Source organism: Spongiibacter sp. UBA1325 (assembly GCF_002306875.1).
GTDB lineage: Bacteria > Pseudomonadota > Gammaproteobacteria > Pseudomonadales > Spongiibacteraceae > Spongiibacter > Spongiibacter marinus.
The window spans coordinates 1-54,051 of the sequence record NZ_DBTD01000003.1; the positions used below are offsets into that span (position 1 = coordinate 1).

69 protein-coding genes, 1 tRNA gene and 1 pseudogene (1 of these 71 only partly in view) are annotated in these 54,051 nt (G+C 54.0%); 43 read left to right on the plus strand and 28 right to left on the minus strand.

What is annotated here, in order from left to right; all coding sequences use genetic code 11:
- From B3K78_RS01315 to ung, 4 genes are all read left to right on the plus strand, one after another.
- Positions 1–976: alpha/beta fold hydrolase (locus tag B3K78_RS01315; protein ID WP_286694014.1), on the plus strand; the 976-nt coding region annotated here is incomplete at its 5' end.
- Positions 973–2,523, plus strand: a complete 1,551-nt coding sequence (locus B3K78_RS01320; RefSeq protein WP_286694015.1) for a flavin-containing monooxygenase — start codon at positions 973–975, stop codon at positions 2,521–2,523. The genes B3K78_RS01315 and B3K78_RS01320, both read left to right, overlap by 4 nt.
- A gap of 20 nt (positions 2,524–2,543) precedes the next feature.
- Positions 2,544–3,353 carry an SDR family NAD(P)-dependent oxidoreductase gene (locus B3K78_RS01325; RefSeq protein WP_286694016.1) on the plus strand — a complete coding sequence of 270 codons (810 nt, stop codon included), beginning with the start codon at positions 2,544–2,546 and terminating at the stop codon, positions 3,351–3,353.
- 96 nt (positions 3,354–3,449) lie between these two features.
- Positions 3,450–4,136: a uracil-DNA glycosylase gene (gene ung / locus B3K78_RS01330; protein ID WP_286694017.1), complete on the plus strand. Its 687-nt coding sequence runs from the start codon at positions 3,450–3,452 to the stop codon at positions 4,134–4,136.
- Positions 4,137–4,140: 4 nt separating this feature from the next.
- Here the strand turns inward: ung and ygfZ are convergent, their stop codons facing one another.
- Positions 4,141–5,166 (minus strand): CAF17-like 4Fe-4S cluster assembly/insertion protein YgfZ, encoded by a 1,026-nt coding sequence (gene ygfZ, locus B3K78_RS01335; protein ID WP_286694018.1) that lies wholly within the window; start codon positions 5,164–5,166, stop codon positions 4,141–4,143.
- Between the two features lie 215 nt (positions 5,167–5,381).
- Between ygfZ and B3K78_RS01340 the strand changes: the two genes are divergently transcribed.
- Positions 5,382–5,642: an FAD assembly factor SdhE gene (locus B3K78_RS01340; protein WP_027872700.1), complete on the plus strand. Its 261-nt coding sequence runs from the start codon at positions 5,382–5,384 to the stop codon at positions 5,640–5,642.
- A complete protein-coding gene (locus B3K78_RS01345; RefSeq protein WP_286694019.1) occupies positions 5,605–6,063 on the plus strand; it encodes a protein YgfX in 459 nt (152 codons plus the stop codon). Before B3K78_RS01340 ends, B3K78_RS01345 begins: the two co-directional genes overlap by 38 nt.
- A gap of 35 nt (positions 6,064–6,098) precedes the next feature.
- On the opposite strand, the gene nadB is transcribed toward B3K78_RS01345, so the two are convergent.
- Positions 6,099–7,694, minus strand: a complete 1,596-nt coding sequence (gene nadB / locus B3K78_RS01350; protein ID WP_286694020.1) for an L-aspartate oxidase — start codon at positions 7,692–7,694, stop codon at positions 6,099–6,101.
- Between the two features lie 193 nt (positions 7,695–7,887).
- Here nadB and rpoE point away from each other — a divergent pair, with 193 nt between their 5' ends.
- The 10 genes from rpoE (at position 7,888) to recO (ending at position 16,097) form a co-directional block, all read left to right on the plus strand.
- Positions 7,888–8,484 (plus strand): RNA polymerase sigma factor RpoE, encoded by a 597-nt coding sequence (rpoE, locus tag B3K78_RS01355; RefSeq protein WP_027872698.1) that lies wholly within the window; start codon positions 7,888–7,890, stop codon positions 8,482–8,484.
- Between the two features lie 2 nt (positions 8,485–8,486).
- Positions 8,487–9,065 carry a sigma-E factor negative regulatory protein gene (locus B3K78_RS01360; protein ID WP_286694021.1) on the plus strand — a complete coding sequence of 193 codons (579 nt, stop codon included), beginning with the start codon at positions 8,487–8,489 and terminating at the stop codon, positions 9,063–9,065.
- A complete protein-coding gene (locus B3K78_RS01365; protein ID WP_286694022.1) occupies positions 9,066–9,959 on the plus strand; it encodes a MucB/RseB family sigma factor regulatory protein in 894 nt (297 codons plus the stop codon).
- A complete protein-coding gene (locus B3K78_RS01370; protein WP_286694023.1) occupies positions 9,959–10,438 on the plus strand; it encodes a SoxR reducing system RseC family protein in 480 nt (159 codons plus the stop codon). Before B3K78_RS01365 ends, B3K78_RS01370 begins: the two co-directional genes overlap by 1 nt.
- A 110-nt stretch (positions 10,439–10,548) precedes the next feature.
- Positions 10,549–12,348, plus strand: coding sequence for a translation elongation factor 4 (lepA, locus tag B3K78_RS01375; protein ID WP_286694024.1), 1,800 nt, complete (start codon positions 10,549–10,551; stop codon positions 12,346–12,348).
- 15 nt (positions 12,349–12,363) lie between these two features.
- The gene (lepB, locus tag B3K78_RS01380) at positions 12,364–13,419 is read left to right on the plus strand and encodes a signal peptidase I (RefSeq protein WP_204995587.1); all 1,056 of its coding nucleotides are present in this window, start codon (positions 12,364–12,366) and stop codon (positions 13,417–13,419) included.
- A 19-nt stretch (positions 13,420–13,438) separates the two neighbouring features.
- On the plus strand, positions 13,439–13,804 hold the full coding sequence (locus B3K78_RS01385; protein WP_204995586.1) for a DUF4845 domain-containing protein: 366 nt from the start codon (positions 13,439–13,441) through the stop codon (positions 13,802–13,804).
- A 5-nt stretch (positions 13,805–13,809) separates the two neighbouring features.
- A complete protein-coding gene (gene rnc / locus B3K78_RS01390; protein WP_286694025.1) occupies positions 13,810–14,478 on the plus strand; it encodes a ribonuclease III in 669 nt (222 codons plus the stop codon).
- Positions 14,475–15,386: a GTPase Era gene (era, locus tag B3K78_RS01395; RefSeq protein ID WP_204995584.1), complete on the plus strand. Its 912-nt coding sequence runs from the start codon at positions 14,475–14,477 to the stop codon at positions 15,384–15,386. The genes rnc and era overlap by 4 nt, the downstream gene beginning before the upstream one ends.
- Positions 15,387–15,389: 3 nt before the next feature.
- A complete protein-coding gene (gene recO, locus B3K78_RS01400) occupies positions 15,390–16,097 on the plus strand; it encodes a DNA repair protein RecO (protein ID WP_286694026.1) in 708 nt (235 codons plus the stop codon).
- Between the two features lie 13 nt (positions 16,098–16,110).
- Here recO and B3K78_RS01405 read toward each other — a convergent pair whose 3' ends face one another.
- The gene (locus B3K78_RS01405; RefSeq protein ID WP_286694027.1) at positions 16,111–18,798 is read right to left on the minus strand and encodes an ATP-binding protein; all 2,688 of its coding nucleotides are present in this window, start codon (positions 18,796–18,798) and stop codon (positions 16,111–16,113) included.
- A 155-nt stretch (positions 18,799–18,953) separates the two neighbouring features.
- Here B3K78_RS01405 and cysM point away from each other — a divergent pair, with 155 nt between their 5' ends.
- From cysM to mazG, 3 genes are read left to right on the plus strand one after another with little or no spacing between them, the layout of a single operon-like run.
- Positions 18,954–19,841 (plus strand): cysteine synthase CysM, encoded by an 888-nt coding sequence (cysM, locus tag B3K78_RS01410; RefSeq protein ID WP_204995581.1) that lies wholly within the window; start codon positions 18,954–18,956, stop codon positions 19,839–19,841.
- A 55-nt stretch (positions 19,842–19,896) separates the two neighbouring features.
- A complete protein-coding gene (relA, locus tag B3K78_RS01415) occupies positions 19,897–22,131 on the plus strand; it encodes a GTP diphosphokinase (RefSeq protein ID WP_286694028.1) in 2,235 nt (744 codons plus the stop codon).
- On the plus strand, positions 22,131–22,943 hold the full coding sequence (mazG, locus tag B3K78_RS01420) for a nucleoside triphosphate pyrophosphohydrolase (protein WP_286694029.1): 813 nt from the start codon (positions 22,131–22,133) through the stop codon (positions 22,941–22,943). Before relA ends, mazG begins: the two co-directional genes overlap by 1 nt.
- A gap of 11 nt (positions 22,944–22,954) precedes the next feature.
- On the opposite strand, the gene B3K78_RS01425 is transcribed toward mazG, so the two are convergent.
- Entirely contained in the window at positions 22,955–23,290 is a 336-nt protein-coding gene (locus tag B3K78_RS01425) for a type 1 pili tip component (RefSeq protein ID WP_204995578.1), read from the minus strand.
- A gap of 545 nt (positions 23,291–23,835) precedes the next feature.
- Here B3K78_RS01425 and adk point away from each other — a divergent pair.
- The 12 genes from adk to B3K78_RS01485 all read left to right on the plus strand — a co-directional run bounded on the left by adk (position 23,836) and on the right by B3K78_RS01485 (position 34,143).
- Entirely contained in the window at positions 23,836–24,483 is a 648-nt protein-coding gene (gene adk / locus B3K78_RS01430) for an adenylate kinase (protein WP_027872684.1), read from the plus strand.
- Positions 24,484–24,608: 125 nt separating this feature from the next.
- Positions 24,609–25,598: a ferrochelatase gene (gene hemH, locus B3K78_RS01435; RefSeq protein ID WP_286694030.1), complete on the plus strand. Its 990-nt coding sequence runs from the start codon at positions 24,609–24,611 to the stop codon at positions 25,596–25,598.
- Positions 25,599–25,708: 110 nt separating this feature from the next.
- A complete protein-coding gene (locus tag B3K78_RS01440; protein WP_286694031.1) occupies positions 25,709–26,530 on the plus strand; it encodes a hypothetical protein in 822 nt (273 codons plus the stop codon).
- Between the two features lie 184 nt (positions 26,531–26,714).
- The gene (thrS, locus tag B3K78_RS01445; RefSeq protein WP_286694032.1) at positions 26,715–28,640 is read left to right on the plus strand and encodes a threonine--tRNA ligase; all 1,926 of its coding nucleotides are present in this window, start codon (positions 26,715–26,717) and stop codon (positions 28,638–28,640) included.
- 44 nt (positions 28,641–28,684) lie between these two features.
- Positions 28,685–29,182: a translation initiation factor IF-3 gene (gene infC / locus B3K78_RS01450; RefSeq protein ID WP_051170817.1), complete on the plus strand. Its 498-nt coding sequence runs from the start codon at positions 28,685–28,687 to the stop codon at positions 29,180–29,182.
- Between the two features lie 48 nt (positions 29,183–29,230).
- Positions 29,231–29,425, plus strand: coding sequence for a 50S ribosomal protein L35 (gene rpmI / locus B3K78_RS01455; protein ID WP_022960515.1), 195 nt, complete (start codon positions 29,231–29,233; stop codon positions 29,423–29,425).
- 32 nt (positions 29,426–29,457) lie between these two features.
- Entirely contained in the window at positions 29,458–29,814 is a 357-nt protein-coding gene (rplT, locus tag B3K78_RS01460) for a 50S ribosomal protein L20 (protein ID WP_027872679.1), read from the plus strand.
- Positions 29,815–29,943: 129 nt separating this feature from the next.
- Positions 29,944–30,960 (plus strand): phenylalanine--tRNA ligase subunit alpha, encoded by a 1,017-nt coding sequence (gene pheS / locus B3K78_RS01465; protein WP_286694033.1) that lies wholly within the window; start codon positions 29,944–29,946, stop codon positions 30,958–30,960.
- 51 nt (positions 30,961–31,011) lie between these two features.
- The gene (gene pheT, locus B3K78_RS01470; RefSeq protein WP_286694034.1) at positions 31,012–33,378 is read left to right on the plus strand and encodes a phenylalanine--tRNA ligase subunit beta; all 2,367 of its coding nucleotides are present in this window, start codon (positions 31,012–31,014) and stop codon (positions 33,376–33,378) included.
- A 5-nt stretch (positions 33,379–33,383) separates the two neighbouring features.
- Positions 33,384–33,686, plus strand: coding sequence for an integration host factor subunit alpha (ihfA, locus tag B3K78_RS01475; protein WP_022960519.1), 303 nt, complete (start codon positions 33,384–33,386; stop codon positions 33,684–33,686).
- On the plus strand, positions 33,667–34,023 hold the full coding sequence (locus tag B3K78_RS01480) for a MerR family transcriptional regulator (RefSeq protein ID WP_027872676.1): 357 nt from the start codon (positions 33,667–33,669) through the stop codon (positions 34,021–34,023). Before ihfA ends, B3K78_RS01480 begins: the two co-directional genes overlap by 20 nt.
- 43 nt (positions 34,024–34,066) lie before the next feature.
- Positions 34,067–34,143, plus strand: a tRNA-Pro gene (locus tag B3K78_RS01485).
- Positions 34,144–34,217: 74 nt separating this feature from the next.
- Here B3K78_RS01485 and B3K78_RS01490 read toward each other — a convergent pair.
- The 22 genes and pseudogenes from B3K78_RS01490 to B3K78_RS01590 form a co-directional block, all read right to left on the minus strand.
- Complete coding sequence (locus B3K78_RS01490) at positions 34,218–35,378, minus strand: tyrosine-type recombinase/integrase (protein ID WP_286694035.1); 1,161 nt, start codon at positions 35,376–35,378, stop codon at positions 34,218–34,220.
- A gap of 44 nt (positions 35,379–35,422) precedes the next feature.
- Positions 35,423–35,638 (minus strand): annotated as a pseudogene (locus tag B3K78_RS16885) (hypothetical protein); the annotation flags it as partial.
- Positions 35,639–36,087: 449 nt separating this feature from the next.
- Complete coding sequence (locus B3K78_RS01495) at positions 36,088–36,294, minus strand: hypothetical protein (RefSeq protein ID WP_286694036.1); 207 nt, start codon at positions 36,292–36,294, stop codon at positions 36,088–36,090.
- Positions 36,295–36,643: 349 nt separating this feature from the next.
- A complete protein-coding gene (locus B3K78_RS01500; protein ID WP_286694037.1) occupies positions 36,644–36,829 on the minus strand; it encodes a Rieske (2Fe-2S) protein in 186 nt (61 codons plus the stop codon).
- Between the two features lie 66 nt (positions 36,830–36,895).
- Complete coding sequence (locus B3K78_RS01505) at positions 36,896–37,021, minus strand: hypothetical protein (protein WP_286694038.1); 126 nt, start codon at positions 37,019–37,021, stop codon at positions 36,896–36,898.
- On the minus strand, positions 37,018–37,653 hold the full coding sequence (locus B3K78_RS01510) for an ASCH domain-containing protein (RefSeq protein ID WP_286694039.1): 636 nt from the start codon (positions 37,651–37,653) through the stop codon (positions 37,018–37,020). Before B3K78_RS01510 ends, B3K78_RS01505 begins: the two co-directional genes overlap by 4 nt.
- On the minus strand, positions 37,650–38,264 hold the full coding sequence (locus tag B3K78_RS01515; protein ID WP_286694040.1) for an HNH endonuclease signature motif containing protein: 615 nt from the start codon (positions 38,262–38,264) through the stop codon (positions 37,650–37,652). The genes B3K78_RS01510 and B3K78_RS01515 overlap by 4 nt, the downstream gene beginning before the upstream one ends.
- Positions 38,261–38,491 carry a hypothetical protein gene (locus B3K78_RS01520; RefSeq protein ID WP_286694041.1) on the minus strand — a complete coding sequence of 77 codons (231 nt, stop codon included), beginning with the start codon at positions 38,489–38,491 and terminating at the stop codon, positions 38,261–38,263. Before B3K78_RS01520 ends, B3K78_RS01515 begins: the two co-directional genes overlap by 4 nt.
- An 84-nt stretch (positions 38,492–38,575) precedes the next feature.
- The gene (locus B3K78_RS01525; RefSeq protein ID WP_286694042.1) at positions 38,576–38,926 is read right to left on the minus strand and encodes a hypothetical protein; all 351 of its coding nucleotides are present in this window, start codon (positions 38,924–38,926) and stop codon (positions 38,576–38,578) included.
- Positions 38,926–39,105 carry a hypothetical protein gene (locus B3K78_RS01530; protein WP_286694043.1) on the minus strand — a complete coding sequence of 60 codons (180 nt, stop codon included), beginning with the start codon at positions 39,103–39,105 and terminating at the stop codon, positions 38,926–38,928. Before B3K78_RS01530 ends, B3K78_RS01525 begins: the two co-directional genes overlap by 1 nt.
- 284 nt (positions 39,106–39,389) lie before the next feature.
- On the minus strand, positions 39,390–39,560 hold the full coding sequence (locus B3K78_RS01535; protein ID WP_286694044.1) for a hypothetical protein: 171 nt from the start codon (positions 39,558–39,560) through the stop codon (positions 39,390–39,392).
- Positions 39,557–40,720 (minus strand): recombination-associated protein RdgC, encoded by a 1,164-nt coding sequence (rdgC, locus tag B3K78_RS01540; RefSeq protein ID WP_286694045.1) that lies wholly within the window; start codon positions 40,718–40,720, stop codon positions 39,557–39,559. The genes B3K78_RS01535 and rdgC overlap by 4 nt, the downstream gene beginning before the upstream one ends.
- The gene (locus tag B3K78_RS01545; protein WP_286694046.1) at positions 40,717–40,923 is read right to left on the minus strand and encodes a hypothetical protein; all 207 of its coding nucleotides are present in this window, start codon (positions 40,921–40,923) and stop codon (positions 40,717–40,719) included. Before B3K78_RS01545 ends, rdgC begins: the two co-directional genes overlap by 4 nt.
- 52 nt (positions 40,924–40,975) lie before the next feature.
- Complete coding sequence (locus tag B3K78_RS01550; RefSeq protein WP_286694047.1) at positions 40,976–41,167, minus strand: hypothetical protein; 192 nt, start codon at positions 41,165–41,167, stop codon at positions 40,976–40,978.
- The gene (locus B3K78_RS01555; RefSeq protein WP_286694048.1) at positions 41,167–41,589 is read right to left on the minus strand and encodes a helix-turn-helix domain-containing protein; all 423 of its coding nucleotides are present in this window, start codon (positions 41,587–41,589) and stop codon (positions 41,167–41,169) included. Before B3K78_RS01555 ends, B3K78_RS01550 begins: the two co-directional genes overlap by 1 nt.
- A 753-nt stretch (positions 41,590–42,342) precedes the next feature.
- Positions 42,343–42,750 (minus strand): DUF6941 family protein, encoded by a 408-nt coding sequence (locus tag B3K78_RS01560; protein WP_286694049.1) that lies wholly within the window; start codon positions 42,748–42,750, stop codon positions 42,343–42,345.
- 26 nt (positions 42,751–42,776) lie between these two features.
- On the minus strand, positions 42,777–43,265 hold the full coding sequence (relB, locus tag B3K78_RS01565; protein ID WP_286694050.1) for a type II toxin-antitoxin system RelB family anti-toxin: 489 nt from the start codon (positions 43,263–43,265) through the stop codon (positions 42,777–42,779).
- A complete protein-coding gene (locus tag B3K78_RS01570) occupies positions 43,201–43,644 on the minus strand; it encodes a type II toxin-antitoxin system RelE family toxin (protein WP_286694051.1) in 444 nt (147 codons plus the stop codon). The genes relB and B3K78_RS01570 overlap by 65 nt, the downstream gene beginning before the upstream one ends.
- Positions 43,645–43,763: 119 nt before the next feature.
- Complete coding sequence (locus B3K78_RS01575; protein ID WP_286694052.1) at positions 43,764–44,273, minus strand: DUF4124 domain-containing protein; 510 nt, start codon at positions 44,271–44,273, stop codon at positions 43,764–43,766.
- 31 nt (positions 44,274–44,304) lie between these two features.
- The gene (locus B3K78_RS01580) at positions 44,305–44,829 is read right to left on the minus strand and encodes a hypothetical protein (RefSeq protein WP_286694053.1); all 525 of its coding nucleotides are present in this window, start codon (positions 44,827–44,829) and stop codon (positions 44,305–44,307) included.
- A 24-nt stretch (positions 44,830–44,853) separates the two neighbouring features.
- Positions 44,854–45,087, minus strand: coding sequence for a hypothetical protein (locus B3K78_RS01585; RefSeq protein WP_286694054.1), 234 nt, complete (start codon positions 45,085–45,087; stop codon positions 44,854–44,856).
- Between the two features lie 390 nt (positions 45,088–45,477).
- Positions 45,478–45,828: a hypothetical protein gene (locus tag B3K78_RS01590; RefSeq protein WP_286694055.1), complete on the minus strand. Its 351-nt coding sequence runs from the start codon at positions 45,826–45,828 to the stop codon at positions 45,478–45,480.
- 84 nt (positions 45,829–45,912) lie between these two features.
- On the opposite strand from B3K78_RS01590, the gene B3K78_RS01595 reads away from it, so the two are divergent.
- From B3K78_RS01595 to B3K78_RS01625, 7 genes are all read left to right on the plus strand, one after another.
- Positions 45,913–46,155 (plus strand): transcriptional regulator, encoded by a 243-nt coding sequence (locus tag B3K78_RS01595; protein ID WP_286694056.1) that lies wholly within the window; start codon positions 45,913–45,915, stop codon positions 46,153–46,155.
- 99 nt (positions 46,156–46,254) lie between these two features.
- Positions 46,255–47,118, plus strand: coding sequence for a DnaT-like ssDNA-binding domain-containing protein (locus B3K78_RS01600; RefSeq protein WP_286694057.1), 864 nt, complete (start codon positions 46,255–46,257; stop codon positions 47,116–47,118).
- Positions 47,105–47,335: a hypothetical protein gene (locus B3K78_RS01605; protein WP_286694058.1), complete on the plus strand. Its 231-nt coding sequence runs from the start codon at positions 47,105–47,107 to the stop codon at positions 47,333–47,335. Before B3K78_RS01600 ends, B3K78_RS01605 begins: the two co-directional genes overlap by 14 nt.
- Positions 47,322–47,951 carry a DUF3310 domain-containing protein gene (locus tag B3K78_RS01610; protein WP_286694059.1) on the plus strand — a complete coding sequence of 210 codons (630 nt, stop codon included), beginning with the start codon at positions 47,322–47,324 and terminating at the stop codon, positions 47,949–47,951. Before B3K78_RS01605 ends, B3K78_RS01610 begins: the two co-directional genes overlap by 14 nt.
- Positions 47,948–48,271 (plus strand): Ref family recombination enhancement nuclease, encoded by a 324-nt coding sequence (locus tag B3K78_RS01615; RefSeq protein WP_286694060.1) that lies wholly within the window; start codon positions 47,948–47,950, stop codon positions 48,269–48,271. Before B3K78_RS01610 ends, B3K78_RS01615 begins: the two co-directional genes overlap by 4 nt.
- The gene (locus B3K78_RS01620) at positions 48,268–48,684 is read left to right on the plus strand and encodes a hypothetical protein (RefSeq protein ID WP_286694061.1); all 417 of its coding nucleotides are present in this window, start codon (positions 48,268–48,270) and stop codon (positions 48,682–48,684) included. The genes B3K78_RS01615 and B3K78_RS01620 overlap by 4 nt, the downstream gene beginning before the upstream one ends.
- Before the next feature lie 23 nt (positions 48,685–48,707).
- Entirely contained in the window at positions 48,708–49,319 is a 612-nt protein-coding gene (locus tag B3K78_RS01625; RefSeq protein WP_286694062.1) for a hypothetical protein, read from the plus strand.
- 101 nt (positions 49,320–49,420) lie between these two features.
- Here B3K78_RS01625 and B3K78_RS01630 read toward each other — a convergent pair whose 3' ends face one another.
- Together B3K78_RS01630 and B3K78_RS01635 are read right to left on the minus strand one after the other, a co-directional pair.
- Positions 49,421–49,807, minus strand: a complete 387-nt coding sequence (locus B3K78_RS01630) for a hypothetical protein (RefSeq protein WP_286694063.1) — start codon at positions 49,805–49,807, stop codon at positions 49,421–49,423.
- An 8-nt stretch (positions 49,808–49,815) separates the two neighbouring features.
- Entirely contained in the window at positions 49,816–51,003 is a 1,188-nt protein-coding gene (locus B3K78_RS01635) for an HNH endonuclease (protein WP_286694064.1), read from the minus strand.
- 216 nt (positions 51,004–51,219) lie between these two features.
- On the opposite strand from B3K78_RS01635, the gene B3K78_RS01640 reads away from it, so the two are divergent.
- From B3K78_RS01640 to B3K78_RS01660, 5 genes are all read left to right on the plus strand, one after another.
- The gene (locus B3K78_RS01640; protein ID WP_286694065.1) at positions 51,220–51,687 is read left to right on the plus strand and encodes a DUF5675 family protein; all 468 of its coding nucleotides are present in this window, start codon (positions 51,220–51,222) and stop codon (positions 51,685–51,687) included.
- On the plus strand, positions 51,684–52,079 hold the full coding sequence (locus B3K78_RS01645) for a 3TM-type holin (protein WP_286694066.1): 396 nt from the start codon (positions 51,684–51,686) through the stop codon (positions 52,077–52,079). Before B3K78_RS01640 ends, B3K78_RS01645 begins: the two co-directional genes overlap by 4 nt.
- Positions 52,079–52,402, plus strand: a complete 324-nt coding sequence (locus B3K78_RS01650) for a hypothetical protein (RefSeq protein ID WP_286694067.1) — start codon at positions 52,079–52,081, stop codon at positions 52,400–52,402. Before B3K78_RS01645 ends, B3K78_RS01650 begins: the two co-directional genes overlap by 1 nt.
- A gap of 168 nt (positions 52,403–52,570) precedes the next feature.
- Positions 52,571–53,077 carry a terminase small subunit gene (locus B3K78_RS01655; RefSeq protein WP_286694068.1) on the plus strand — a complete coding sequence of 169 codons (507 nt, stop codon included), beginning with the start codon at positions 52,571–52,573 and terminating at the stop codon, positions 53,075–53,077.
- Positions 53,049–54,051, plus strand: the 5' portion of a protein-coding gene (locus B3K78_RS01660) for a phage terminase large subunit family protein (RefSeq protein WP_286694069.1). The gene runs 1,001 nt beyond the window's last position; only the first 1,003 of its 2,004 coding nucleotides appear in the window; the start codon lies at positions 53,049–53,051; its stop codon lies off the right edge, out of view. The genes B3K78_RS01655 and B3K78_RS01660 overlap by 29 nt, the downstream gene beginning before the upstream one ends.

The following is a 54,051-nucleotide window of genomic DNA, read 5'->3' on the forward strand; positions in this document are numbered from 1 at the left end:
TTCCGATGAGGCGGATGCGCTGCTGCAAATGCAGCAGCAGTTTTTGGCTGGCCCGCTTGCTCAGCACGATGCGGCAGTGCTTTCTGCCTGGCAGCCAAAGTCGCGTTCGCTGTGGCGCTATTTGCAGCCAATTATGGCGCTGCGAGCAGAGATGCGTCAGGCGGTCTCGATCATTGATGGTCACCGTGTTCATTACTGGGTAGGCGGACAGGCGGAAGGGCCTACCATGCTGTTACTGCATGGCTTTGGTGCCAGTCGCGAAAACTGGGCATTTTTATTGCCGAGACTGGCGCAGACGTTTCGCTTATTGGTGCCCGATTTACCGGGTTTTGGTGTCAGCGAATTCCGCTACGGTGCTGAGTATGCACTGAGTGCTCAAGCGGACAGAATGGCGGCATTCCTGGCTAAACAAGGGGGTGGCCCTGCCTACGTGGTAGGCAGTTCAATGGGTGGGGCAATCGCCGCGCAACTGGCGGCTCGCCATGCAGAATCCGTGGCGGCGCTGTGCCTAATGAATGCAGCCGGTGCCCCCGGTAGCAGAATGAGCGTGCTGGAAAGTGGCTTGGCCGCCGGGCGCAACTACCTTGCGCCAAAACAACACAGCGACACCGCCAAGGTAATGGCGATTTGCCTACACCGCCGTCACCGGCTAATGGGGATGGGGTTAGCCTGGGCAATGGCCGGAGAAATGTGTCATCGCCACCCTGTGAATAAGTATCTTTTCGAGTCTCTCGTGACGTCATTGCACGATACATGGTGTTGTCTGCAGGGGATATCAGCACCAACGCTGGTGTTGTGGGGCGATAGCGACAGGGTACTTGATGTGAGTTGCAGTGACGCTTTTCGGCAGCAAATTCCCCAGAACCACGTGATGGTGATGCCGGGCGTTGGTCACCTACCGATGCTGGAGGAACCCGCGGCGACGGCTAATGTGCTTCGTGATTTTTGGGTCGGCAAAATGGAACTATCACTATGAATGCGAATATCCATCAGCGAGCGCAGGACACTGTGTTGGACGTGGCGATTATCGGTGCGGGTTTCGGTGGGCTAGGCCTGGCTATTCAGTTGCAGAAGCAGGGCATCAATAACTTTCAGCTCTTCGAACAAGCGGAGGACGTTGGCGGGGTTTGGCGCGACAATCTCTACCCGGGAGCGGCCTGTGACGTGCCATCGCATCTCTACTCATTTTCCTTTGAGCCCAACCCTCGGTGGGGGCGCTTGTTCAGCCCACAGCAAGAGATTTATCGCTACCTGCGCCACTGCGCGGATAAATATCAGTTGCGGCCAAAAATTCGCTTCTCCACGCGGGTAACCGCGGCTGACTATTGTGAAAGCAGCGCTCAGTGGCGTTTGGAATTGGCAGGCGGGCACCCCGTATTTGCGCGTGCTGTTGTGGTTGCCATCGGCGCTCTGAACATTCCTCAATACCCCAATATCGAGGGTATTGAGCGCTTTAAAGGGGTGGTGATGCACACCGCACAGTGGCAGCGCGATGCTAACTTACGCGGCAAGCGTGTTGCGGTGGTGGGTACTGGCGCAAGCGCTATTCAGGTGATTCCCGCTATTCAGCCAGAAGTCGGTTCACTCACGGTATTTCAGCGTACGCCGCCCTGGGTGCTACCCAAACACGATCGTCGCCTAACCGCGGATGAACACGCACGTTTTCGCCGGTGGCCGCTGTTGCAGCGGATAGTTAGGCGCCTTCAGTATGTGAAGATGGAAAGCGTCTTGCCAGCATTTATCTGGGACAGTCTATTCACTCGCTTGGGCGAGTGGGCCGGGCGCAAATACCTGCGCAGCGTTGTTAAAGATGAAGCGCTCAGAAACGCCCTGACACCGCAGTACTCGATGGGCTGCAAGCGCGTATTGTTGTCTGATGATTATTACCCCGCGCTCTGCCAGAACAATGTAAATGTGGTCGCCGACGGGGTAGCGCGTATGGATGAATCGGCGATTTATAGCAGTGATGGTGAACGGCACGAAGTCGATGCGGTGATTCTTGCTACTGGTTTCAAGGTTCCTTCTGCAGGTGCGCCAATGCCTGTTCGCGGCTTGGGTGGGCGCTCTCTTGAAGAGGATTGGGCTGAGGGGGCCGAGGCGTACAAGGGCATTACTGTGTCTGGCTATCCGAACTTGCTTTACCTGATGGGCCCTAATACCGGCCCCGGTAATACCTCCGTTATCTTCTACATCGAGTCGCAGATTAGCTATGTGCTGCAATACTTGCAGACGCTGCGCGAACGGCCTGATTGTGGTCTGGACATCAAAGCGGATGTGCAGGATCAGTACAACAGGCGCATTCAAAACATGTTTCGTGGAACGACCTGGATGTCGGGCTGTAACAGTTGGTATCTGGCCCAAGATGGCCGCAACACGACGCTATGGCCGGGGTTTTCGTGGCGCTACCGCCTGATGACGCGCCGCTTTGCCTTGTCGGACTATCGTGTTGTCGCAGCGGATAGCGCCAAACCGGCATTATCCGCTCACGAACCCGTTGCACTGGATTGTGCAGAGCTTCCCTAAGTGTTCAAAGAGGTTTATTGATGACTAAGGTAAAACAGGTCGTTGCCGTATCGGGTGCGGCGTCGGGAATTGGTTTAGCGTTGGTAAAGCAACTTCTTGGGGAGGGCTGCGCAGTCGCAGCCTCGGATATATCAGCAAAAAATTTGGCCGCCTTACGCCCGCTCGCGGATGAACAACACTTGCTGCTTAGTTGCGTTGACGCTGCTGAGCAGACGGCTGTTGCCCTCTGGGCCGCGGAGGTGAAAGAACATTTCGGACGGATTGATGCGGTGATAAACAATGCGGGTGTGTCGCTGAGTTGTCATGCCGCAGAGCAGCCCCGAGAGCACTTTAGCTGGCTGATGAATATCAATTTTTGGGGTGTCGTCAACGGCTGCGAAGCGTTTTTGCCTTACGTAAAGGACGCGGGCGGCTGTATCGTCAATATATCCAGCCTGTTTGGCCTGCTGGCGGTGCCGTCGCAGTCGGCCTACAACGCGGCAAAATTCGCCGTACGTGGCTACTCAGAGTCTCTCCGTCAGGATTTAAAGGGCAGTGGCGTTGCGGTGCTTACCGTCCACCCCGGCGGCATTAAAACGAATATTGCGCGAAACGGGCGACATTTTCATGACCTTCACGGCAAGGAGAGTGATTTGGACGCCACAGCGGCAAATTTCGACAAAGTGGCGCGCACCAGCCCCGAGCGAGCTGCAGCGAAAATTATTCATGCCATGCGCCGCCGCCGTCGACGTTTGCTGATTGGCAGCGACGCCGTTTTTCTGGATTGGGTTCAACGTTTATTTCCCGCCAATTACGATCGCTGGTTGGCGCCACTAATACGTTTGTCGTAACGTTTGCTTTGGGCTGCCCTCAGCCCTTTTTTCTTACTACCTGAGCGAGGGCGCTGCTGTTATGCTTGCCGGCTTGTAAATAGCGGAGGAGTGCAGGTGAGCGCTACGATACAGCTAGAGCCGTCCTGGCTTGAGGAATTGCGTGGAGAGTTCGAGCAGGAGTATATGCATACGCTGCGGCAATTCTTGCAGCAGCGTCGCGAGCAGGGGGCGCAGATTTATCCTCGCCCGTCTCAATGGTTCGCCGCGTTAGACAGTACGCCTTTCAAACAGGTGAAGGTAGTGATCTTAGGGCAGGACCCTTATCACGGCCCTGGCCAAGCCCACGGCTTGTGCTTTTCTGTGCAACCGGGGGTAAAGCCGCCGCCGTCGCTGGTCAATATTTTTCAAGAGCTGCAGAGTGATTTAGCGATCGAACCTGCGCAGCATGGTTATCTGCAGTCATGGGCTGAGCAGGGTGTGCTATTGCTCAACAGTGTTCTCACGGTCGAGCAAGGACAGGCGGGTGCTCATCAGGGCAAGGGCTGGGAACGGTTCACCGATGCAATCGTGTCTTTGCTAAATCAACATCGCGACGGTTTGGTGTTTTTACTGTGGGGCTCTCACGCACAAAAGAAGGGCGCTGCGATTGATTCGAGCAGGCACTGCGTCCTGAAGGCGCCTCACCCGTCGCCGCTGTCGGCCTACCGAGGTTTCTTCGGCTGCAAGCATTTTTCTCAAGCCAACGCCTATTTACAGGCGCGAGGGCAGACACCTGTCGATTGGCGCCTACCTTCTGCGTAACGATTTACAGGTCCGGTAGCTCATAGGGAAGCGGTAGCAGTGTGACGCGGTGCTTGCCGTCGGCGGTAAAGATAGGCGAGTTCACCGCATCAACCGCGAGTACCGCCAGCAGTATGCTGTGGTCATCTGCGTTATATAGCGAAACGAGCTTGCCGATACTCTGCGTGTCACCGTCGCCAAACAGCTCCGTAGCATCGCTTTCATTTATCAAGGCGTCCACTTTCGCGGCGTAGAGGCGGCGTTTGAGTTTGCCTCGATATTGAATGCGAGCGACCACTTCCTGGCCGGTGTAGCAGCCCTTTTTGAAATTTACCGCGCCCACCAACTGGTAGTTCAATTGTTGGGGCAGGAAGAGGTCCTGTGTTGCAGCGTGCACCTCGCCGACCCCTTGCAAGATGTTATCTCTCTCCCAGTCAGCGCTATCGCGAACGGCGACGCCGTCACAGAGCGCGGGCCAAAATTCGGCGGCGCGCGTGTCGGTGAGCCAGCACTCATAGCGCAGGCCGTCGTCGTCCAGTTGAACGATGATCGTGTCAGGGTCTACGGTGAGGCTCTCCAGCGCCGCGCTGGGGGCGGCGCCGAAGAGGGAGCGCAAACGCTGCCTGGCGCCGGGGCCAGCCACACCAATGGCAAAGCGCGTTCGGGGCTGATCACCAATTTCGGCTTTTGAGAACACAATATATTTTTTCAGCAGGCTGCGGGTGTTTTCACAAATATCGGCACGCATACGCAACAGGGCCAGCGTTTCAGAAGGCTGAGCGCCGATAAAGCTGCTCAGCACGCGACCTTTGATATTGCAGTAAGCGCCGCGGCTGGTCTGGGCCGGGGTGATCGCGCGCCAGTCGCAGCTGGTTTGCCCCTGCAAAAAAGTGCTGCTGTCAGGTCCATCTACGTGTAAAAAGTCGTATTGATAGAGCGGTGATACCCAGTCGGCTGCGCCGTGTTGTTGCTCGCCGCTGGCCCAGAAGCCGCTCGGTTTGATTTGGCTCTGGGGGAATTGCTTGGAAAGTAGCGCTTCAAATGTGCTCATGGGTCCTGTGCTACCGTTTCGTCGGTACCGTGTGGTGAATGAGGGATAGTATTCTGGTGTGATTTTCACGCCTTTCGGTTAGACGCTAACCGCTTCGCGGCGTGAATTACCAGTGGCGGGGGAGCTTTGACTGCAATACTGGCTCAGGATCACGGTATACTATACAAGTAAATGTCGCCAATGTTGGTGGCTCTCCCTTTATGCAGTGGAAAATAATGCTTTCGGAAAACGAGATCAAGCGAATTTACTGGGCCTGCCGGCGTGGCATGCTCGAATTAGACCTAGTTATGGTGCCTTTTTTTGAGCAGCGCTTCCGGTCCCTCGACGAGCGCGATCAGCAGCGTTTCATTCGCCTGCTTGAGAGTGAGGATACTGAGTTATTCCAGTGGTTTCTGGGAACCACCAGCCCGGAAGACCCTGAGTTGGCCAGTATTGTGAATGATATCAACGCATTCTCCCGCGCCGCTAAGGCTTGAGCTGCGCGCTTCGCGTATCGGCTTTTGCGTATTTTGCCTGCTCGCCGCGTTGGCGCTAGTGCTGACACCCACCATCGCTCCGTCGGTTGAGCGTTGGGCGGGGGGCGGCTTCGTGGCAGCGAGCGCCGTGTTGCTTCTTCAATGTATCGTGCTGGCCTACGTATGGCGGATTTGGCGAAAAACGCGGTCAGTTATTTTCGGCAACGGTTTGGTGTTGCACGCAGACGGCGGCGGTTGGCGAGCAGACATTGAGGGCAAAGTCGTGGGCCTGGATCTCAGCTGCCAGTACTTCTCCCGTCATTTACTGGTATTACAGCTTTGCACCGATGGTCGGTGTTGGTCGCTACCGATACTGGCGGATCAACTAAGTCGGGAAGACTTTCGCGCCTTACGGCGTGCTCTGCTACATGGCCGTTGGTAACGTATCACTGTCTGTCATTACCCAAGCGCTGCAGTTTAGCTCGTGCTCTGATGACCGTAATTGTCAGGTACCAATACAGTGTCTCGCGCCGTGGGCAGCGTGGCGGGGTAGTCCAGCGTGTAGTGGAGGCCTCGGCTCTCTTTCCGTTGCATGGCGCTGCGAATAATCAGTTCAGCGACCATGGCGAGATTGCGCAGCTCCAATAAATCATTACTGACTTTATAATTGGAATAATATTCAGCGATTTCCTGCTGTAATAGGGCGGCGCGGTTCAGTGCCCGCTGCAGGCGCTTATCGGTGCGTACAATGCCGACGTAGTCCCACATAAAGCGCCGTAATTCGTCCCAGTTGTGCGAAATGATCACATCTTCATCAGAGTCAGTCACCATTGATTCATCCCAGGGTGGTGCAATAAGCGGTGCGCAGAGGTCGTCGAGGCGGCTGTTGATATCTGCTGCGGCCGCGCCGCCATAAACAAGGCATTCGAGCAGTGAATTACTCGCCAGGCGATTTGCGCCGTGCAGTCCGGTAAAGGCGGTTTCACCGATGGCGTACAGTCCCTCAACATCGCTGCGGCCGCGTTGGTCGACCATCACGCCACCGCAGGTATAGTGAGCGGCGGGAACGACCGGGATCGCTTCGCGGCTGATGTCGATACCGAGCTCAAGGCAGCGCGCTTTAATAGTGGGAAAGTGCTCAAGCAGGAACTCTGAGCTTTTATGGCTAATGTCTAGGTAGACGCAGTCGCTGCCGAGCCGCTTCATTTCATGGTCGATGGCGCGCGCAACAACATCGCGAGGGGCGAGTTCTCCGCGCTCATCATAGCGCTGCATAAAGCGCTCGCCTTTGGCGTTGAGCAATTTCCCACCTTCCCCTCGTATGGCTTCGGTGATAAGGAAGGACTTCGCCTTGGGGTGATACAGGCACGTGGGGTGGAATTGATTGAATTCCATATTCGCGACCCGACAGCCCGCGCGCCACGCCATCGCAATACCGTCGCCGGTAGCGCCGTCGGGGTTGCTGGTATAAAGGTAGGCCTTGTTTGCGCCCCCGGTTGCCAAAACGCTGGCGCGGGCGTGGAACAATTCCACATGGCCGCTGTCTCTGTTAAGCACGTAGGCGCCATGACAGCGTCCGTCGCGGACGACGAGGTCTATTGCGACGTGACGGTTAAATATCTCGATATTGTGGTGCTCTTTGGCTTTGGTGCTCAGCGTTGTCGACACCGCGCGGCCCGTGGCGTCAGCCGCGTGAATAATTCTGCGTTGGCTATGGCCGCCCTCCCGGGTGAGGTGTAGTTCGTTGCTGTCGTTGTCGAAACGGCTGAATTGGACACCTTGAGCGAGCAGCCAGTCGATACTGGCGCTGCTATGCTCAACGGTGAAGCGTACGGCGTCTTCGTGGCAAAGTTGTGCGCCGGCGTTCAGGGTGTCGCTGACATGGGCATCGATACTGTCATTTTTATGGAGGACAGCGGCAATACCGCCTTGAGCCCAATAGGTTGCGCCCTCGTTGAGCTCGCTCTTGCAAAGCACGGCGACTTTGGCGTGGCTGGCAAGCTGTAGCGCCAGTGATAGGCCAGCAGCGCCGCTGCCGATAACTAGCACATCGTGGGCATGGAAATGGCTCATTGCGGATGTTTGCTCCCGAGGCGGTCCGGCGATACTATGCCGTCGGAGTTTAAGAGGCGCAAAGTATACTGGTAGCTGCGCCGCAGACCAACACGCGTGGTGTTCTCACGCGGTAGTTTAAGGACAGTAATGTTAGAACTTCTTCAAAATTCGCTGGTCTATTTGGCAAGCGCTGCTGATCGACCATTGGTGAATGTACATGAGCCAAGCTAAACAGGCAGACCAGCAGCTCGTTGAGCGAGTCCAGCAGGGGGATAAGCGTGCCTTTGATCTGCTGGTACTTAAGTATCAACACAAAATATTTGGTCTGATATCCCGCTATATCAAAGATAGTGACGAAGTGCAGGATGTTGCCCAGGAAGCCTTTGTTAAAGCCTATCGGGCTTTGCCCAAGTTCCGTGGGGACAGTGCCTTTTATACTTGGTTGTATCGCATTGCGATCAACACGGCGAAAAACTATCTGGTCGCTCGCAACCGTCGCCCGCCGGGCAGTGACGTGGATGTGGCTGATGCCGAATATTTTGAGGGGCCGTCTGCTTTAAAAGAAGTCGAGACGCCAGAGAACCGCTTGTATGGCGAAGAGCTAAAAAATGTGGTTCAGGACGCGATCAAAACTTTGCCTGAAGATTTGCGCGCAGCGCTAACTCTGCGTGAATTTGATGGTCTCAGTTATGAAGATATTGCAGCGGTGATGGATTGCCCTGTTGGAACAGTGCGGTCGCGAATTTTCAGGGCTCGCGAGGCGGTGGATAGTCGAGTAAGAGCCCAAGTGAGTGGCGAAGAGGTGTAAATATGAAAGATGGCATCAGAGAATCTCTGTCGGCAATGATGGATGGTGAAGCCAGTGAGCTTGAGTTGCGCCGAGTTCTGCGCTCAGAAGATGCGGCCTTGCGCGCGGAGTGGGCGTCGCTCCACCGCAATCAACAGGTGATGCATGACGGCGAGCTGCCGTTTGCCGGGTTCGATATTTCGGGCCGAGTGATGGCCGCGATTGACGATGAGCCAAGTGCGGTGAAACGCGGCTCGTCCTGGCGTCAAGCGCTAACCGGCATGGCCGTCGCTGCCAGTGTTGCGGCAGTCGTCGTGTTCGCCGGCAGTGAACGTATGCTCGGCGGTGGCACCTCAATGCTGGCGGCGTCGGAGACGTCGGTGAGCAGCGGCCGTGTTTACCCCGCTCAAATGTCACCTGCCAATGGCGGTGTTCCTGTAAGTGCCATAGCAGGGGGTACGCCCAGTATGAGCCCAGCAGTGAAGAGCGAAGCCGACAAGCGTTTCGACGTATTGCTTCGCAAGCATACCGAGCGGGCGTCGCTGAATAATGGCCAAGGCTTCGTTTCGTATGCGCGGGTGGTGTCTCAGGAGTCAGAATAAGTGCGTTGTCGTGTGATATTGGCGGTCGCTGCGCTGGCGTTTAGTCAAGCCAGTTGGGCGAATGGTCCGGAAACGTGGCTGAAGCGAATGACCGACAGCCATCGGACCCTCAACTATCAGGGTGTAGTGACTTACCAAGTCGACGACCGACTTAGCAGTTTTAAGGTCAGTCATGTTGTCAAAGATGGTCGCGAGTACGAGTCACTCGAAGCGCTAAGTCACGGCGAGCATGAGGTGATTCGTCAGGGGCACGATATTAGCTGTGTGCACCCCGGCCCTGAATTATTGCATCTTCTTGCCGGTGACTCGCCAGAAGCGAAGCAATTGCAGAAGCTTTACCATTTGTCCCTCCGAGAATCGGGCAGCGTTGCTGGTCGCGCGGCAATAGGGTTGTCGGTCCAGCCTAAAGACGTATACCGCCTTGGATACCGGCTCGCTCTGGATAAAGAAACGGGGTTGTTGTTGCGCTCTGAAATCGTTAATAAGCGCGGCAAGGTTCTTGAGCGCTTTGAGTATGTTGTGCTTGATCTCAGTTTTGATGAGGCAGCGCTTGAGCGCGATGAGTCACAGCTCATCGCACACCCCCCCGTTGGCGAGCAAGGCAGCGTCCCAGAGGTTAACTGGCGCGTATCCTGGTTGCCTGATGGCTTTACGCCCTTGGCCGTTCGTGATCAGGCGCCGAGCATCAGTTACACAGACGGTTTGGCGGTATTCACGGTTTTTGTTGAGTCCACCCAGGGTGCCGCGTCGCAGAGTGATAGCCATATGCGGCGAGGCGCGTCAGTAAGTTACAGCACTACCCACAAATCGCGTGGCGTACGCGTGTCAGTGGTGGGTGAGATTCCCATGCTGACCGCGAGACAGGTAGCACTCGGCGTGGAGTGGCCTGAATAATGATTTGTGAGCGCGGGCGTGTTGTGGCTGTGGAGGCGTCGGCTCTGTGGGTAGAGACCGTGTCCCAAAGTAGCTGCGCTAGCTGCTCTGCGAAGAAAGGCTGCGGGCAGGGGCTGATGAACAGTTTGCACGATGGTCGCCGCAATCAGTTGCGTATCGCGCTAAATGGGCTCCCCGCGAGTGACTACCCCGTGGGTAGCGATGTGGATATTGCCATTCCCGAAGCTGCGTTAGTGGGTGGTGCGTTTATTGTCTACCTGCTGCCTTTGCTGAGTATGATCCTCGGTATGCTTGCTGGGAATAGCCTGTCGGGTAGTGAGAGCGTTGCTGCAGTGTCGGCACTGGTGGGATTTTTGCTGGGGCTGGGCGGTGTACGGGCCCACGCACTATTGAGCCGAAACAGCGAGCGTTTTCAGCCCCGTTTAGTCGGGCATCATGGCCGAGCGTCCGCCGAGCCACTGCAGTTTTTCGAGCATTAATAGGCATTTAGCCGCCTCCTGTGACAATACACATAGCTTAGGTAGCGGGCTTTGCGATACAATCGCGCCTTTATTTTCCTCAATGGCTTTGTCCCGGGGTTCTGCCAAACGTGCCTAGTCTCGACCTAATTCGTAACTTTTCTATTATTGCCCATATCGACCACGGAAAATCGACCCTGGCGGATCGTTTTATCCAGTATTGTGGTGGCCTTGCTGACCGTGAAATGGCCGAGCAAGTGCTCGACTCAATGGATATTGAGCGCGAGCGGGGTATCACTATCAAAGCGCAGAGCGTGACGCTCGATTACACCGCGAAGGATGGGAATACCTATCAGCTCAATTTTATCGACACTCCGGGACACGTTGACTTCTCCTACGAGGTATCGCGCTCGTTAGCAGCATGTGAAGGCGCGCTCTTGGTGGTGGACGCCGCGCAGGGTGTTGAGGCGCAGTCGGTGGCAAATTGCTATACCGCGATAGAGCAGGGGCTCGAAGTACTGCCAATTTTGAACAAAATGGATCTTCCACAGGCCGACCCTGACCGGGTAAAACAGGAAATCGAAGAAATTATCGGCGTGGATGCCAGCGAGGCAGTGCCGGTCAGTGCGAAATCCGGAATGGGCATAGAGGATGCCTTAGAGCACTTAGTTGCCGCCATTCCCGCGCCCGAGGGGGACCCTGATGCCCCCTTGCAAGCCCTGATCATCGATTCCTGGTTCGACAACTACCAAGGGGTTGTCTCCTTGGTGCGAGTGAAGAACGGCACCCTGCGTAAAGGCGATAAGGTCATCAGTAAGTCGCTGGGTAAAACGCATTCCGTGGATGTCGTAGGGATATTCACGCCCAAGCAAACCAATACCGGTGTGCTCAAAGCCGGTGAAGTTGGCTTCCTTATCGCCGGCATTAAAGATATTCACGGCGCGCCAGTGGGGGATACCTTCACGCATGCCAATACACCTGATGTGGACGCGCTGCCCGGTTTTCAGAAAGTAAAGCCGCAGGTTTATGCCGGGATGTTCACGGTATCTACCGAAGACTACGAAGACTTTCGGGAGGCTTTAGGGAAGCTGACATTGAATGATGCTTCTTTGTTTTACGAGCCTGAAACATCAGATGCCCTGGGTTTTGGTTTTCGCTGCGGCTTCCTCGGCACGCTGCATATGGAGATCATTCAAGAGCGCCTGGAGCGTGAATACGATATTGATCTGATAACGACAGCGCCCACCGTAATTTATCAAGTGCTCAAGAAAAACGGCGAAGAGGTTATGGTTGATAACCCCTCGGTAATGCCCGACCCCGGCGAAGTTGAGGAAACCCGCGAACCGATCGCTAGGGTGAATATCCTGGTCCCGCAGGAACACCTCGGCAATGTGATGAGCCTGTGTTCGGAGAAGCGCGGCGTTCAGATTGATATGCAGTTTTTGGGGCAGCAAGTATCGCTGACATGGGACATCCCAATGAGCGAAGTGGTGCTGGACTTCTTCGACCGGTTGAAGTCGGTGAGCCGTGGCTTTGCCTCGCTTGACTACAGTTTTGAACGCTTCGAAGCGGCGAATCTGGTCAAGCTCGATGTGCTGATAAATGGTGACCGTGTTGATGCGCTGGCGATGATTGTCCATCGCGATTTCGCGCAGTCCCGCGGGCGGCTGTTAGTGGAAAAGATGAAAGAGCTTATTCCACGACAGATGTTTGACGTGGCAATTCAGGCGGCAATTGGTGGGCATGTTATTGCGCGCCAGACGGTAAAGGCGCTGCGTAAGAACGTAACTGCCAAGTGTTATGGTGGCGACGTATCGCGAAAGCGTAAACTGCTTGAGAAGCAAAAAGCAGGTAAAAAGCGGATGAAGCAAGTTGGGAATGTAGAGATTCCGCAGTCGGCATTTCTTGCCGTCTTAAAGGTAGATGGATAAGGGGTATATGGCCACATGGTTAATTTGATCTTACTGTTCGTCGCGGCGACGTCGCTGTGTGTGTGGCTACTTCAGGAAATCAAAGGGCGTCGGCAGATGCAAACCGCATTGCAGTGGTGTGCCGAGAAAAAAACCGCTAGCGATGCGGTGGCCCTGCGCCGTCAGGTTGTGCCCGCTTGGGTCGAGTGGAGCTATCGGTTGGTATCGGCACTGTGGCTGCTCTGGGTTGCCAGTGTTGTGCTGATTAAAGATGGCGATTTTGCACTGGCCTTGGTGGTGCTCACCGCGCTGGCAGGAGTGATTGCTGGCCTTGATCGCTTTGTTTTTGAAAAGGGCCGTCAGGCCTATGTTAACGCCGGCAAAATCGCCGTTTACATTACCTACTTTGTTAAGCAGGAGCAGGAGAACCTAAAGCGGGAATTTGGCGGGATGTTGCCGATCGCCGAGAATGCGCGGTCATTTTTCCCCGTGCTGCTCGTGGTATTGGTATTGCGCTCGTTTGTCGTTGAGCCGTTTCAAATTCCCTCCGCGTCGATGGTTCCCAGTCTCGAAGTTGGCGATTACATCCTGGTCAATAAGTTTAACTATGGGTTGCGCCTGCCGGTTGTCGGCACAAAAATTTTAGAAGTGGGCGAGCCCGAGCGCGGCGATGTTATGGTTTTCTTCCCTCCTGGTGACAGCCGCTACTTTATCAAGCGCGTCGTGGGTTTGCCTGGCGATAAACTGCGTTATGTTAATAAAAAGCTCTATGTGAATGACGAGTTAGTGCCCCATACCCTGGTGGCTGAAGTTCCGCCCTTGCAGCCTGTTACCCAGGTGGTTCGCGAGCAGCTCGGTAGTGTAGAGCACCTGATTCATCACGATAAACGCATTTATCGCGGTGATTTTGAAACAACGGTAAAACCCGGTCATTACTTTATGATGGGTGATAATCGCGACAATAGCAGTGATAGCCGAGTTTGGGGACAGGTTCCTGAGAAGAATATCGTCGGTCAGGCGTTTGCAATCTGGATGCACTGGCAATCCTTCTCTCAGCTACCCAGCTTTGATCGCGTTGGCCAAATACGTTAACGGTGCACAGGAGATAATAATGAAAAATCAGCAGGGCATTGGCCTACTATCCTTTGTCATCATCGTCGGTGTTGCCATGGTTTTGGGAACGATGGCAATTCGTCTCGCCCCCTTATACGTTGATTACTGGTCGCTCAGTCGTGTTATCAGTGACGTGGCCGAAGAGAGTAAAGGTGCCGAAGTGACGCCTGCACAGATTCGTCAAAAACTGTCGCGCAGGTTTATTACAAACCGGATCGAATCGATATCTTTGCGCGATATTAAGATCAAAAATAACGACGAGGGTGTGCTGATTGATGCCACCTACGAGAAACGCGTGCCGCTATTCATCAATATTGACGCTGTCGTTAAGTTTGAAGACGCGCTTTTTCAGGTTGAACGCTAACTGGTATGCCGACACTTTCCGATGTGCTGGGATACGCTTTTAATGACGACGCCTTGTTAACGCAGGCGCTGACTCACCGAAGCCTCAGTGCTGATCACAACGAGCGACTGGAGTTTCTTGGTGATTCGTTGCTGAATATGATCGTTAGTGATTTTTTGTACCGTCGTTTTCCAAATTTGGATGAGGGCGAGTTGAGTAGAATTCGCGCCTCGTTAGTGAGTGGAAAGGCCCTGGCGGCTGTCGCTGCTGAACTGAATCTCGGAGAGCACCTTCTGTTGGGAAGCGGCGAGCGCAACAGCGGCGGTAAGCGGCGCAGCTCCATCCTTGCGGATGCTGTTGAGGCCATTCTCGGTGCGATCTATCTCGATGGGGGCATGGCGTCGTGTCAGGCCTGTGTCCATCGTTGGTTTGCCGGCCGACTGGAGAGTATTGATCCCACCGCGAGTCACAAAGACGCTAAAACGCGGCTACAGGAATATTTGCAGGCGAGAAAGCAGCCCTTGCCGCAATACCGCCTCTGCTCGACAGAGGGCAAGTCTCATCAGCAGGCCTTTACTGTCGCATGTAAGGTAACGCTGCTGAACGGGGAAGTTGTGGCAACGGCAAGTAGTCGACGCAAGGCAGAGCAAGCTGCAGCAGAGCAAGTGCTGGCGCGGCTGGAGAAGCAAGCATGAAACACCAGAATGAGAGCGGCACACGCTGTGGTTATGTGGCAATTGTTGGCCGCCCGAATGTGGGTAAATCCACGCTACTTAACCATATACTCGGTCAAAAACTGAGTATCACGTCAAGAAAGCCCCAAACGACGCGCCACCAGCTGCTGGGGATTAAAACTGAGGGTGATACGCAGGCGATCTATGTCGACACCCCCGGGCTGCATTTGCGCGACGAAAAGGCGATTAACCGCTACATGAATCGGGCTGCCAGCTCGGCTCTGAAAGATGTTGATCTGGTGCTTTTTCTGGTAGATCGCGATCGCTGGACCGATGAAGACGACCTTGTTTTGGAGAAGGTGAAGCAGGTCGACTGCCCGGTCTTGCTGGTGGTAAACAAGATCGATCGGCTTAACGACAAATCGGAATTACTGCCATTGTTGGAACAGCTTGCTGAAAAGCACAGTTTCACTGAAATTGTGCCTGTCTCGGCATTGCGCGGCCACAACCGCGATGATCTTGAGGCCGTTATTGAACGCTATCTTCCAGAGGGGATACACCTCTTCCCCGAGGATCAGGTAACGGATCGCAGTGAGCGTTTTCTTGCGGCGGAGCTTGTTCGCGAAAAGATTATGCGTCAGCTGGGGGAGGAAGTGCCCTATGCGATGACGGTCGAAATTGAGGAATTCAAGGTATCACCGCGCCTGATAGAGATCAGCGCACTGATACTGGTAGAGCGCCAAGGGCAAAAGAAAATACTGATCGGTGAGAAGGGGAGTCGCCTCAGGCAGATTGGTACAGAGGCGCGCAAGGACATGGAGCGCGCGTTCGACAGCAAGGTCATGTTGCGCTTGTGGGTGAAAGTGAAATCTGGCTGGTCCGACGATGAGCGCGCCCTGCGAAGCCTCGGTTATAACGATTTCGAGTAGACCATGACTGCGCGTATAGAGGGTCAGCCCGCATACGTGTTACATCTTCGCGCCTATCGTGATAGCAGTGCGATCATCGATCTATTCAGCCGCGACTATGGCTATCTAAGCGTCGTAGCCAAGGGGCTTAAATCGTCGAGCAAGAGCCGCCAGCAATGGCGTGCGGCCTTGCAGCCTGGCAATCTTATTCAGGTCTCCTGGCAGGGGCGCAGTGAGTTAAAGACCTTAGTTGATGCGCAGCTGAACAGCACGTTTCCACTGCGCGGCAACGCGCTGTACTGCGCTTTCTACATCAACGAGTTATTGGGAAGATTGCTGCAACCTTTTGACCCCCAGGCGGAAGTTTTCAAGTTGTACGGCCGCTCTTTGCTGGAGCTGTCCTCAGGGAGCCATGTTGAACCCATACTGCGCAGCTTTGAGCTAACTTTACTTACCGAGCTGGGCTACGGTGTCGACTTCTCGCCCATTGAAAGCGCCCCCGAGGCCTATTTTATCTACGACCCGGAGCACGGCTTTTGCCAGGTATCGGCGTCGATGGACCCTCACCAGAAAGCGTTTTCCGGCCATCTATTGCAGCAGTTAGCACGTGCCGAGTGGGACGCCGACACGCTTAAAGTAGCGAAGCGTCTCAACCGGCTTATCCTTGCGCCCCTGTTGGGGGACCGGCCACTGAACAGTCGAAAACTGTTTCTCCGGCAGTACTCAGACTAAATCGCCGGCGCTGTTAGTCGAATAGGGCATCCAGCTCGTGTTCTTCGCGCCATGCCAGCAATTCGTCTATTCGCGTAATCACTGCGGTGAAGAGCGGTTGCTGAGGTGGCTTCTGGGCAGATAAATCGGCCTCTAATTCACAGACGGCTTGCTTGAGAAGTGGGACGCCGGTGTAGCAACAATTCCCTTTCAAACCGTGATTGAGTTCGGTCAGCGTATCCCACTCCTTGCTATCGAAGGCCTGTGTGAGCTGACTACGCAAACCTGGCAGCTCATCGAGCAGCATTGAGAGCATGTTTTTTGCCAGCGTAGGGCGCTGTTTGGACAGTAATAAGCACTGTTTAAGGTCCACGGGCCTGGGTTGCTCCTCGGCGTCGGCGTCTGCCTCAGGCGCGTGTGCGTCGGTTGGCGGCAGGTCACAGGAAGGGGCCAGGTAGTGTTGCAAAATATTGGTGAGCTGCTGCTCATTTACCGGTTTGCTCAGGTATTTATCGATGCCGGCATCGCGCAGCTGTGAGGGGTTTTCCGGTGCGAGGTAGGCCGACAGCGCCACAATTGGGGTGTGTTGGTTCTTTCCGCGCTGGCGTATCTGGCGGCTTGCGGCAATGCCGTCCAGCTGCGGCATCTGGATGTCGATAAATATCAGGTCGAAACACTGCTCCTGGCAATGGCTGACTGCTTCCACGCCATTTTGAGCGCTGACGGGGCTGATGCCGGCATCTTCCAGAAAGGTGGAGAGTATGAGCAGGTTAGACGGGTTGTCATCAACGATGAGCACTTGGCTATTGCGAAAATGTCGGTTGTTGAGTTGGTTATCATCGCTCAGGCCCGTATTCAGCGCGTCAAAAAGACGAACATGAGAAACCGGCTTGCTGAGCCAGACATTATTGTCTTGTGGGTGTTCCTCGCTGTGGTAGCTCAAAACCACGCAGGCGCCGTCGCGATGAATAGTGGGTAGCGGTTGGCAGCTCTCCTCTGCATCCAAGCTCAGAATGCAGTGGTCTGCCTGGGTATTAATATCATCAATTCCCTGGCAGAGCTGCACGTTCATGCCCCAGCCTTCGAGCAGGTCGCAAATGGCGAGGCCGTATAGCGGGCTGCTGTCATACAAGGCAACAGTACTACCCTGTAGGGATTGGAAGTCACGCATTTGCATCGCATTGTGATCAATTGCCAAGCGCAGACTAAACCAAAAGGTAGAGCCGTGTCCGAGCTCGCTTTCTACGCCGATTTCGCCGCCCATCTCCTTAACCAGGCCTTGAACAATGACCAGTCCCAGCCCGGTGCCGCCATATTGACGAGTGACAGATGCATCGCCTTGGCCAAAGTCTCGGAAGATATGCTTGCGCTGCTCTGCGCTCATACCAATGCCGCTGTCAGTGACCTTGAAGGTCAGTGTTGCGTAATCGTCGTCCCGCTCGCTACAGGAGATATCGACGCGAACGGTTCCGGTTGGGGTGAATTTAATCGCATTGCTAACTAAGTTCGTCAGCATTTGCCGGAGTCGGAGGGAGTCGCTGAGGATTGCCTCAGGGGTGTCTTTCTCGACAAACAGTGCAAGGTCGAGACGCTTCTCCGCTGCGCCGGGAGCGAGCATGATCAAGGTATCTTCAGCAAGTTCGCGGAGTTGCACTGGGGCTTTATCGAACACCAGCTTCCCAGCCTCAAGCTTGGAGAAGTCGAGAATATCGTTGATGATGGTGAGTAGGTTAACGGCGCTGTTGCGGATGGTCTCTACCGCTTCGCGCTGTCGCCCGCGAATATCCGCCTTGAGAAGAATATTACTGAAACCCAGAATACTGTTCAGAGGTGTGCGAATTTCATGGCTGGTATTGGCGAGAAATTCCGATTTAACTCGGCTTGCAGTGACGGCTTCGCGCCTAGCTAGGTCAAGCTCGATATTCTGTATTTCAAGCGTTTCTAAGGTTTCACGTAAGTCGCTGTTGGACTGTTCGAGGTTGAGTTGCAGCTCCTTTAGCTCCCTCACCTGCGCCGCGTTCAGTTCATTGAGATCCTCGGCTAGTTCACTGAATTCGTCGCCACCGGGAACATGAATGTGTAAGTCTCTCTGGCCGCTGGTGAGGCGGTGAGTTGCCATCCGCAGAATTTGTAAGTCGCGGCCGATGTTGTGATTGATATAACTAAAAAACAAGATACAAACGAGGACGCTGAGGCCCAGAAAAATCGCCGCGGCGAGGTAGCTCTGGTACTTCATTAGCTCGTATTGGTGCCAGCCATAGCTCATTTGCACCCAGCCGAGGTGGCCATCTGCATCGGTCTGATGGCCCTCTGTAGATAGCGGTGCATGAATCGCCCACGTAATTTGGAGATCATCGGCTTGATCCATGACCTTAAAGGGCATAAACCGGCTCAATCCCTCGACATTGGGCGGTGGCGTTCCGGGGCCTGCGTGCGAGATGAGTTCGAGGTCACTATTGTAGATACTCACCGCGCGTACACCGGGCTCCTCAAGCGCCGTATGTAGAATATAGGCCAGCGTATCTTCGTGGTGGTCCTGCATCATATGGCTAGAGACAACACTCAGCTGCTGGGCGGCGGATTTGGCACGCTGAGTAAGCAACTCTCTGCTGTCTGCCAGTTGCTGTTGAGTCAGGTAGGCACTGAAACCCACCGAAATGAGAAGTACGGGCAGTAGCCCCATGATCAAGATAAGCCGTTTAAATCCGTATCGCCTGCGCATGTGAACTGGAGCCTATGACTAGGGCAGTGGTATTATCACTGCCAAAAGTTTACGCGGTTGCCATCCTGTGGCCGCTTTATCACTGAAGCCTATAGCAGCTGGGGCAACGATTTCCCCTGCTGCGCTGCTGAAGTCGGCTTGAGGTCTCTACTGCAATGACAGATTTTCCTACCATTGAGCAATGTATTGGCAATACACCCTTAGTGAGGTTGCAACGCCTTAATCGCGACAGCAGTAATACGATTTTGCTGAAGCTAGAGGGAAATAACCCCGCTGGTTCCGTTAAAGACCGTCCGGCTATGAGTATGATAGCGCGCGCGGAGGCTCGGGGCGATATACAACCTGGTGACACGCTTATTGAAGCGACGAGCGGTAACACGGGGATCGCGCTGGCGATGGCCGCTGCCATTCGCGGCTATAAGATGGTGCTGATCATGCCAAGCCATATGAGCAGTGAGCGCAAATTGGCAATGTCTGCCTATGGCGCCACCCTTGTCGAGGTGAGTCAAGAAGAGGGAATGGAAGGGGCGCGAGACTTGGCCCTGGCGATGCAGGCAAGAGGCGAGGGAAAGGTACTGGATCAATTTGCAAATCCTGATAACCCCCTGGCTCACTATGAGGGAACTGGCCCTGAGATCTGGCGTCAGACCGATGGACGTATTACCCACTTTGTCAGCTCGATGGGAACCACCGGTACCATTATGGGCGTCTCCCGGTTCCTTAAGGAGCAAAACCCCAGTGTACAGATCGTTGGGCTGCAGCCAGAAGATGGCTCTAGCATTCCCGGTATTCGCCGCTGGCCTGAGGCTTACCTGCCAAAAATATATCAGGCCCCAAGGGTCGATCAGGTGATGGATATTGATCAGCAACTGGCTGAAAAAACCATGCGAGCACTTGCTGAGCAGGAAGGGATATTTTGTGGTGTGTCCTCCGGTGGCGCGGTCGCCGGAGCGCTTCGTCTTAGCGAACAGGTGGAAAACGCCGTAATTGTTGCCATTATTTGTGACCGCGGTGACCGCTATTTGTCCACCGGCGTTTTCTAGGCGGCGGTATTGCCGCCTTGTTTGAAACCAGTCGGAAAATGATTGAGTTAATACCATGGTAAAGGTCCGAGAGGATTACCCACAGTTAGCCGACGGGCGTGTTGATATCCCGCGCTGGATGGAGCGCCTGTCGATAGATGACAGCGTCATAGAGCGCAGTGAGTTGCTCCGTGCCTTTGAGCTCGCCGAACAGTGCGCCAGCGGCAGTGCGGGCACAGAGCCCGATGTCAGTGGGGATAGCTTTTTCACCGCCCTGGAAATGGTGGAAATTCTTGCCGACCTGCATTTGGATCAAGACAGTCTGGTTGCCGCGACCTTGTTTCGCGCAGTTCGAGAAGCGAGGTTATCGCTGAGTGACCTGGAGCAGCAATTTGGCGGCTCTGTGGCGAAGCTGGTTGATGGCGTATTGGGAATGGCGGCCATTTCCAAAGTTAACGCAGAGTTGGATGTTCCGGTGCTGGGGCAGTCCGAGGCGCAAAGCGAAACCATTCGGAAAATGTTGGTGGCGTTGGTCGACGATGTTCGCGTTGCACTGATTAAGTTGGCAGAGAGAACCTCGGCGATTCGCGCGGTGAAGAACCGCCCAGAGAAACGCTATCGTGTTGCGAGAGAAGTTTTCGACATCTACGCGCCTCTGGCTCACCGCCTGGGTATTGGCCACATAAAGTGGGAGTTAGAGGATCTTAGCTTTCGCTACCTGCAGCCATCGGCATACAAAAAAATTGCCAAACTGTTGGATGAGAAGCGACTAGACCGCCAACACTATATCGACGAGGTCATTCACACGCTTACCACGGCGATCAAGGCCGATGGCATTGACGCTGATATCGCCGGCAGAGCGAAGCACATTTACAGCATCTGGCGGAAAATGCAGCGCAAGGGGATTGGTTTTTCCCAGGTCTACGATATTCGCGCGGTGCGCGTGCTGGTGCCGGATGTAAAGGCTTGCTATGCAGTGCTTGGTCTGGTCCACGGCCTGTGGCGAAATATTCCCAACGAGTTCGATGATTACATCGCCAGCCCCAAAGAAAATGGCTACCGCTCACTCCATACCGCTGTGATAGGCCCCCAGGGCAAGGTTCTGGAAGTGCAAATTCGCACCCGAAGCATGCACGAGGAAGCAGAGTTTGGTGTGTGCTCTCACTGGATGTACAAAGGGGCAGACAAAACCGCCAAGAGTAATAACAGCTACGACGAAAAAATAGCGTGGCTGCGGCAGGTGTTGGACTGGCATGAGGAAAGTGGCAGCAGCAGTGACGTCGCGGAGCAGTTCACCCGCGCCCAGGACAGGGTCTACGTGTTTACCCCAGATGGCCATGTTGTGAATTTGCAAAACGGCGCGACGCCATTGGATTTTGCGTATCACATCCATACTGAGGTGGGTAATCGCTGCCGCGGCGCTAAAGTGAACGGCCGCATCGTACCACTGACATACACCCTGAATACCGGCGAGCGCGTTGAAATTCTCACCGGGAAAGAGAGCAAACCTCGCCGCGATTGGCTGCAGAGTAATCTGGGCTATCTAAAAACCAGCCGGGCTCGCACTAAAGTGCAACATTGGTTTCGACAGCAGGCTAAGGAAGACAATATTGCCGCTGGTCGCGCGTTGCTGGAAAAAGAATTTCGCCGCTTGGCGCTCAATAGCGTTGACTACAAGTACATTGCCGATCAAACCCATTGTGCCAGCGTAGAGGATATGTACGCTGCGGTGGGGGCCGGCGAAATCAGCATGCTACAAATTGTCCGTCTGGCGAACCAGCTGATCGGGCAAGATGAAAATGCCGCTGAAGAAGTACTGCCACGCCTGAAGGCGCCGAGCAAAACCTCCAAAGATAGCAGTAAGGTGCGGATCAGCGGCGTTGGCAACTTGTTAACGCACTTCGCCAGGTGCTGTAAACCTCTGCCTGGGGAGGCTATTACGGGATACATCACCGTGGGGCGTGGCGTGAGCGTTCACCGCCAAGATTGCAGTAAGCTTCTGCAACTTCAGAGCGTGGAGCCGCACCGAATTATTGCCGTCGACTGGGAAGTTGAGCAAACCGATACTTACCCTGTTGATATCGAGTTGCAGGCTTTCGACCGACAAGGCCTGCTTCGCGATATCACCCTGCAGTTGGCCACAGAAAAGGTGAATGTAATTTCCCTGAATACGGTTACCGACACGAATAGCCACATGGCCACGATGCGTATTCGTTTGGAAATTAGTGATGTCGGCGCTTTGTCGGGCCTGTTGAGCCGCCTAAATGGCTTGCCGAATGTCGTAGCGGTGAAACGTGTTAAGGAAGGATGATGGCGGCAAAGCAATATAGCATTGATGACTTGCGCGAACTGATGTCGCGTTTGCGCGACCCTCAAGATGGTTGTCCCTGGGATCAAAAGCAGGACTTTAAAAGCATCGTCCCTCATACACTCGAAGAGGTCTATGAGCTCGTCGATGCGATCGAGAGCGCTGACCCGGATCAGATTCGCCAGGAAATGGGCGACGTGTTGTTCCAGTTAATTTTTTACAGCCAGCTGGCGCAGGAGCAGGGCGACTTTACCTTTAACGACGTTGTCGATGACATCACTCGCAAACTTCTGCGCCGTCATCCCCATGTTTTTCCCGATGGAACCTTGGAAAGTCGCCGTGGAGAAGCGCCGCCTGATGAACTCGCAATCAAGCAGCGCTGGGAGGAAATCAAGGCAGAGGAGCGCCGGGGAAAGGCCCAGTTGAGTGCCCTAGATGATATTCCATTAGCGCTGCCAGCGACGAATCGAGCAGAAAAGCTGCAAAAGCGGGTGAGTCGTCTTGGCTTTGATTGGGACGATGTGGCAGGTGTATTGGCTGCCTTGGAAGATGAGCTGGCCGAGCTCAAAGAAGCGATAGACGGCGGCCAACGTGAGGAAATAGCCGATGAGCTCGGCGATGTTTTCTTCTCCGTGGTGAACCTGAGTCGTCACCTTAAGCACGACGCCGAAGGCGCACTGCGAGCGGCGGGCCAGAAATTCGAGCGACGCTTTCGCTATGTTGAACAACAGGCCGGGGGGCAGGAAGGCACTGCCGCCACACCGAGAGCCCTGCTAGAACAGTATTGGCAAGATGCGAAACAAGCGGGCCTGTAGCCCACTTGTGGTCAGTGCTTGTTGCGGTTTCTCAGGGCTGACATGTGCTTTTCAGTCAGGCTCAGGTAGCGAGGCGTAGGGCCAACGTCCTCATAGATGGGGTCGCCGAGTTCATCGGTGGTAACAACTTTTTTGCCGCGGACATAGGGCATGGCGCTTTCGAGTTCGTTCAATGACGCGCTAAGCAGGTCGGTGATTAGCTCTTCAACGTGGCGCCTGGGATAGAGCTCTGCCAGCGCTTTCAGCTTGGCGGCGTCCTCCAGTGGCAGCCGTATTTTGTAGCAATCCTCGGTTAAGCCGCTGCTGGCGGTTTGTTCCCAGAGTGATAACAAATCCCGTACTTTCATTTGCCAGTTCCTGTCATCGCAGAGTATTCACACTCTGATACTAGTACGTAGCTTGGGGACTTGCCTAGGGCCTGTTCACACTAATTGCGTCACGCCTGTTGCGGCTATAAATTCGCAATACAGGACTGAGAAGAGGGGTTTGCTTATTTCAAATGCGCGACGAATGGCAACGAGTGGTGGATTTTTAGCCTCAGCCCCAAAGGCTGATGCCATTTTGCCTGCAACAGGTGCAATTCAATGAGTGAGGCGCTAGCTTGCCGCTCAGAGATCGACGGTTACCTAAGGGCGGGGCTGTCGTGTAGTCACAGGGCGGTCTTCGACCTTAGTAGGCTTGTGTGTCGGCCTTTAGCTGTGTATCGTTGTCGGCTTTGAAAAGCGACCAGTTCGACGCCTCAGCCGTCGAGACCGACTAATCAGTTTGCAGACGTTGGTAGAAAAGCCATTCAGAGCTTTTGCTGCAAGGTATGTTCCAGCCATTCCAATCGCATTAGTTGGCGCCGTTACTGGCCGTAGAGCTTTTTTTAATCCTTTGGGAGTTGTTACGCATGCGCGTTATTTTGTTGGGGCCTCCAGGGGCCGGTAAGGGGACGCAAGCCCAGTTCATCACTGAGAAGTTTGGTATTCCTCAGATCTCCACAGGCGACATGTTACGTGCGGCGGTAAAGGCGGGTAGTGAGCTGGGCCTGAAGGTGAAAGATATTATGACGACGGGTGGCCTGGTGTCCGACGACATCATTATCGCCTTGGTTAAGGAGCGTATTGCTCAGTCAGACTGCGTAAACGGATTCCTATTTGACGGCTTTCCCAGAACCATTCCTCAAGCTGAGGCTCTGCAAGAGGCCGGCGTTGATATCGATCACGTGCTGGAGATCGCTGTTGCTGATGAAGAAATTGTGACTCGCATGAGTGGCCGCCGAACTCACGAGGCATCGGGTCGTACCTACCATGTGGTCTATAATCCACCTAAAGAAGAAGGCAAAGATGACCTTACCGGCGAGCCTTTGATTCAGCGTGAAGATGACCAGGAAGCGACTGTTCGCAACCGTCTGAACGTGTACCATGAGCAGACCAAGCCCCTGGTCGCTTTCTACAGTGAGCTGGACGGAGAAAATGCGCCTAGCTATTCGCGCATTGACGGCGTGGGCACCGTAGACGAAATTACCCGGCGCGTGCTCGAGGCGCTTCAAGACTAGGCGCTGTTGTGGCAGTCTGGTTTTACGATTTGCGGCGCCTTTAGGCGCCGTTTTTCTTTTTTGCTATAAACCGAATGTTTGTTCAATCGCGTAAGATGCATCTCGCACGCCTTGGAAAGTGAAAAATGAAAACAGCGGTAGTCTTTATCAATTTGGGTACGCCAGATACTCCCAATACCTCTGGGGTGCGGCGGTTCTTGCGGGAGTTTCTGTCAGACCGACGCGTGGTCGAGGTTCCCAGGCTTATTTGGTTGGCGATACTCTATCTTATTATTCTTCCTTTTCGTTCACCTCGTGTGGCAAAGGCCTACCGACAAATATGGTTTGGCGACACCTCTCCGCTCAGGCATTTTTCAGAAAGTTTAGTTGAGGGGGTTGCCAGCAAACTCTCTCAGGAGTACCCGGATGCGGATATCACGGTGCGGCTTGCCATGACGTACGGGCAGCCCAGTGTGGAGTCTCAAATACATGAGCTCTGCGACGCCGGTGTCGAAAACATCTTTTTTGTGCCGTTGTACCCACAGTATTCAGCGACTACCACGGCGGCCGCGATGGATGCCGTATATCGCTGCTTTGCTCGCATGCGGGACATACCTCAGTGGTCATGGCTGCGCAATTACCACAACCATGAGGCCTATGTGGCGGCCCTTGGGGAAAGTGTTAAAGCACACTGGCAGAAGAACGGCCGGGCAGAGCGCTTACTCATGTCGTTTCACGGAATTCCGAAGCGAAATGTGGATTTGGGCGACCCCTACGAACAGCATTGCAATGAAACCGCAGAGGCCGTGGCCAAGTACCTTGAACTGGATGACACCCAGTGGCTGAGAACATTTCAATCTCGGCTGGGTAAGGCTGAGTGGTTAACCCCCTATACCGACAGAACTGTAGAAGCGTTGCCGGCAGAAGGGGTGAAAAGCCTGGACGTAATGTGTCCAGCGTTTGCTGTTGAATGTCTTGAAACACTGGAAGAGATAGATGGCGAAGCAAAAGAGATTTTCATGGAGCACGGTGGGGAAGGCTTTAATTACATCCCGTGTTTGAATGATAGCGATGCCCATCAAGATTTGATGCTGGAATTGTGTCGTCCATTTGTTTCTCAGTCTCTGAAAAAGTAAGTCGTTAAGTTAGACAAAGCGTTTGATTTTTTTGCGAAAATTTTGCGCTGCTTACTATGTATGCTATTTTTTAAACAAATAGCATAACGCTGTTCGCCAAGGAGAATAAAATGCCAAGAGCAAAGCGCAAAGTTGCCACTGCAGCAAAGAAGAAAACATCGCCTAAAAAAGCCGCTTCCCCCGGAAATGCCGTCGTTAAAAAAGCCGAGGAAGGTTTGAAGAAAGTTGAGGCGATGTTAGCTAAAGAACGCAAGGCGGTAGCAGCAGCGAAAGCGAAGCTAGATTCTGCTAAGGCGAAGGCAAAGAAAACGGCCAAGGCGGTAGATAAAAATGCTGCCAAGCGTGCGTCGGCTGCAGCAAGTAAGGCAAACCAAAAATTGCGAACAGTACGTGCGAAGGTTGCCAGTAGTAAGTCGGCATTAGCTGATGCAAAAGTCATTGCAAAAATCTCTGCCTCGGAGGCTGCGGTTCGCCAAAAAATTCAAGAGCGATCCGAAGCGCTGGCGAGTAAGGCAGACGCTGATTTAGCCAAAGCAGTTAAACAGTTCGAGCAGCGGTTTATCAAAAAGCGCAACGCAGAGGACAAAGCGAAGCTCGCTACTATTGAGCGCAAACTTGTCAGCAAGCACAAGATGGCGGTCAAACAACTGACAGCCAAGTTGTCAGAGCCTGCCAAAGCGGCATTGGCAAAGACCGCATCCAAGCCTGCAGCGGCGCCAACCGCCAAGAAAAAGGCGTCATCTAAAAAGGCGGCGGTTAAAAAAGCTGCCGCTAAAAAGTCAGCAGCTCGCAAAACCGCCGCGAAGAAAAGTGCCCCTAAAAAAGCGGCGGCTAAGAAGGTTGCGAAGAAGAAAGTAGTTGCTAAGAAGTCAGCGCCGAAAAAGGCACCGGCAAAGAAAGCGGCTGCCACGCCAGACAAGGCCAGTAGCTGAGTATTAGCGCCTCTGGATACCCCTCCAGAGTCAGTAGATAAACCGCGCTACGGCGCGGTTTTTTGTTTGCGGCTTAAGCCTTGCAGAGCCTGGGATCGGTGTTCATAATAGCCGCCCCAATTTTTGCGCAATAGCGTTTTACATGTGGCCTATCGTAGCGGCCACCACTGGATAAGGAACAGTCATGCCTGTTATTACTCTCCCCGATAATAGTACCCGTGAATTCGACACGCCGATTACCGTTGAGGGTGTAGCGGCCGACATTGGTCCAGGCCTTGCCAAGGCGGCTCTTGCCGGGCGGGTGGACGGTGAGCTCGTCGATACTCACTACCTTATCGAGCAAGATGCCAACCTGGCGATTATCACCGATCGCGACGAAGAGGGCCTGGAGATTATTCGTCACTCTACGGCGCATTTGCTGGCGATGGCTGTTCAGGAGGAGTTCCCGGGCGCGCAGGTAACGATTGGCCCAACAGTGGAAGATGGCTTCTACTACGATTTTGCCTTTGAGCGTGCTTTTACACCTGATGACCTGCAGAAAATCGAGGCACGAATGGAGGCCATCGCCGGGCAGGATTTAGCTGTCGAGCGATTGGTAATGTCGCGTGAAGAGGCGGCTAAAACGTTCGCCGATATGGGCGAAGAGTATAAAGTTGAAATTATCCACGACCTGCCTGAGGGAGAGGAGATCTCAGTTTACAAGCAGGGTGAGTGGATGGATTTGTGCCGGGGGCCCCATGTTCCCAGTACTGGCCGTTTGAAAGCCTTTAAACTCACCAAGGTGGCCGGTGCCTATTGGCGAGGCGATCAGAATAACGCCATGTTGCAGCGTATTTATGGCACTGCCTGGGCGAATAAGAAGGCCCTTAAGTCCTATTTGAACCGGATTGCTGAGGCGGAAAAGCGGGATCACCGCAAGGTTGCTAAAAAACTCGACCTGTTTCACATGCAGGAAGAGGCGCCAGGAATGGTGTTTTGGCACCCCAAGGGCTGGGGCATATATCAGGCTGTTGAGCAATATATGCGAGACCAGCAGCGCAAGCATGGTTATCAAGAGATTAAAACTCCTCAGCTGGTTGATATTTCGCTGTGGGAGAAGTCGGGACACGCCGACAAGTTTAGCGATGGCATGTTCCGCCTGCAGGCTGATGAGCGTGAAGTGGCTGTGAAGCCAATGAACTGCCCTTGTCACGTGCAGGTATTTAACCAGGGACTGCGCAGCTATCGGGATCTGCCCCTGAGGCTGGCAGAGTTTGGTTCGTGTCATCGCAACGAGCCCTCAGGGTCCCTGCATGGAATTATGCGAGTGCGTGGTTTTACCCAGGACGACGCTCACATTTTTTGCGCGGAGGAGTCGATTCAGCAGGAAGTGGCACAATTTATCGACTTTTTGCACGACGTCTACGCCGATTTTGGTTTCAGTGACGTTATCTATCGCCTGTCGACGCGCCCTGCGCAGCGGGTTGGTAGCGACGAGGATTGGGATCGGGCCGAAGAGGCGCTGGCACTAGCCTTGGATAGCAAGTCTTTGCCCTGGGAAGAGCTGCCAGGAGAGGGCGCTTTCTACGGGCCAAAAATTGAATTTTCCCTCAAGGATTGTATTGGTCGGGTTTGGCAGTTGGGGACGATTCAGGTTGATTTCTCAATGCCGGGCCGCCTGGGCGCGCAATATGTGGACGAGAGCGGCCAGCGCAAGACGCCGGTAATGCTGCACCGGGCAATATTGGGGTCTTTCGAGCGCTTTATCGGTATTTTGATCGAGCATTACGAGGGCGCATTCCCGCTTTGGCTTGCGCCGGTGCAGGCGGTGGTCTGCAATATCACCGATGCACAGGGTGAATATGTGTCAGAAGTGAAAGAATTCCTGCAAGATCGTGGGTTTAGGGTCGACTCGGACTTGAGAAATGAGAAGATCGGCTTTAAAATCCGCGAGCACACAATTCAGAAGGTGCCTTATATCCTGGTAGTTGGGGATAAAGAGGTGGAAAGTCGGACTGTAGCAGTGCGTGCAAGAGGTGGTAAGGATCTGGGCTCGATCTCACTTGATGAGTTAGCGAGCATCCTTGCCGAAGGCGTGGCTGCCCGCAGCCGTGCAATATCGGAGAGCTAGCAATTAAACGCGATAACGCAAAAGGGCGCGGTAAACGCGCACTGATAAATCAAGATATTGAAGCCAGTCAAGTCAGGTTGATCGATGCTGAAGGTAACCAGGTGGGCATTGTCCCGCTAGCGGAGGCGCTAACTGCCGCCCAGGAAGCCAGCCTAGACTTAGTGCAGATTGCGGACTCGGATCCGGTGGTCTGCAAGATAATGGATTATGGAAAACATGTTTTCGAGGCCAAGAAGCAACAAGCTGCGGCCCGAAAAAACCAGGTTCGTACTCAGGTTAAGGAAATTAAATTCCGACCTGGGACGGATGACGGGGATTATCAGGTAAAACTGCGCAACCTGATACGTTTCCTCGAGCATGGGGACAAAGCCAAGGTAACTCTCCGTTACCGCGGTCGTGAGATGGCCCACCAGGAGCTGGGTATGCAGTTGTTGCAGCGAGTGGAAGCAGACCTCGCTGAATACGGCGCTGTAGAACAGTATCCAAAAATGGAAGGTCGTCAGCTGACGATGGTGATTGCCCCGAAAAAGAAAAAGCAGTGAGCTCTCAGGGCCTGCTTAATTGATTGATGCAATGCGGAGTATCTAACGATGCCAAAAGTTAAAGTACACAGCGGAGCGGCAAAACGCTTTAAAAAAACCGGTAGCGGTTATAAGCGTAAAAGCGCCCACAAGAGTCACATCCTTACCAAGATGACCACCAAGCGTAAGCGTCAGCTGCGTGGCACCAGTGCTGTCCACAAGTCGGACAAAGTTCTGGTCGACCGCATGCTTCGCGCCATTTGATTACCGTCATCTCAACAGATAAGGAATAGACTATGCCCCGCGTAAAACGTGGTGTGACAGCACACCGTCGTCATAAAAAGATTTTGAAGCAAGCCAAGGGTTACTACGGAGCGCGTTCGCGCATCTATCGTGTAGCTAAGCAGGCGGTAATCAAAGCCGGTCAATACGCTTACCGCGATCGCCGCGTTAAGAAACGTACTTTCCGTGCACTGTGGATCACCCGCATTAATGCTGCATCTCGTGCCAATGGCTTGAATTACAGCCGTTTGATTGCTGGCTTGAAAAAGGCAGAGATCGCACTGGACCGTCGCGTGTTGGCTGACTTAGCCGTGCACGACAAAGAAGCCTTTGCTGCCGTGGTAGAACGCGCGAAAGCAGCTCTGGCCTGATGCCTGCCACCGCCCAGCGGTTGTAGATATCACTATTGGATAGGGGAAGAGCTTCGCTCTTTCCCTATTTTTTTTTCGGGCGCTTGCGCCCGGCAGTTACCAGCCGAGTACCTGAGTCAGGAGTGGGGAATGGAGAATCTTGAAGCCTTGGCCGCCGAGGCCGCAGAGAAAATCGCTGCGGCAGATGATGGGCGTGCCCTTGAGCAATTGCGTGTTGATTACCTGGGAAAGAAGGGGCATATCACCGCGTTGCTCAAAGGTTTGGGCAAATTATCGGCCGAGGAGCGCCCGGCAGCGGGTGCCGAGATCAATAGGGTTAAGCAGGCACTTGCGCAGCAAATTGGCGAGCGAAAGGCTAAGATGGAAGAGGCTGCTGTCGCAGAAAAATTGGCGGCCGAAACTATCGACGTGACCCTGCCTGGCCGCGGTCAGCAGCTGGGTGGCCTGCACCCGGTAACGAAGACCATAGAGCGCATCAGCCAATTTTTTGAAGGTATTGGTTTTGATATCGCTGAAGGGCCTGAAATCGAAGATGACTACCACAACTTCGAAGCCTTAAATATCCCTGCCCACCACCCGGCGAGGGCGATGCACGACACGTTCTACGTTGATGCCAGTACGGTACTGCGTACCCATACCTCGCCCGTGCAGGTGAGGGTGATGGAGTCCAGTGAGCCGCCGCTAAAGCTGATCTGTCCGGGGCGCGTGTACCGTTGTGATTCCGACTTGACGCACACGCCGATGTTTCATCAGGTTGAAGGCTTGCTCGTTGACCAGGAGTCCAGTTTTGCCGACCTGAAAGGCATGCTGGAATCGTTTTTGCGCGCCTTTTTCGAAAAAGACCTCGCCGTACGGTTTCGGCCGTCATATTTCCCTTTCACAGAGCCGTCGGCAGAGGTCGACATTCAGTGTGTGATGTGTGGGGGTGAGGGTTGTCGCGTATGTAGCCACACCGGCTGGATTGAAATTCTCGGTTGCGGAATGGTGCACCCCAAGGTCTTCGAATACTCTGATATCGACCCTGAAAAATACAGCGGCTTTGCGTTTGGTATTGGTGTGGAGCGCCTTGCAATGCTGCGTTACGGCGTCAATGACCTGCGATTATTTTTCGAAAATGATCTGCAATTCCTCGAGCAATTCCAGTAAATGCATCGAGCTACTAGCTAGGCAACGTTAACAGTCGGATACGGATAGAGCATGAAATTTAGTGAACAGTGGTTGCGAGAGTGGGTAAACCCCGGTGTGGACAGTGACGATTTGTCTGCACAATTGACGATGGCCGGCTTGGAAGTCGATGCCATTGAGCCTGTCGCAGGTGATTTTAGCGGTGTGGTTGTTGCTGAGATTACTGCTGCAGAGCGCCACCCTGACGCCGACAAGCTGCAAGTTTGCCAAGTGAGTAATGGCCAGGCAAGTTTCCAAATTGTGTGCGGCGCCGCCAATGCTCGGGTAGGAATCAAAGTGCCCATGGCCATGGTAGGGGCGATCCTGCCCGGTAATTTCAAAATAAAGAAAGCCAAGCTGCGCGGCGTAGAGTCTTTTGGTATGTTGTGTGCCGAGCAAGAGCTGGGAATGGCGGAGCAGTCTGATGGCCTGTTCGAATTGCCCAGCGATGCGCCGTTGGGTGAGGATATTCGTAGTTACCTAGGGCTTGACGATAAGCTTATCGAGCTGGGTTTGACCCCAAACCGCGCCGATTGCCTCAGTATTCGAGGGGTCGCCCGCGAGGCGGCCGTTCTCAATAATATGGCGTTTGCTGAGCCAGCGCAGGCCGCGGTAGAAGCTTCCATCGACGATCAGCTAACCGTAAAGATTGCGGCACCGGATCACTGCGCGCGCTATGTGGGCCGCGTGGTGCGTGGTGTGAATATGGGGGCAGAAAGCCCTTTGTGGCTGCAAGAAAAATTGCGCCGCTGTGGTTCGCGTAGCATTGACCCTGTGGTGGATGTCACCAACTTGGTTATGCTTGAACTCGGTCAGCCCATGCATGCCTTTGACTTATCGGCTATCAGCGGCGCCGTTCACGTGCGCACGGCAACGCCAGGCGAGAGCCTTGAGTTGCTTGATGGGCAAACGTTGGAGCTTCGTGACGACAGCCTGTTAATAGCCGATGATGAGAAACCGTTGGCGCTCGCCGGCATTATGGGCGGGCAGAGCAGTGCGGTATCTGCTGCGACTCAAGACTTATTCTTGGAGTCTGCATTTTTCACCCCAGAGAAGCTTGCCGGCAAGGCGCGCTCCTATGGTTTGCACACTGACGCGTCGCATAGATTTGAGCGTGGTGTGGACTTCGCCCTGGCAGAACGAGCAATTGAGCGCGCCACCGAATTAATATTGCAAATATGCGGTGGCAAAGCCGGGCCGTTGACCGAGGCGAGTAGTGATGCTTTACCAAGCCGCAGCCCTGTAATCTTGCGTGAGGCGCGTATTGAGAAAATGCTGGGGATGCCGTTGCTGGCTAAAGAAGTCGAGCAAATCCTGACAGGCTTAGGTATGCAGGTAGAGCGTCAGGACAGCGGCTGGATGGTAACCCCGCCGAGCTGGCGTTTTGATATTGCCATCGAAGTGGACTTGCTCGAAGAGCTCGCCCGGGTATATGGCTATAATCGCCTGCCGGTTAAACCCATTCGCTCGGAGCTGGCTATAAAGTCACGCCCGGAAGGGCAGCGAGCTGTCATGGATTTACGGCAGCACTTGGTATCCCGTGGTTACCAGGAGGCCATTAGCTACAGTTTTGTCGACCCTGTGCTCAACGCGAAACTCTCCGAGCGCGAAGATTGCGTGACCTTATTGAATCCAATTAGCGCCGATATGGCGCAGATGCGTGACTCTCTTCTGCCAGGCCTCTTGAAGACCGCGGAATACAATAGCAAGCGTCAGCAGGCGCGCTTGCGATTCTTTGAAATTGGGCAGCGTTTTGTGCCATCCGCTGAGGGCTTGGCGCAGATTCCCACGCTGGGTGCGCTGTTGTCTGGGCGACGAGATCCGGAAAATTGGAGTTCAGGTGGCGAATTGCTGGATTTCTTCGATCTTAAGGGCGATTTAGAAGCGCTGATTACCCCTGCCGCGACACCTTTGCGATTTGAGGCGGCGCAGCACAAGGCGCTGCACCCTGGGCAAACAGCAAATGTCTATCAAGGAGAGCACTGCGTTGGACGCATTGGTGCGCTTCACCCCTCGCTACAGAGTGACTTGGATTTGCCATCGGCCGTGTATTTCTTCGAAATAGACCTCGATGCACTGCTCGAAGTAGGTGTGCCTGCGTTCAAACCTGTTTCGCGCTATCCCGAGCTCCGCCGTGACTTAGCGGTTATTTTGCCTAGCGATGTGACCGCGCAATCCGTTCTGGATTGTGTGCAGAGCGCGGCCGGGGAGTTGTTGGTTAACTTGAAGCTCTTTGATATTTATCAGGGTAAAGGTATTGATCCAGAAAGGAAAAGCCTGGGCCTGGGCTTGACGTACCGGCATTCATCCCGCACTCTTAATGAGGAAGAAGTTACCCTATCTGTAGAGGCGGTAGTGCAGGCGTTGCAGGATCGCTTCGGGGCCAGTTTAAGGAACTGAATGTGATGACGTCCCTCACCAAGGCAGAAATGGCGGAGCGCCTCTATGAAGAGCTCGGTCTGAACAAGCGTGAGGCGAAAGAGCTTGTCGAGCTGTTTTTTGAGCAGATTCGCCACTGTTTAGAGAATAATGAACAGGTCAAAATTTCCGGCTTTGGCAATTTTGACCTGCGTGATAAGAGCCAGCGGCCTGGGCGCAATCCCAAAACCGGTGAAGAAATTCCCATTTCTGCTCGGCGAGTGGTGACCTTCAGACCAGGCCAAAAGTTGAAATCCAGGGTAGAGGACTATGCTGGAACCAAGTCATAACGACGAGCTGCCACCGATCCCGGGAAAACGCTACTTTACGATAGGTGAAGTCAGCGAGCTCTGCTGCGTCAAACCGCATGTGCTGAGATACTGGGAGCAGGAGTTTCCTCAACTGGCACCCGTTAAGCGCAGGGGTAACCGCCGCTATTATCAGCACCAAGACGTGCTGATGATTCGTCAAATCCGCAGCCTGTTATATGAACAAGGCTATACCATTGGTGGTGCGCGGCAGCGCATGTCGGGGGATGAGGCTAAAGGCGATTCCGCCCAGTCCAAGTTATTGATTAAACAGTTAATCGGTGAACTGGAAGATTTGTTAAAAGATCTAAAAAGATAGTTCACAGTGCTGTTTAGTTGGGGTATGATTCTGCCCCTCATTTCGGGGCGTAGCGCAGTCTGGTAGCGCACCACACTGGGGGTGTGGGGGTCGCAGGTTCGAATCCTGCCGTTCCGACCATATTTGAATAGGGGAATCAGTTGTTTAGCTGTTCCCCTATTTTTTTGACCACAGATTTACCACATTTCACGACTTTACCCTTCCCGAGCCTTGTTCAGCTTCGCCATTTCAGCGTCGTCGCCCTGTTCATTGATCCACTTGCTGTAGATTGTCGCGAACATCACCGGTGAGTGGCCGAGCTGGCGGGCACAGAATCGCTCTCTGAGGCCTTCCATGAGCCACTGACTGGCACAGGTATGGCGAGTCTGCCTCATTTCTCTGCGGCGTATTCCTGTGCGCTTGTGGGCACGGTCCCAGGCGTGGCGAAACCATTTCTCGGCGATGGCTATTTGCCCCTCAGGAAGGCAGAACACTTGCTCCCCGCTCAGGTAGCTGTGGGCCTTGATCGCCTTTAGCGCGGCCATGGCGTTATTGCATAGGCGCACATCCCGAACTTCTGCTGTTTTCGTCACGTCCACGAACTTGCCCCGCGACAGCTTTCTGTCTATCCGCACCGATTCCGTCACGAAGTTGACCTTCGGCCACCACAGGCCGAGAAGTTCACTCGGGTTTCTGAGGCCAGCAAAGAAGGCGAGCTGGAAGTAGGCCCAGAAGACAATATGTTCGTTCTTCCTGAGATCGCTCAGCAGCACATCGCGCTCTTTTGTCGTGTAGGGGTCGGGCGGTGTTTTTTGATGCCTGAGATTCGGTATCTTCAGCATTGGGTTGGTGTCGATGATCTCGTCCTCGAGCGCCATTCGGTACATTCCTCGCAAGGGAATCAGCGCGTTGTTGCGGGTTTTGGCGCTGGGGAATTTCATTTCTGAGATTGCCTGCTTGATCATGCTGTAGCGGATGCTGCGGAAGTGCACGTCGTACCACTGAGGGATCCAGTAGCACTCAAGGGCCTTTTTGTACTCTCTGGCCGTCGCGTCGCTGACCTCAACGGAATTCAGCCACTGCTGGGCGAGTTCGTAGAACGTGGGGTTTGTCGAGTTCGGGATGCCCAGCCAGGCAAGCTTTTTCGAGCGAGGGAAGTATTTGTGGTACTCCCTTCCGTCCATTACGCCCAAGTTTATCTTTGACTGGATTTCCTCTCTGACCCTAGACGCTCGCGCAATGTTAGCCGCAGTGGGGGTGAGCTTGAGCGTTTCCCAGATCCGGCCGTCCTTGGATTTACTGTACTCACGCCAGATAAACCAGATTTGGATTGAGCTTTTTTGCGGCGTGACGCCTGTCGGGAATTTTCGACCCATCGGTCATACTCCGGTAAGTTGAAGCGACGCTGGCCGTCGGTTCCCAGCAGCCAGATTTCGCCCTCTTGCCAATCATCGTTATTGATATGTCCGTCGATACTACCCTTGCTTTCGCCGGTGAGTTCTATGAATTTTCGCGTCTTCACCCAGCGAACAGGGTAGGCGAGGGCGTGTTCAGCGCTCATAAGGCCCTCCATCGGGTCAGTTTTCGTATTTTGCCAATGCCGTTTAATCGTGCCGCTGTTGCTTGCGAAGGCCATAACATGACCGCTGCTAAGGGCGTGTTAGTTTTCAGTCCTGTAAAATGCGCACAGCGCATTGTCATGCAGCCAAGCAAAGCGTCGCTGAGGTGATATCGGGTCATATCGCTCTCACTCGTGGCATTGCCTTGCGCCGCCATTCTGTAACTCGGCTCCACCCAATTCGGGATTTCCAGAGTTCTCCGTTGATATAGCAGTCGTAGCAATCAATCCGATCAGACCTGCGGAGCTCCATCGTGTGAGTCACCTTGCCAAAGTCGTAATCGGTGATCGTGATCGCACGCCGGACAGGTGGCGGCTCCCAGATCTGGCGGGGGAGGCGGAGGCGGTTTTCCGCCTGGACAAGCTGCGACTTCCTGCCCATGGCCGCAAACTTCTCTTGCTGTTGGCGCGCTCGCTTCGTCACTCTATACATCTCTCATACCTTGCACGGTCTTCATATCATCGTGTTATAACGCTTGAATTTTTGGCAGTATCTCGCTCGCAATAACATCGTCGGTTTCGGTATCAAAAGCCGCGCAAAAGGCCGTCTCCAGCTCGATCATGTTTTCCACTGAGCATGTCGCAAAATCTCCATCCTCTGTGCTCACATCGCCGCGCCGTCCGTCTGCCACATCCAGCGCCGCAATTAGCACTGCCTTAATTCTTTCGTTCATTTCAAGTCCTCGCGTTATAACAATTCGTGTAAGCCCGCTTCGCTCGGGACTGCGCACATAACGCGCAGCCCCTTCACTCTGGGTTATGCAACGTCAGTCCTGAACATCCGAACCGACCTGTACCGCACATCAGTCGTCCACATGTCGCAGGTGTCGCAGCCGTGGTATCCCGCAATGCTGCGCTTAATCACTGAGTCGCATTGCTTACAAATTGTCTCCATCTTTACAACCGGGCCGAACCCAACATCTTCAACCCCGGTAAGCTCATCAATAGCGTCCATTTCAGCTCCTGTTGCATAACAATTCGCAGCATCCGACCCTCGCTACGCTCGGTCGGCTGTGCTTGGGGTTATACGCCAGCTTCCGCCCGGCACAATTGGGCGTACCTGGCTAACACGGCGTCTGATTCTTCCCGCCAATCCGACACCTCATTGCGCGCCTGATTGAGCATATCGGCGCCTATTCGGCGAGTGCTGCCGTCTGCATCTGCTGGGTATAAATTTTCTATGTCGGCAATGTCTTGCTCTCTGCTCATGATCTATCTCCAGTCGTATAACAATTCATGGCAGCGGATAAACCGCTGCATATTTCGGTTCAACGGCTACTGAATTTCTTCCAACACCGTCCATAGTTTTCGGACATGCTCTGCACTAACCACCATTCCGTCGTTGGCGGCGTCGTGCCAGTGCAGGGGGTAGCAGCTGGCTTTTGCGAAGGTTTTGCTCATGATTCCTCCCGCTTGAACTCAAGAACCCAAACCCACGGGTTTTTTTCCCATGATCCAAGCCCGTTTATCGATTCCCACAAATTTTCAAACGCACGCTTGGCGGTAGGCCACAGAGTGCATTTTCCATCGTCATCCAGATGCGTATAGCCGTTACAAACTGGGTAGCCATCATCGGGGATGAATGGATAGCAGTTGATACCCTCGGCGCGCGCATCTTCCTCTGTAATGTCCTGTAGCCGCTCGATGCGAACGCCGGTGATTTCCAGAGTGATGCGGCTGGCCCAGCGAGGCATGTGGATTGAGGGGCGCCAACGCCCTGGGGGCGATAATTTCCAGCCCGCTTTGAATATCGCAGCATCGTGATCGTTGCCAGGACGAAAAACCTGATCGACACCATCGCTCATGGCATAGGCGGTGCGTGGCACAATCGCGTGAGTCTCCCGGACCCACAACCGGTCGCCTGGCTGACCGTGCTTGCATACAAGTAGGTTACCGGACCCGTTCAGCGGGCCGATGAGCCCCTGCTGAACGGTGACGGGTTGTGGCGATAAGGCCCGCCGAGTCTGCGTCTTCTGGCCTGACAGAGTGGCCCGCACCATCTCGCCGTTGAATAGAATCGGCCGCTCTTTCATGGCTGGTGCTCCTTCCGCTGGCGACTTTTCGTACTTACCTTCGCAATCAGCTTGGCGGCGGTGCGAGTATCGCTAGGGAGCGTATTTCCGCCCAGCTTGTTAAACACCGCCAAGTTACCTCGGTGTAGCAGCTCGAGGTTATCTAGGCTGCAGTTCATCTTGTCCCCGTCAATGAAGCTCACCACCATACCGTTAGGGACTGGGCCGTGCTCTTGTTCCCAAATCCATACGTGCTTGTGTTTGTACCTGGTGGGGAATCCTGTATGCGGGTCGCGCTCAGGGACTTTCATCAGGATGTAGCCGTCTTTGGTGCAGATTCTCTCGCTCCATAGTGGCTTGCGATTTGGTGGTACATGGCCTTTTTTGAAGCTGGTTGCATTCGGTCCACTTGGCCGAGCACTCGGGTGAGGGATGTTGCCCTTTTTGAACTGCCCGGTTCGGCCAGTTAGCCAACGCTTCCTCTTACACAGGGCGTCAAGATTTGCCTGGCTTACTTCTGGGCGATGGAATTCATCCTGATACACCCGATAACGCTCGGCCCTGGGGAGCGTGCAGTTCTCTTGGATAAACTCAAGCTCTTCGGGGCTGTATTGAATCCACTGGCCTCTCATGACCTTTTCTCCAGCCCCAGCATGTCTGGCGCGGTATTCATGCCGCCGAATTCCTTCTGCGCTTCTAACACCAGCTTTCCATTTGCGATGATCTCTCGGGCAACGCCGGTGACAGCCTTGCTGCGGCTGATTTCTTCTTCCAGCTCGTCGCCTTTTATGCTCTCGTCATTCAGGCGCTCGAGAGCGGCAAACAGATGATTATTCAGGTCGGTCAGTTTGTTCTTCACAGCGTTACTTCCCCTTAAAAATTGCCGTGTTCTCCGTCACCACTTCTAGGCGGTAGAAGCCCCAACTACTCTTGATGGTCTTTCTCATGCAAACCTGCCCAGACTGGCCCGATCACTGACTTTCACCGCATCGCACATCAGGTCAAAGAAATCGCGTCCGCAATGACTGGACAGATCGTGTGAAACCTCGACCAGCTCTTTAAAATAGGCGTGGTGAGTGAATAGCCCGCTCCAGGCTTTGGCGTCCAAATCGTTGAAATGGACCTTGCCTTGCCCATCGCAGCATTGGCATTCGCTTTCTGTTTCGTGCCCACACTCGTCGCACTCCTTGATACATTCGCCTTCACCTTCACACTCAGGGCAGTAGAGAAGGGGGTTGTCGGCGGCCAAGTCGTCAGCCTTCGCTGAACGCCATGTTTCAAAGCTGGCAAACATCACGGCAAGATCCTCCGCGCGGTAGCAAAGCAGGCGAGGGTGGCAATGATCGCCAGCATGAGCACAAGCCAATCAATGCGGCGTTGTGAGACTGGCATGGGGTGCTGCTTGTGGCTATTTCGCCATTGCTGGCGCAGCCGCCTGGTGTGATAACGCGGGCTTTTAGCTGTTATTCTCATGAGACCTCCTTTGTTGCTTTGCCTGGGCGGCTCTGGCTAAGCCGCCTTTCCGTGCGAATTCCTGGCGCTGCTCTGCCGTCCGCTTCTGCTGTGTTGCCAGCCCGCCCAAACGTCCGAGGGCGACTGCTGCAGCGTTCTTTCCCTTAACCACCGATGCGGCTGCTATCTGCTGCTCCTTTTGCTTGGCACGCTCTGCGGCCTGTTTGCAGGCCTTGGAGCAGTATTTCTGCCATGCACGGGCTGGGGCGAATGGCTTGCTGCAGCTTCTGAGTTCGCAGGTTCGCTTAGACATAGGCCTGGCGTACCGGTAGCTGGGCATTAACTTTGCCGATTGGGCGACGTGCTTGATGGCAGCTGCCGATAACGATTTTGCCGCCGCGGCGTAGGTAGTCGGTTGTCTGCTCCTCGATCTGCTTGCGCAGAAGCTCCTTTTGTTCGTTGCGAGTGGGTGTCATTCGGTAGGCTCCAGAAGAACGGTGCGGGCACCGTTGGCAGCCATTTGGCTGACTGTGCCCTCGGCTTCCAACAGTTCGATCAGGTGCGCGGAGCGGTTATAGCCGATGCGCAGACTTCTCTGCAGAAAGCTGACCGACGCTCGATTTGCCTTAGTTACTAAATCGCGGGCATCCGCCAAAAGTGGATCAATGTCGGCAATTGAGGGCTCAGCCTCAGGAGCGCGCTCAGTTGAGTTCCCGGCAGAGGCGAGGGTGGGCGTGGTCAATGGCAACTCGGCTTGCTCTAATCCGCCCAGCGCAGCGGTAATGGCGTTAAACGCGCCTGCCAAGGCGGTGGCGTTCAGTAGCAGCGCGGCCTGTGCTTCCGCCTCAAAATCTTCGATACCTTCCAGCGCCGACTCCACCGCCATGTCGGAAAAGCGGATAGCGCGTAGGGCCAGAGAGCCGGTGAGAATGAACGCAATGGGATCCACCTCTAATCCGAGCTCAACAACCTGGCGGCCGGCCTCCAGGGCATTGCCAATTAAGGGGCTCTGCGGGTCATCGTTCTTGCAGGTTTGTACGGCGCCGCCGTCGGCGAGCTCTTCCAGCTTGCAGTAGTCGCCCACGGTGATCTGGTCAGGCATGCCATTCTGCAGCCAGTCGGTCATTACCCGCTGAGGCGCCAGTTTGGTTGCGATAGGGAGCGCGGGAAGTGAACCCAGTGCCTCCCGCATTGCCACAGTGACGGCTTCCCCCGCCTTTTGCCCGCCATCGACCAAGATCAGGTGATTGGTGTGGTCGATAATGGCGTTTGTGCGACGAAGGGTAGTAAATGCCCGGGGCAGAAACTCAAAGGTGATCTCCTCTTTCAGCTCCTGACGCTCTTTACGGTTCGGTGTGCGATCCTCGCTGCGCTTGATTTGTGCCACCCGGTCTTCCAGCGCGCGTTTGATCACGGTTGGTGGCAACAGCTTCTCTTCGGTCTGCAGGCAGACGATAGTCAGAGACTTATCTGGAGATTGCCCAACTAAGCTGTCAAACCCCCGGGGGGAGACAAAGCCGCTCGATGCCAGCTCTTGCTTGCCGCACGGCTTGAATGCCAAGCGTTCCAAACTTTCACCGGTGATGGATGGCAGTGAGGGAAAGGTAAGTGCGACAGCGCGTTTGAACTGCATCATTCTGCTGTCTCCGTAACGATCTCGGAAATGATGACTCGGTGCTCAGTCTGATTGCCGATATGGTCGTACTGGAAAGCACGCGTGGCGGTGTATTGAATACCAACTTGGCACCAATCGCCCCGGCCATCTTCACCGACACAGATATCCACCTCGCTTTCTGCTGGCACCTCTTGTAAGAGTGCAATCAAGTCAGCTGCTTTCATTGCTATATGGCTCCTTTGCAGAAGTGGCCCGTCCTTGGACCAGTGTTAACGGTTAAGCCACAGAGGGGCCGGTGGGCGATGGCAGTGCCCGCAAACGCCGGGGCAGAGCTATCACTTTGCATTTCGATGCCTTGGGTCGAAGTGCGAGGCCATCGGCACTGGTGCGCACAACTTTGCAGTCGACCGAGTCGGCAAAGGCGGCAAGCTTTTCCAGAGGAATGCTGCGGGGGATATCTACTTTCATCAGGCAATCTCCATATTGAAGCTGGGTAAATGAGGTGCAGAGCTTGCTGGGGCGACCTGCTCCCAGTAATCCTCGCGACCCCGGCGAGAGGCGACCCGACGGCCACCCCCGCGCATTTTCTGAACATCGTTGCTACCAGTGCCGCCCAGCATGAGGGCCAGCACCAGCGCAGCAGTGCCATGCAGTACGCCAGAGACAAATGCTTTGGCGACCATATGGGCCTTGCTGTTGGCGCCAAGGCGGTCACAGCAGGCCAGAAGATGGGCTTTCACTGTGCGCGGCGAGATCCCGAGGATCATGGCGATTTCGTCATTGGTCTTTCCCTCGCCAGACCACAGCGTCACTGCGCACTGTTTTGCAGTGAGCAGGCCTGCGGGGGTGGCTCGAAGCGTCGGGCCGGTGATTTCTGTGAATTCATCCATGCGTCATCTCTCCAAAACGGTGCTCAAACTGCGAGTACAAGACCTTGGGGGAAATCGTTGTGCGCTCAGCAAACGAAAATTCTCGACTGAAGCAACACAGTCGTTCTGTGTGAGTAAAATTAGCAAATGCTATCGAGTCAAGTCAATAGCAAATGCTATTATTTTTGCTGAGTTTATGCGGGGAGTTGCTAAAGTGATGGGGAGGGCATTGTTAGGTGCCTTTACTTGAGGCAAAAAGCCTCGTTTGAAGGTGGTGTTTAGTTGAGCGTGCTGCTGGGTAGGGGGGAAGTAATTGCCACGAGGCTGGGTGCCCCCAGGCCCCGTGGACTTTCTGAAGTCTCAATAAAGGTAGCTGCAAATGACAGCGAGCTTGGTGAGCTCAGCTATCACTTTGCTAACCTCAATTTTGACTTCTATGGTGAGCTTGGCCTTCATGGGCTTGGCCTCATGTGGGGGCTCATCCGGATGAGCTCAGTTTACTGGGCTCAATTTTATATCCCGCCTTGCGAGCGGTTGCAGTTGCCGTTTCTAGAATGTGCCGCTGCGCTAGGCAACTTCTGCCGGTCCTTCTCGGATTATCGGCCTCCTTCTCGGAGGATTGCCCTTAAGCCGCCTTACCAGGGCGACCCCGGAGCGGGTGGCTCCTACGTCGTGGGAGGTTGGCGCTCAGCGCTCCTGAGTTCACGACGTTGATAGAGTATAGCAGACACAAAAAAGCCACCTCTGAAGGCGGCTTGGGGGGGAGGGGCAGAGCTAATCTCGCGCTGTGACGAGTAGTGAGGGACCTTTTATAGTTAGCTCATTATCAATTATCGCTTGGATTTCGATAACTGCGTCTTTCGTGAACTCATGTTCTACTAGCTTGATACTCCCACGGATACTCTCTTTACCAGTAGCATTAAGTTCCGCTATTCCCCGGCTCTCAAGATCAGCGCCCAAATCTGAGGCGCACTCACCATCTACCAGCAACTGGACCTCAAAGCTTGATAGCTCTTCTCCATGGGGGAACTCAAAATAAAATAGCGCAGTGAATGAGCCAATATAGTTTGGGAAATTTGGGAAAATCAGCTGGTCGCCATATGCGCCTAGGACTAGAATTTTACCATTGTCTTCATGTCGTATTTCGTCGCAAAAAATTGCGCCAAATTTGTATGGTTCCATAAATTGTTCCGCTTGGCAGGAGGTTGTTAACCCTGCTGACTCTTCCGTGTTAGCTCGAATGCCTCATTCAGTTCTTCTATTGAGCATTTCAGGACGGCAGCCATTTTTACAGCACGAGAAAGTCCTGGCTCAGCCCCTCCGGATTCGTAGCGCGCGATATAAGGCTGTGTGGTCTGGCATGCCTCTGCTAGTTCCGCCTGTGACAGGCCAGCCTGCAGGCGAAGTCGCTTCAACCCAGTTTCACCGCGGAAATAAGTGTTAAGACTCTTTTTTCTGGCGTTGATCAGGCTATCTTTAAATTTTGTATTTTTTGAGGCAATTTTTTCAATAACACTCGATACGCTGGTGCAATTTGCATGGCCTTTTACGAAGCCTTCAAAATCGACATGGCGTATGTTGCTTTTAATTACAACCTCTTCGCGGTCAACTAAAAGCCTGAGGCCGTTCTGGTCAGAGAATATCCTTGAGTTCTTCAAGTATTCTTTGCGCAATTCCATTTTCTCGGTCATCTCCATAGTCAAACTCCCTCCTGTGGACACAGGCCAGTACTAACGTATACGGCCGCGCTACAAATTGAGAGGCCGGAATCAGTGAGTACACTATCCTGTATTTACTCAACCTCTTGTATATTGGATCTTCGAGACCGTTCAATCGTTCCGGCGGCAACCAAACTTTGAGCCTGAAAATATCAAGGCTAGCGTCTCTAGCGGCTAGCCACCGCTGGATGTCATACTCATCCTCACGCCACTTCTCCTCAAGTAACCTATCCCTTAGCTCAGGGTTGTCGGCCATTTCTTGGAGAACAAACGCTATCTCAGCTGCAACTTCGTGATCGCTTTCTGCGAGCGCCGCCAAATCATTCGCGGCGCTTGGGGTGAATTCGAATGTCGCCATTATATCTATTTAGATATGTTGCGCAATACGTGTACAAATGTACAAGGGTTGGTGGTTTCGCTTATGCATATAGTGATTCCTTTCTCAATTTCATCTTGCTGAACTCGGTTCGACGCCGATTATTTTGCAGGGCTGGTGCCTTTGTGGGGGTCTTTATTCGCCCTTATAAGCCTGTCTCTTTCGCCCTCAAGACGACTTACACCAAGGTTTGCTGCACTAATCTTGGCATTGTATCGCTCGACAACACTACTCATTTCGGCGGAAATGCTCTGTTCCCACTGAGCGCCGGCGAGGTTGTTCTTGGCTAGGTTTTTTTTCTGCCGTAGTTTTTCAAGTTCGATATCCATGCGGCGTTGCAGGCTTCGTATACGCCGATTCTCTGCTGCGATATCGCGCTCGATATCTCGCAGTCTGTTACTCTGCTTGAGCGCTTGAAGGCTGTTGCGGTCTGTTGAGACTGAGCCGATCTCATCAGGAGGGGTAATGGTGGTTTTCTCTGCATCGCGGCCACAGGGCATTTGGCTAAAGATGGGGCGACCGTTTGCATCTATGCATTTGTAGATCTCAGCCGTATAGGCAGGGGTGGCGAGGGCGATCAGGAAAATGTGGGCTGCAATCAGATAACGCATTGAACATCCTTGTAACCGGTAATGCTGAGGTCTAATACAAATGCTTAAAGGTGCGTTGGAAGGTATTTAGCTGCTGAAAAAGCTTGGCCTCATCGGGATCGGCTTGATCGTAGCCAGACACACGAAGAGCCGCGTTCACGCACTCTTTTAATAACCAATGCTTTATGGGTGGTTCTTCAATTTCTAGGTGTTTAATGTCTTGTTGGATGGCGCTGAACTCATCCTCGGTGAGGCCCTGCTTGTGCAGTATTTTTGCCTCTAGCGAGATGTACTTCTGCCTTAGGCTTTCGTGCAGAATACTGGATTTGGCTGTCTCAAAAATCAGATCGAGTGCTTGAACCAGCACGATTGCGGCGGACAACCATATTGAAAATTGAGCGTACTGGCCCATCAATGCCGCGAAGGCTGCGGAGCCGAATACGAGAGACATTACGCCTGTTAATCGATGCCACAGCGAGTAAAAAGCTTGTCGTCGCATGTGGTATCGGATTCCCACTCGAATATTGAACAGGCTTTGAGTGAGGTGCTCTACTGTGTTCTCACATGGGTTGGGCATAGTCTCACCTGATGGGGAGTTGGGTCATTTGCCCTTTTTTGGCGGATTCGCGGGAGGGGCGGAATCAAGCGTAATCCCCTGGACGGATTTATTCAAATCTCTGACGGAGGCGCGATCCCTACCGCGGTTGCTCGCCTTGTCGCCACTTTGCTGCCTATTGCCATCTTTCTTTTTATCGGTCATGACTGCCTCGTCGTTGTGTTGCGTACTTATTTTTGAGATCTGCCTGGCGACCAGCTTCGCACTGGCTAAATCCATTGCCGGTGCAAAGGAGCAAGGCCGAGAAGGTTCGCATGGTCTTCTGGGGGAGGGTGCTACAGGTGCCTACTGATTCCATTCCTCGTTCCCTAATTTCCTTATAGTCCGGGAAAAACTTGCCATCGGCAAAAAATTAACCTTATAAAACAATGAGTTGCTGTGTTATGGCTTTGCTGATACCCTCCATCTATCAAGTGCTTTGTTGGTTGGGTGCCCTTGTCTTGCTGTATGCTTATACAGTATTCTTTTTGGCCTCGGCGATACAAACAAGCAATCTGCGGAAACCGTCGAGAGTGGGCGCGGTTATGGAAAACAAGAAGACTATTGCAGAGGCAGTTGCGGGACTTTCTTTCAGAGACCGCTTGGTGCTCGCCTATTTCTCTGAGAGGCTTAAATGCTCCTCGACACCTTCCGCAACAGGTCAGTTTTCCCCTCCGGCGACATCCAGTCCAGAGAAGCTTCCACCATGCTGACGATCGCTGTTTCTGACATTGAGTCTATGTCCAGCTCAGGATTTACATCCAAGGCCCCGATGGGCAGCCCGCAATATAGCTCTATTTTCCGAGCAGCTTTTTCTCCGAATGTGCGATGCCTGTTTCTCAGCTGGGATATGTAGCTTGCGTCTAAGCCATGCTCGCGCGCGTAATCAGCGTTAGTCCTCTCGCCAATAAGTTGCTCCAGGTTCGACAGTCTTGTCGCCTGTATCTTCGCAATGAGCTTGTCTACTTGATCGTCATCCATAGCTTAATTGTCCAGTGCCGATAGCAAACAGTACATTGACATATGCTATTGACCTCGCTCGATAGCGTTTGCTAATCTTTCATCATGAAATCAGACATCGAACATCCCATTTGGCTTGCCATACGTTGGTTTGGATCCCAGCGAGCCCTTGCTGACAAGCTTGGAGTCCATCCCTCGATGATTAGCCAGATTGCAAGCGATCGCAGAAAGATGCCGATCTCCATGTGCCGTGACATTGAGTTGTTGTCTGACGGGCAAATCACTCGTGAGCAGCTGCGCCCCGATATCTTCGGCGATCCATCAAACAAAACCGGTACGGCTGCTTGACAGTTGTATTGAACCTGAAACGGCGGGGGTGGGTAAGTTGCCCGATTGGACATGTATACACATACAGGCACCCGAAATAAGTGAGATAAGGGGGTTGCTGTGAAGTTTTTCACCTGGCGCAGCGCGATATTGGATTCAGATCTGGCCTCGACCACGAAGCTGGTGCTGCTGGTTATCTCAACCTACATGGATGATCACGGGGGTGGGGCGTTCCCTTCCACGCTGACGATTTCTGAGAAAGCCGGGTTGAGCGAGCGGGCGGTGTGTACGCACATCGAGAAGGCACGTGAGGCTGGGTTTATTACCTCCCACAAAGAGAAAAAGCGCGGCAGGGACTGGGCCAGGAATTCTTATCGTATCGCTTTTCCAGATAAGCCAGGCACTGAACCTGATTCAGTAGCTGAATCTGATGCGCAAAATTCTGAAGGCACTGAACCTGATTCAGTGCCTTGTTCGCAAGCTCCTGAAACCCAAGCAGTTCGGGGCCTCCAGGGCCAAGAAAATGAGGCACTGAACGACGTTCAGTACCAAAAACGAGGCACTGAACCTCATGCACGAGGCACTGAACCTCATGCACGAGGCACTGAACGACGTTCAGTCTATCTCTCCAAAGAACTCTCCAAGGAACTCTCCAGTAAAACCCCAGCATCAACAACATTGCCGCGCGAGGCGTTTGCGATGCATCCGGACTGGATGCCCGAGATCAATCGGTTCGAGGAGCTGATGACCCTGCGCGGAATCACTCGCGAGATGTTTTCGCTGGAAGCGCTACATGAGTTCGTCGGGTTCTGGGTGGCTGATGGCCGCGTGTTTCGGCAGGAGCAGTGGGAACACAAGCTCGCCAGTTCGCTGATTGAGTACGAGGCCAAGCGGAAGCGTCGTGAGGTGCAGCGGGGAACCCCGTCTGCGTTTGGTGAGACCTATGCGGCACGGCAGGCCGGGGGCGCCCATGTTGATTCCTGAGCGGATGACGCCTGGCCACATGGCTCGCTTGATGGAGCTGCTGGCGGTGATGGGCGATTCGGCACTCAGCATTGCGGCAATACACATGGGTGTTTCGGTATTGCGAGTACGCGACTGGATTGCGGCGGCTGAGCGAGATGGCTTGCTGGCGTGGGGAGCAACTAGGACGACGGGGGTGGAAACTGATTTGGTGGAGGTAGGCTGTGGCGGCTTGTAAGCAGATTGAGGGCGCGTGGGGTGATCAGGTAGGCGGTGGTCACTACAAGGGAGCGAAAATTCAGCCAGCGCATTTTTGGATGGCGAATCAGTTGCCCGGCGCAGAGAGCGCGGTGCTCAAGTACGTTTTTCGCTGGCAGAGCAAGGACGGGGTCAAGGATTTGAAGAAGTGCCGGCATTTCATCCAGCTGATGATTGACGCGTATTTCGGGCCGTCGGCCTTTGCGGCGCCGCGGGTCGCCTGTGCTGACTTCGAGTGGGTAATCACCCCAGAGACCTTCTGTCGTGAAAACGGCCTGGATGACGCCGCCAGCATGGTGATTAGTCTGGTATGTCACTGTGAGAGTGAGCGGGCGCTGCTGCAGGCGATCAGAACGATCAATTTGATGATTGATGCGGTGATGAGTAAGCAGGGTGATGATGGCCTCCCGGCCGTTGCGGTTGCTGACAATGCGACGCTGCGAGCGCAGCAGGCGATCTATGTGGCGATCAACCGCCTGGAGGACTACGACTCAACGCTGCGGAATCCGGCGCTGTTGGACGAGGCTTATCAGGAATACGCTCTGGAACGCCTGGGCAAGACGTTGGCATTTCTTCGGGCAGAGGCTCGGGCATGACGCTTGTCGGTCGGGCGCCGACACGCGAAGAGCGCTTGTGGATGGATCGCATGGTGCAGGTGGGCTGCATTGTTTGCCGTCTTTACAAGAAAGTGTACACCCCCGCCGAAGTGCATCACCTGGAAGGGAAGGTTAAGCCGAATGCGCATTTGCTTACCTTGCCGCTTTGTCCCTGTCATCACCGCCTTCCCGGTAAAGCCTGGGTAAGCCGGGCCGATGGCAAGAAGGTGTTTGAGGCTGAATTTATGCCTGAACTTGATCTACTGGAGATCACGCAGGCATTGGTAGAAGAAATGGTTTTGCGGGGGTATCTGGTGTGACGGTAGTAGTGGGGATTGATCCGGATGCGAACAAGCATGGCGTGGCGATCTACCAGGACGGCAAGCTGGTGGCTTTGGAGATGTTGACGGCGATCGAGATTATTGAGCGTCACACCGAGGGCGCGCGTTACAGCATCGAGGATGTGCTGGTCAACAAGTTTGTATACGCCCGGAACCGCCATGCCAGTGTGTCGGCGCAGAGCAAGATTGCGATGCAGGTTGGCCGGGTACAGCAGGCGCAGGAGGAACTGGTTCGGCTCCTGAAGCATTACGGTGCAGATGTGGTATTCCAGCGGCCGCAGAAAGGGAACTGGGCAAAGCACAAGTCGATGTTTGAGAAGGTGACGGGGTGGACTGGCCGGAGTAATGAAGATACGCGGTCGGCAGCTTATTTTGGGTGGTTGGCCCTGTGATGGGACTGAATGGCGAGGGTGGCATGAGCACTGTAAAGAAACTCGATACCGACTACAGCGAATACCTCGGCTTTCTCCGGTTTGTACTCAGCGTGACAGAGCGGGGAGGTAGCAATGGTCTAGCGGACTGGATCAACACAAAGCCCAAAGCTGGCGTCCGTAATGCATCGTGGTGGGGTAAGTCTGGCGAGCATTGTGTTCATGCGGTCGCGACGCGCAAGGGGAGTGGTAGTGACATTCCGCTGGACGAGGTCGACTTTATGAAGGCCCGATATGTTCAGGTGATCAACGATCTGCCAGCCCCATTCCCCGACCAAATTCGAGGACGCTGCAGCTCCAGCCCGAGTGTTTGGCAGATATTTTCGATCATTAACCCGGTTCTTGATTCCTATCGCGAGACGGTGCCGAAGGCGCGTGCTGCGGCGATGCTGAACTTTGAGCTCCGGGGGTGGGATGAGAGCCGTCAGGGGCCGAAGCCACATGTGCGTGAGCTGTTTGGTCACTCGAAGGACACCTGGCCGGATGCCAAGGAACGTAAGGCGTGGGATGAGGTGAACCGCAAGCTTCGGGAATTACTAAAGCCAGCCATAGCGGCGTGGGTGGCTGAGTGTGAGAAGCGCGGATTGGAGATGTAGTTGAGACGAAATGCTACCTAGTAACCCTAGCGCCCAAGTTTACTCACTTCACGTATGCCAAACTATGCGAAGTAAAATAGCCCTATCCCATATTCTATAAATCACTGCTTTCCTCTAACTGCTTTGCTAAGTTCGCGTATCCGACCTAATAAAAAGTACCAAACCCAAGGGATTGATGAGACGGACAGAACAAGTATGACAGCCAACGTAACTGGTTCTTTGATGCCCCATATCACCTTTTGTGTTGATACTATTTCAGCTTGAATGCCGATGTATGGCTCGGATTCTTTCTCATCCAGAAAAAGATCGAGAGGGCTGCAGATAGGCACGCCGTTGAAGCGTCCGCCGCTTTGCATTTCGCAGTCGTTTACTTGATCTCGTAGTTTGGATTCTTGATAGCTGAAATATGCAGCCCCAATCAGCCAAATCAAAGCCGACAAGAAGACGCCTATGAAGAGTATTTTGTTGTGGATTGGCGATTCGTGCATGGATATGCCTACTGGTATTTTATTTCAGGCTTAGCCTTACTTATGGTTGCTTGTCGGCGATGGTGATTCGTGCTTATCTGTCTTAAGAGCATCGGTTGAATCTTTTCCCATAACAAGCCGATCAGGCGATTAAGCTGTTCATCTGTTAGTTGATCACCTTCCTTTGCCCCGCTATTAGCAAACGCATAGGCTACTGCCTCAGATATGACTCTCTCTTTTTCCAGCTCATGCTGAGCGACCATAGCCGGATGAATAACAGCTACCAACGCATCTTTAATCTCAGCATCACTCCATTTCTTGCCCTCGTAAGCATCGTCAATTTCACGAGAAGTTAAATTTAAATCAATGACTAAATTGAGTTCTTTCCCGGTGGTAGGATCAAGAGAATATGTCGCGGAAAATGCATCGCCAGCATAAGTTGACGATAGGCACATAACTACACGCATCACCCCAAAATACTCTAAGTAGGCCCTAATAAGGCCGTTCTCGGGACAACCAGTTACGTGAATACAGTGAAAAGGAACCCCTTCAGGCCGGTTTTTTACCAGATCTTTCTCATAATAGAACCCATAGCAAGGATCATCGGTATCTCCAGTCAAAAACTTGATCGCAAGGTCTGCGTGTCTGGGATTGACCTCATTTGCCGATAGCAATGCGACTACTGATTTTACTAGTGACCGGCCCTCCTCAGTTCCGCCAAATGATATATCAACAATAATCGGATCATCAGGGTATTTGGAGGTATTCTTTGCCCCCTGGAGGCATTCTTCAATGTCCAGTTGTGAGTATTTTCGGGCCAGACCTCGCAACATTTTCCTTGCTTCTCTCATATCTCGTGCTGAGATATCGAATTTAATGCCTACTTTATCTTCTTCTCTTCTGAAAATCGGCCTTGGTATGGAAAGTGTCCCGTCAGCATTGAGAGTAAGGGCTTTACCGCCAGAGGTCTGAAAATTTTGCGATGGTACCTTTCCTCGTTGCCTGTTTATCCTGAAAATTAGACTTAAGGCATTTAGTTGACGTGCGAGCGCAGCCTCCCATGTATCGCCTGATGACGCATTACACTTTGCGCAAAGAAAGCCCGAAGTGGTCTTTCTACCGCCAATGGCATTTGGGATTATGTGTTCTTGTGAATCTATCTCTGGCGAAATATGCACCTCACAAAGCATACATTGAGGGGGGGCTCTATCGATCACTTAATCACCTCGATTTGGGATGTTAGAATTTTTGGTATCGATTAGCTTCTCAGGCAGATATTGCCAGTTTTCCATAGACGGGTTCGAATCTTCCAGTTTTAATTAATCTCACGAAATTACCTAAACCCGCCGCGAGCGGGTTTTTTTGTGTCCTATGATTGCGCCCTCAGGCTCTCTTCTCTTGCCCACAAGGGCACTTTTCCCTCTGGTGGTGTTATGCGAATCACGGTGCAAAGAGTGCTGTCTGACGGTGACTCTACGGCCTCTGTAGTTAGCGTTGATGGTGAACGCTTGTGCTACGGGCTGGAGGATGAGCCGCGCCGCATGAAGGTGGCAGGGGAGACCCGGATACCGGCCGGTATCTATCAGGTTGGAGTGCATACGGCGGGGAGCTTGCACGAGCGCTATTCTCGCAATGTCTTTGCTGATATTCATCGCGGCATGTTGCATGTGCTCGATGTGCCGGGTTTTGGATGGATCCTGATCCATTGCGGTGTGACAGATGAGCACACGTCGGGCTGCCTGCTGGTGGGGGATGATGTGATTACTACCCACGGAGCTATGCGTCTGGTTGATAGCCCGAGCGCCTACCGTCGTTTATATGAGCGGGTGATTGGCGCCGCCCTAGCGGGGGTGCTGAGTATTGAGTTTGTGGATGATGATTTGGAGGCTGCTGCCGCATGAGCGTTATATCTAAGTTGATCGGAGGTGGTGCGTCGCAGCCAATCGAGGCGCTCGGGAACGTCATCGACCAGGTCTTCACGAGTGATGATGAGCGGCTGCAGGCCGAAGCTGTGCTTCAGAAAATCGCCATGCAGCCGCAGGTGTTGCAGGCGGAGATCAACAAGATCGAAGCGGGGCACCGTAGCTTATTTGTTGCTGGATGGCGTCCATTCCTTGGTTGGGTCAGTGGTGTAGCGTTGTTTTTTCCGTTTGTGATTAATCCGCTTCTTCAGTGGGCAACCGGAAAGCCGGGGCCTCAACTGCCAATGGAGAGCCTGATGGAGCTAGTCATTGCCATGCTTGGGCTTGGGGCGTACCGCACTATCGAAAAAGTCAAAGGCAGGGCTAAGTAGTGAGTGACAGATCTCCAGATACACGATTTCTTGCACGACTGTTCAGCTTGGAAACTGTGCTGGTTGCGATCACCGCGGCCTTCGCCTTTGGGGTTGCCTACAACGCCCTGGCCTCAAGTGATGAGCGTAACGCTGCAGCGATTCGCGGTGTTGAGCAAAATGTGCTGGCCCTCAATGGTAAGCAGACTGAGATCAGCGACGACGTTCAGGATATCAAGGTGGATGTTGCCACGATAAAAACCAACCAGGAAAACCAAGCGGAGCAAGTCCAGCAATTGCGACAGGGTGTGAACGAGATCCTGCGCGAGCTCCGCCAGCGGTAACGGCTGCCCAGCCGGGGCGGGCCGCGGGTCCTCCCGACGGGGGAAGGCATACGGGGGCGCGGAGGCTCGGGCTCGCACTATGTATGAAAATTTTTTGGCCGGGTTTCTATTTATATGTCGAGCGACCGTAAGCGGCAGCCACCCCCTGGGACGGTGCCGAAGAAGGTTGTGCTTGAGGCTTTAGCGATCACCCCTCAAGCCCTCGGCAAATGGGGGCTTCGGCCTGCCGGGAAGGTTGGCCGGGAGGTGTTTTACAACCTTGAAGACGTCTTCCGGGCTTGGGTCGAAAAGCGAGGCGCCAGTGAAATCATTGGAAACCTCGATGACGACGAGGCGGAAACTGCGCGGCAGGTTACGCAAGGGCGGCTGGAGGAGGAGTACAAGCTCACCAAGGCCCGGCGGATCTCTCAGGAGTTAAAGAACGAGGAAAAGGAGGGGCGACTGATTTCGACGGATTTCGCGACCTTCGCTCTGTCCCGGATTGCCGCCCAGATTGCGACCATTTTGGACACGCTGCCGTTATCCATGCGGCGGGCCCATCCGGATCTGGAGCCAAGGCACATCGATGCGCTGACGCGAGAAATCGCCAAGGCACGCAACACAGCCGCGCAAGTCGACGAACTCCTGCCCGAGTTGGTCGAGGAATATGTCGAGTCCCTGTCCGAAACAGATTAGGAATTTTCAGAAGGCCTCGCGCCAAGGTCTGGCTGCGTTGGTGCGGCCAGAGCCGAAAACTGCCGCTGACTGGGCTGACGAAAATTTCTACCTGTCCAGCGAATCGTCATACCACGAGGGTCATTGGTCGACGCTGCATTTCCAGGTGGCAATCTTGAACGCCATGGGCTCGGACGCGGTCCGGGTGGTGAATGTCGTAAAAAGTGCGCGCCTGGGATATACCAAAATGCTCCTGGCAGCGATTGCCTACTACCTGGAGCACAAGCGCCGGAACGTGCTGTCGTTTTCACCGACCGACACCGACGCCGAGAATTTTTCCAAAACGCACGTTGATACCGCAATCCGAGATGTGCCGGCGCTTCGCGAGCTGGCGCCCTGGTGCGGCATGAAGCACCGGGATAACACCCTGGACAAGAAGCGGTTTTCCAACGGCAAGCAGTTGTTTATCCACGGCGGCAAGGCGGCTCGGAACTACCGGGAGAAGTCGGTCGATGTGGTGATCTATGACGAGCTCGCTGCCTTCGATTCGGATATCGAGAAAGAAGGGTCCCCGACCACGCTCGGCGACAAGCGCTTGGAGGGCTCGACTTTCGGAAAATCTATCCGAGGCTCTACCCCGAAAATTCGTGGGGAATGCCAGATCGAGAAAGCCGCTAGCGAGTCGGAATATTACTTCCGGTTCCGGGTTCCTTGCCCGCACTGCGGATCTGAGCAGATCCTGGAGTGGGGCGGCAATGACTGCAACTTCGGCATAAAGTGGGACAACACGCTAAAAGGCATCGAGGCCAAGGCGGCCACCGCCTTTTACCTTTGCCGCGCTGGCGCCTGTGTTATCAAACAGCACGAGCTCAACGATGCCGGTCGTGTTCACTCAGCCCATCAAGGGCGCTGGGTGTGCGATAACACCGGCGTTTATACCCGCAACGGCATCGACTTTTACGCTGCGGACGGCGCGCCAACCGGCACCCCATCAA

Bases quoted from the DNA above. Each gene is read 5' to 3' on its own strand.
- B3K78_RS01320 (WP_286694015.1), top strand. From the start codon at position 973: ATGAATGCGAATATCCATCAGCGAGCGCAGGACACTGTGTTGGACGTG.
- B3K78_RS01325 (WP_286694016.1), top strand. From the start codon at position 2,544: ATGACTAAGGTAAAACAGGTCGTTGCCGTATCGGGTGCGGCGTCGGGA.
- ygfZ (WP_286694018.1), bottom strand. From the start codon at position 5,166: ATGAGCACATTTGAAGCGCTACTTTCCAAGCAATTCCCCCAGAGCCAA.
- B3K78_RS01340 (WP_027872700.1), top strand. From the start codon at position 5,382: ATGCTTTCGGAAAACGAGATCAAGCGAATTTACTGGGCCTGCCGGCGT.
- B3K78_RS01345 (WP_286694019.1), top strand. From the start codon at position 5,605: ATGATATCAACGCATTCTCCCGCGCCGCTAAGGCTTGAGCTGCGCGCT.
- nadB (WP_286694020.1), bottom strand. From the start codon at position 7,694: ATGAGCCATTTCCATGCCCACGATGTGCTAGTTATCGGCAGCGGCGCT.
- rpoE (WP_027872698.1), top strand. From the start codon at position 7,888: ATGTACATGAGCCAAGCTAAACAGGCAGACCAGCAGCTCGTTGAGCGA.
- B3K78_RS01360 (WP_286694021.1), top strand. From the start codon at position 8,487: ATGAAAGATGGCATCAGAGAATCTCTGTCGGCAATGATGGATGGTGAA.
- B3K78_RS01370 (WP_286694023.1), top strand. From the start codon at position 9,959: ATGATTTGTGAGCGCGGGCGTGTTGTGGCTGTGGAGGCGTCGGCTCTG.
- lepB (WP_204995587.1), top strand. From the start codon at position 12,364: ATGGTTAATTTGATCTTACTGTTCGTCGCGGCGACGTCGCTGTGTGTG.
- B3K78_RS01385 (WP_204995586.1), top strand. From the start codon at position 13,439: ATGAAAAATCAGCAGGGCATTGGCCTACTATCCTTTGTCATCATCGTC.
- rnc (WP_286694025.1), top strand. From the start codon at position 13,810: ATGCCGACACTTTCCGATGTGCTGGGATACGCTTTTAATGACGACGCC.
- era (WP_204995584.1), top strand. From the start codon at position 14,475: ATGAAACACCAGAATGAGAGCGGCACACGCTGTGGTTATGTGGCAATT.
- recO (WP_286694026.1), top strand. From the start codon at position 15,390: ATGACTGCGCGTATAGAGGGTCAGCCCGCATACGTGTTACATCTTCGC.
- B3K78_RS01405 (WP_286694027.1), bottom strand. From the start codon at position 18,798: ATGCGCAGGCGATACGGATTTAAACGGCTTATCTTGATCATGGGGCTA.
- cysM (WP_204995581.1), top strand. From the start codon at position 18,954: ATGACAGATTTTCCTACCATTGAGCAATGTATTGGCAATACACCCTTA.
- relA (WP_286694028.1), top strand. From the start codon at position 19,897: ATGGTAAAGGTCCGAGAGGATTACCCACAGTTAGCCGACGGGCGTGTT.
- mazG (WP_286694029.1), top strand. From the start codon at position 22,131: ATGGCGGCAAAGCAATATAGCATTGATGACTTGCGCGAACTGATGTCG.
- B3K78_RS01425 (WP_204995578.1), bottom strand. From the start codon at position 23,290: ATGAAAGTACGGGATTTGTTATCACTCTGGGAACAAACCGCCAGCAGC.
- adk (WP_027872684.1), top strand. From the start codon at position 23,836: ATGCGCGTTATTTTGTTGGGGCCTCCAGGGGCCGGTAAGGGGACGCAA.
- hemH (WP_286694030.1), top strand. From the start codon at position 24,609: ATGAAAACAGCGGTAGTCTTTATCAATTTGGGTACGCCAGATACTCCC.
- B3K78_RS01440 (WP_286694031.1), top strand. From the start codon at position 25,709: ATGCCAAGAGCAAAGCGCAAAGTTGCCACTGCAGCAAAGAAGAAAACA.
- thrS (WP_286694032.1), top strand. From the start codon at position 26,715: ATGCCTGTTATTACTCTCCCCGATAATAGTACCCGTGAATTCGACACG.
- rpmI (WP_022960515.1), top strand. From the start codon at position 29,231: ATGCCAAAAGTTAAAGTACACAGCGGAGCGGCAAAACGCTTTAAAAAA.
- rplT (WP_027872679.1), top strand. From the start codon at position 29,458: ATGCCCCGCGTAAAACGTGGTGTGACAGCACACCGTCGTCATAAAAAG.
- pheS (WP_286694033.1), top strand. From the start codon at position 29,944: ATGGAGAATCTTGAAGCCTTGGCCGCCGAGGCCGCAGAGAAAATCGCT.
- pheT (WP_286694034.1), top strand. From the start codon at position 31,012: ATGAAATTTAGTGAACAGTGGTTGCGAGAGTGGGTAAACCCCGGTGTG.
- ihfA (WP_022960519.1), top strand. From the start codon at position 33,384: ATGACGTCCCTCACCAAGGCAGAAATGGCGGAGCGCCTCTATGAAGAG.
- B3K78_RS01480 (WP_027872676.1), top strand. From the start codon at position 33,667: ATGCTGGAACCAAGTCATAACGACGAGCTGCCACCGATCCCGGGAAAA.
- B3K78_RS01490 (WP_286694035.1), bottom strand. From the start codon at position 35,378: ATGGGTCGAAAATTCCCGACAGGCGTCACGCCGCAAAAAAGCTCAATC.
- B3K78_RS01495 (WP_286694036.1), bottom strand. From the start codon at position 36,294: ATGAACGAAAGAATTAAGGCAGTGCTAATTGCGGCGCTGGATGTGGCA.
- B3K78_RS01500 (WP_286694037.1), bottom strand. From the start codon at position 36,829: ATGAGCAGAGAGCAAGACATTGCCGACATAGAAAATTTATACCCAGCA.
- B3K78_RS01505 (WP_286694038.1), bottom strand. From the start codon at position 37,021: ATGAGCAAAACCTTCGCAAAAGCCAGCTGCTACCCCCTGCACTGGCAC.
- B3K78_RS01510 (WP_286694039.1), bottom strand. From the start codon at position 37,653: ATGAAAGAGCGGCCGATTCTATTCAACGGCGAGATGGTGCGGGCCACT.
- B3K78_RS01515 (WP_286694040.1), bottom strand. From the start codon at position 38,264: ATGAGAGGCCAGTGGATTCAATACAGCCCCGAAGAGCTTGAGTTTATC.
- B3K78_RS01525 (WP_286694042.1), bottom strand. From the start codon at position 38,926: ATGTTTGCCAGCTTTGAAACATGGCGTTCAGCGAAGGCTGACGACTTG.
- B3K78_RS01530 (WP_286694043.1), bottom strand. From the start codon at position 39,105: ATGAGAATAACAGCTAAAAGCCCGCGTTATCACACCAGGCGGCTGCGC.
- B3K78_RS01535 (WP_286694044.1), bottom strand. From the start codon at position 39,560: ATGACACCCACTCGCAACGAACAAAAGGAGCTTCTGCGCAAGCAGATC.
- rdgC (WP_286694045.1), bottom strand. From the start codon at position 40,720: ATGATGCAGTTCAAACGCGCTGTCGCACTTACCTTTCCCTCACTGCCA.
- B3K78_RS01545 (WP_286694046.1), bottom strand. From the start codon at position 40,923: ATGAAAGCAGCTGACTTGATTGCACTCTTACAAGAGGTGCCAGCAGAA.
- B3K78_RS01550 (WP_286694047.1), bottom strand. From the start codon at position 41,167: ATGAAAGTAGATATCCCCCGCAGCATTCCTCTGGAAAAGCTTGCCGCC.
- B3K78_RS01555 (WP_286694048.1), bottom strand. From the start codon at position 41,589: ATGGATGAATTCACAGAAATCACCGGCCCGACGCTTCGAGCCACCCCC.
- B3K78_RS01560 (WP_286694049.1), bottom strand. From the start codon at position 42,750: ATGGAACCATACAAATTTGGCGCAATTTTTTGCGACGAAATACGACAT.
- relB (WP_286694050.1), bottom strand. From the start codon at position 43,265: ATGGAGATGACCGAGAAAATGGAATTGCGCAAAGAATACTTGAAGAAC.
- B3K78_RS01570 (WP_286694051.1), bottom strand. From the start codon at position 43,644: ATGGCGACATTCGAATTCACCCCAAGCGCCGCGAATGATTTGGCGGCG.
- B3K78_RS01575 (WP_286694052.1), bottom strand. From the start codon at position 44,273: ATGCGTTATCTGATTGCAGCCCACATTTTCCTGATCGCCCTCGCCACC.
- B3K78_RS01580 (WP_286694053.1), bottom strand. From the start codon at position 44,829: ATGCCCAACCCATGTGAGAACACAGTAGAGCACCTCACTCAAAGCCTG.
- B3K78_RS01585 (WP_286694054.1), bottom strand. From the start codon at position 45,087: ATGGATTTAGCCAGTGCGAAGCTGGTCGCCAGGCAGATCTCAAAAATA.
- B3K78_RS01590 (WP_286694055.1), bottom strand. From the start codon at position 45,828: ATGGATGACGATCAAGTAGACAAGCTCATTGCGAAGATACAGGCGACA.
- B3K78_RS01595 (WP_286694056.1), top strand. From the start codon at position 45,913: ATGAAATCAGACATCGAACATCCCATTTGGCTTGCCATACGTTGGTTT.
- B3K78_RS01605 (WP_286694058.1), top strand. From the start codon at position 47,105: ATGTTGATTCCTGAGCGGATGACGCCTGGCCACATGGCTCGCTTGATG.
- B3K78_RS01615 (WP_286694060.1), top strand. From the start codon at position 47,948: ATGACGCTTGTCGGTCGGGCGCCGACACGCGAAGAGCGCTTGTGGATG.
- B3K78_RS01625 (WP_286694062.1), top strand. From the start codon at position 48,708: ATGAGCACTGTAAAGAAACTCGATACCGACTACAGCGAATACCTCGGC.
- B3K78_RS01630 (WP_286694063.1), bottom strand. From the start codon at position 49,807: ATGCACGAATCGCCAATCCACAACAAAATACTCTTCATAGGCGTCTTC.
- B3K78_RS01640 (WP_286694065.1), top strand. From the start codon at position 51,220: ATGCGAATCACGGTGCAAAGAGTGCTGTCTGACGGTGACTCTACGGCC.
- B3K78_RS01645 (WP_286694066.1), top strand. From the start codon at position 51,684: ATGAGCGTTATATCTAAGTTGATCGGAGGTGGTGCGTCGCAGCCAATC.